The sequence below is a fragment of the Streptomyces sp. NPDC048483 genome (assembly GCF_040651455.1).
Classification (GTDB): Bacteria; Actinomycetota; Actinomycetes; order Streptomycetales; family Streptomycetaceae; genus Streptomyces.
In genome coordinates, this window is sequence record NZ_JBEZJZ010000003.1 from 132727 (window position 1) to 189377 (window position 56651).

Consider the following 56651-nt stretch of genomic DNA (forward strand, 5'->3'; position numbering starts at 1 on the left):
TCGGCACGTTTGGCGATCCCGAAGGCGCGTGTTTCACCTGGCTGGACGCACGGTTTTGACGGAGCGTTATGCCGTACGGGGACGGTTCTGCGGGGCCGGCTGCGAGCCCGCGGCCCCGGTGGTGGAGGAGAAACACCAACGGGCCGTGCCCGCCGCCCTGTTGAGGGGAGGGGCACGGCCCGTCGTGGTGGACCGGGGTGCGTCAGGCGGGGCTGCCGCCGCCGCGCTCGTCGGACTCGGCCTCGTCCTGCTTGGCCTGGACATCGGGGTCGAGGGAGGCGCCCTCGCTGCCGTCGACGGCGTTGAGGCGGCCGCGCTCGCCGACCTCGGTCGGGGCGGGCGGCTCGACCAGCCAATCCGGGTTGGCCTGCTTGTCCCACCACTTCCAGGCGGCGACCGCACAGCCCACCAGGACGCCCAGGATCGTCAGCCGCTTGGCGACCTTGCCAGTGCACTCGCGGCGGCGGTGCTTCTTCTGGAGCTTGGCGATCTCGGCGGCCGTCACCTGGCCGCGCAGCGCGGCGAGCGCGGCGGTGCCGCGGGCCAGGGCCTCCTCGCGTACCGGCTCGGCGGCCGCGCGGGCGCTGTGCACGGCGTGTTCCACCCGCGGCGCGGTGTACTCGGCGGCCTGCCGGGCGGCCTTACGGGTCCGGCCGGCGGCCCGGCAGGCCGCCGCGTCCACCTTGGGCGGCAGGGCGCCACGGGCATGCTCGAGACGCGGCTGCAGATGCGCGTCGTACTGCGTACGCGCCTGGTGCGCGGCCTCGGCGACCATGGGGCCCATGCGGGTGCGGGCCTCATGCGCGTAGTGCACGGCGGCATCCTTGGCCGTACCGGCATACGGAGCCACCACCTCCGCGGCGTGCCGCACGCTGTCCTTGGCCGTACCGGTCGCGGCGCGCACGCTGTCCTTGCGGGTCACGGGATCCTCCTCCTCGGTGGCGTGTCCGGGGCTGTGGGGGGTGGTCCCCCCTGTCTGCTGTGTCGCCTGTCCACCCGGTTGAAGATCATGCCCGCTCATATGGCGCACGGCATGTGCGAGCGGGCATCCGGGTCATTGGGGACCTTCCGGAGCCTTGTGACGACAATGCCACGGTTTGCCGCCCCGCGCGCCCGGTTCCCGGGGCCCGGCGCACCGTGCGTCACCAGGAGTACGGGGCAAGAAATCAGTACGAAGGAGGCCCTGGGGTGATGGTCGCGGGACGGGCGGGCCGGTCCGTGCGAGGATCGGTAACCGCCAGTGAAGACTGATGGAAGGTAGATCGTGGCTGAACAGCTCTACGCCACCCTGAAGACCAACCAGGGCGACATCGAGATTCGGCTTCTGCCGAACCATGCCCCCAAGACGGTCAAGAACTTCGTCGAGCTCGCCACCGGTGAGCGCGAGTGGACGCACCCGCAGACCGGCAAGCGGTCCAAGGACAAGCTGTACGACGGCACGGTCTTCCACCGTGTGATCAGCGGCTTCATGCTCCAGGGCGGAGACCCGCTGGGTGATGGCACCGGCGGCCCCGGCTACCAGTTCGGGGACGAGTTCCACCCCGACCTGGCCTTCAACAAGCCCTACCTGCTCGCCATGGCGAACGCCGGTCCGGGCACCAACGGCTCGCAGTTCTTCATCACCGTGGCGCCGACGGCGTGGCTGACCGGCAAGCACACCATCTTCGGTGAGGTCACCACCGACGCCGGCAAGAAGGTCGTGGACGCCATCGCCGGCACCCAGACCAACCCGCGGACCGACCGTCCGGTGCACGACATCGTCATCGACACGATCGTCATCGAGACCCGCTGAGCGAGTCTCGCGGCCCGAGCCGGACCGACAGCGTCCCGCTCGGGGAACCATTGCGCCCCGCCCGGTCGTAGTTAAGGCGGGGCGCGAAGCTCGTTGAGGGGTGGCAGTCCGGCGCCGCGCGGGCGATGCGTGTGATCGACCGGACGAAGAGGACGAGGGGACCGATGGACCAGGTGCCAGGCAGCCCACAGGAGCCGAAGGACACCCACGACGGCGACGACCTGCCGGCGTGCTACCGCCATCCGGACCGTACGACCGGCATCCGCTGCACCCGCTGTGACAAGCCGATCTGCCCGGACTGCATGGTCAGCGCCTCGGTCGGCTTCCAGTGCCGGGACTGCGTACGCGGCGGTGGCGGCACCGGACACTCGGCGACCGCATCGGCGCCGCGCACCATCGCGGGCGGCACCATCGCCGCCAATCCGCGGCTGATCACCCTGATCCTGATGGGCATCAACCTTGCGGTCTTCGTTGCGGTGAAGGCGGACGGCACCCGGCTGCTGAACGAACTGGTCATGCTCGGCCGCACCCCTCCCGAGTATCTGCCCCAGGGGGTCGCGGAGGGCGAGTGGTACCGCCTGGTGACCTCGGTGTTCCTGCACCAGGAGATCCCGCACATCGCCTTCAACATGCTCTCGCTGTGGTGGCTGGGCCCGCCGCTGGAGGCGGCGCTCGGCCGGCTCCGGTTCATCGCCCTGTACATGCTCTCCGGCCTCGGCGGCAGCGCCCTGACGTATCTGGCCGCCGCGCCGTCCGGGTTCTCCCTCGGAGCCTCCGGAGCGATCTTCGGGCTGCTGGGCGCCACCGCCGTGCTGATGCGCCGGCTGAACTACGACATGAAGCCGGTGCTGATTCTGCTCGGCCTCAACCTGGTCTTCACCTTCACCTGGCCGCACATCTCCTGGCAGGCGCACATCGGCGGCCTGGTGGTGGGCGCCGCGGTGGCGTACGGAATGGTGCATGCGCCGCGCGAGCGCCGGAATCTGGTGCAGGCCGCGACCTGCGCGGTGGCGCTGCTGGCGATCGTCGCGGTGGTGTGGGTACGGACCGTCCAGCTGCTGGGCTGAGCGGTCTGCACCGCTTCCACAGACCCGCCACGCCAAGTTGTCCACAGTGCGTGGCGGATCTTGTGCAAGCTGTGGGGAACATCCGTTCCGCGCCCCGCTGACCTGCGTTTCCCCAGTCAGGACACGGGGAGACGGGGACCGGGGACGGCCGCCGCCGGTCACACCGGCGTCAACCTCCCGAGGGTTATCCACAGATCTTCTGAAGTTTTCCCCGGCTGTGGATAACCGTGTGGATGGCCTTGGGCAGGACTTGCCCGGACGGGCCCTGCGCTACTTCCACTGCGTGGAGACGCCGAAGCCCACCGCGATGAAGCCGAAGCCGCACACGATGTTCCAGTTCCCGAGGGCCTTGATCGGAAGGTCGCCCTCGGAGACATAGAAGAGCACGATCCAGGCGAGTCCGATCAGAAACATCGCCAGCATCAGCGGCGCGACCCAGCCACGGCCTGAACTCATCTTCAGACTGGTGGTCTTTGCCGGCGGCGGCGTGAAGTCGTCCTTCTTGCGGATCCGTGACTTCGGCACGAGGAACACTCCTGTCGATGCGCTGCTCCCCCCACTCCGGGCGGCGCTCGAGCGGGCGGTGCCCCCACCTGCGCGCGGGGGCGGTACGGAACGGTTGCCGGGAGGGAAGCGGTGGGGCGCGATTCCTCGCCCAGGCGTCCGTTAGCGTAGTGCTTCCGCGGCGTTGTAAGGAGTAAGGGTACGTTGAGCACTTCCGCTGACTCCCCAGGTCGCCCCGCCCGTCCCCGTCTGCGGCCGGTACGACTCCTGACTCTCGCGGTTTTTGCACTTGCCGGACTGATCTTCTGGCTGAGCTTCGACACCGCCCGCGGCACCAACCTGCGCTCGGACGACTCCATGCTGCGCCTGTCCGACCTCATTCAGGAACGCAGCCACAAAAACGGTGCCCAGGACGACCGTAACGCCACCTTGCGTGAACGCGTCGACGCCCTCGCCCAGCGCGACAACGGCAGCTCCGAGGCCGAGGACGCCAAGCTCAAGGCCCTGGAGAAGAACGCCGGCACCAAGCCGCTGACCGGCCGGGGCGTCACCGTCACCCTCACCGACGCCCCGCCCGACGCCACCGCCAAGATCCCCGGCATCCCCGAGCCGCAGCCCAACGACCTGGTCATCCACCAGCAGGACCTGCAGGCCGTGGTGAACGCCCTGTGGCAGGGCGGCGCCAAGGGCATCCAGGTCAAGAACCAGCGGTTGATCTCCACCAGCGCGGTGCGCTGCGTCGGCAACACCCTGATCCTCCAGGGCCGGGTCTACTCCCCGCCGTACACCATCACCGCCGTCGGCGACCGCACCGCGCTCAACCAGGCGCTCACCGCCTCGCCCGCCATCCAGAATTATCTGCAGTATGTGAACGCCTACGGCCTGGGCTGGAAAGTCGACCAGCGCGAGACGGTGACTCTTCCCGGCTACTCCGGCACAGTGGATCTCCACTACGCACAGCCTGTGAAGCCGTAGCCCGCCGCCCCGCGGGGCGGCGGGAGGGGCGGGTACGGATGACGCTGCGGAGCCGGACGACGGTGCGGTGGTGCGTACGGACCCTCAGCGAAATCTGCGTCACCGTCGGCACACTCATCGTGCTCTTCGTCGTCTATGTGCTCTTCTGGACCGGCATACGGGCCGACAGCGCGATGGACGGCGAGATCGGCAGACTCCAGGAACAGTGGTCGACGGGCTCCGTCGCACCCGACGACAGCGCCCCCGCGCCCACCCGCACCAAGCCGCCCGGCCCCTATGAAGCGGGCACCTCCTTCGCCGCGATGTACATCCCGCGGTTCGGCGCCGACTGGGCCAAGCCCGTACTGGAAGGCACCGCGACCGACACCCTCAAGCGCGGCCTGGGCCACTACGACCGCACCGCGCGGCTCGGCCAGGTCGGCAACTTCGCGGTGGCCGGACACCGCCGCACCTACGGCGACCCCTTCAAGGACTTCCCCCGGCTGCGCCCCGGCGACGCCGTGGTGCTCACCGACGGCACCACCTGGTTCACCTACCGCATCGACAACCGCCCCTACACGACCCTGCCCGGCGACATCGGCGTGATCGACCCCGTACCGGCACGGTCCGGGTACAACGGCCCGGGCCGCTATCTCACGCTGACCACCTGCGAGCCGGAATGGGGCCACAGCCACCGGCTGATCGCCTGGGCACATCTGGATTCCACCCAACCCGTCGAACAGGGAAGGCCATCGGCTTTGACCGGCTGACCCACCAGCGCCCGCCCTCGCCCCTTACTCTGGTGGGGCAACCGACAACGTCATCGGCATCGGCAAGGGGACAGCGAGCGCATGTACGGCTGGATCTGGCGGCATCTGCCGGGCAACACCTGGGTGAAGGCCCTCATTTCACTGGTGCTGGCGCTGGCGGTCGTCTTCGTGCTCTTCCAGTACGTCTTTCCGTGGGCGGAGCCGCTGCTCCCCTTCAATGACGTCACGGTCAATGAAGGGATGGCGGCACTCCGATGACCGCACGGATTCTCGTCGTCGACAACTACGACAGCTTTGTCTTCAACCTCGTCCAGTACCTCTCCCAACTCGGTGCCGAGTGCGAGGTGCTGCGCAATGACGAGGTCGCCCCACGGCACGCCCAGGACGGCTTCGACGGCGTCCTGCTCTCGCCCGGCCCCGGCACACCCGAGCAGGCCGGCGTCTGCGTCGACATGGTCCGGCACTGCGCGGAAACCGGCGTGCCGGTGTTCGGCGTCTGTCTGGGCATGCAATCGATGGCAGTCGCCTACGGCGGCGTGGTGGACCGGGCCCCCGAGCTCCTGCACGGCAAGACCTCGCTCGTCACCCACGAGGGCGCAGGCGTCTTCTCCGGCCTGCCCTCCCCCTTCACGGCCACGCGCTACCACTCCCTGGCCATCGAGCCGGACACCGTCCCTGACGAGCTGACCGTCACCGCCTGGACGGACGCCGAGGGCGCCCCCGGCGGGCGCATCATCATGGGCGTACGGCACCGCGAACTCCCGGTGGAGGGCGTGCAGTTCCACCCCGAGTCGGTGCTGACCGAGTGGGGACACAAGATGCTGGCCAACTGGCTGGTGGAATGCGGCGACGAGGGAGCCCTGCGGCGGTCCACGGGGCTGGCCCCGGTGGTCGGCAAGGCGGGCGCGTGACGGCCCTGCGCCCGGAGCGTGAAGGGAGACCCAATGAGCCGTACGAGTCAGACCAGCCGTATGCGTCCGAGCAGCGCCCCGCGCCGCAGGCGCCGCACGACCCGCTCGATCCGTACGGCCCGCCCGACGCCTTCGAGGCGGCCGTCGGGCAACTCAGTGACCCGCTGAACGATCCGCTGCCGGGCCAGGCGGCGCAGCCACCGGCCCCCGGCCCCGAGCCGTACGAGCAACCAGGGCCGCCGGCCCAGCACGCCGCGAGCGACGGCTCGCCCTGGTTCCGGCCGCATCGCGAAGGGGAACAGCCTGGCCCGCTGGATCCGCCGCCTGCACCCGAGCCGCACTCCTACGGACCCACAGCGCGCCGGCCGGGCATATTCGGGCCGGAACCCGGCGCGTACGACCAGGGGCGCGACTACGGCCCCGGGTACGAGACCTTTACGGCCGCCGATTCGACCCCCGCGCCGTATGCCGCACCGGAGCCCCCCGCCCCCGCCGCTCCGGCCCCCGTCTCGCCCCCGCCGTCCGCCGCCGGATCGCAGCAGGACGACGAGACGATGGCGCTGCGCCAGGCCGAGGAGCCGAGCACGGGCCGCGACGGGGCCGATGTTTCACGTGAAACCGACGACCATGCCGATGTTTCACGTGAAACCGATGCCGACGACGCCGTTTCACGTGAAACATCCGCGGCACCCGCGCCGGGCGGCCGGGCGGCCCGGCGCAAGGCCGCACAGGAGGCCGCCAAGCGGGGTGGCAGACGCGGCCGGCACGGAGGCGGGGCCACCGCAGCCGCCGCGGCCGCAGCGGCCACCAAAGCGGCCGCCGAACCGCCGCCCGCCCCCACCTCCCGCCTGGAGGCCCGGCGCGCCGCACGAGCCGCCAAGGACAGCCTCAGCCTGATCGTCAGCCGCGCCGTGGGCGAGGTGTTCATCAGCCTCGGCGTGCTGATGCTGCTCTTCGTCACCTACCAGCTGTGGTGGACGAATGTGATGGCCGGCGAGGAAGCGGGCGGCGCCGCCAGCACCCTCGAGCACCAGTGGGAAAAGGGTGGCGGAGAAAAGAAGAACCTCGCGGTCGGCGAGCGCTTCGGCATCATGTACATCCCGAAGCTGGATGTGAAGGCGCCGATAGCCGAGGGCATTGACAAGCACAATGTGCTCGACCACGGCATGGTCGGCCACTACGACAAGAGCAGCGGGATCAAGACCGCGATGCCCTGGGACAAGAAGGGCAACTTCGCGGTGGCCGGCCATCGCAACACCCACGGCGAGCCGTTCCGCTACGTCAACAAGCTCGCCAAGGGCGACAAGATCATTGTCGAGACCCGGAGCGCGTACTACACGTACGAGATGCAGAGCATCCTCCCGCAGACGTCTCCGGGCAACACCGGCGTGATCGGACCCGTACCGCCCGGCTCGGGATTCACCGGCCCCGGACGCTACATCACGCTGACGACCTGCACCCCGGAATTCACCAGTACCTTTCGGATGATCGTCTGGGGCAAGATGGTCGACGAGCGCCCGCGGAGCAAGGGCAAACCGGCAGCGCTCACAGGCTGAACGAATGTAAGAGGGGTATGACGCGGTGACTGCGACCGGACACGACGAGGACACCGACCCCTCGGAGCCGTCACCGAAGCCGCGCCGCGGATGGCGGATCGTCGCCTCCGTCGTCAGCGTCATCGGTGAGCTGCTGATCACGGCCGGACTGATCCTGGGCCTGTTCGTCGTCTACTCGTTGTGGTGGACCAACGTCCTCGCAGACCGTGAGGCACACAAGCAGGGCGACGCGGTACGCGAGCACTGGTCCCATGCCGGCCCCAGCGGCCCCAAGGGCCCGGGCGCGCTGGACACCAAGGACGGCATCGGCTTCCTGCACGTCCCGGCGATGGACGACGCCGAGATACTGGTCAAGAAGGGCACCGACGCCGAAATCCTCAATGAGGGGGTGGCCGGCTACTACACCAAGCCGGTCAAGTCGGAGCTGCCGAAGGACAAGAAGGGCAACTTCACCCTTGCCGCGCACCGCGACGGCCATGGCGCGAAGTTCCACAACATCGACAAGCTCAAGGACGGCGACGCGATCGTCTTCGAGACCCGGGACACCTGGTACGTCTACAAGGTCTACGCCGTGCTCGGCCAGACCTCGAAGTACAACGTGGACGTCCTCGACGACATCCCCAAGGAGTCCGGCAAGCACAAGGCCGGCCGCTACATCACCCTCACGACCTGCACCCCGGTCTACACCTCGAACTACCGCTACGTCGTCTGGGGCGAACTGCAGCGCACGGAAAAGGTCGACGCGGACCGCACACCCCCCAAGGAACTCCGCTAGCCCTCGCCCACGACGAAGCCCCGGCGGCCCTCCAAGGGCTGCCGGGGCTTCGTCGTACCAGTGCGGGGCTGCTATCAGAAGTGACCGCCGAGCCAGCCACCGCCATCGTTGCCGTTGTTGCCCCCGCTATCGTTGCCGCCGGCGTCCTGGGTGGTCAGCGTGACGGTCGTGGCGGCGGGGTCGGACGGCGTGTTCTCCGCCGGGTCCTGCGTGGCCACGAGGGCCTTGTCGTCCTGCGGACCGCCGCCGGCGATCTGGATGTTCGTGAATCCGGCCTGCTGCAGCGCCTGCCTCGCGTCCTTCAGGCTCAAGCCGACGACCTTGGGAACCGGCGTCTGCGCCCCGGCCTTGCCGACCGTGAGGGTGATGGTCGAGCCCGGCTTGGCCTTGGTATTGCCCTCCGGGCTCTGCTCGATCACCTTGCCGACCTGGTTCGGGTCGGTGACTTCCTGGTCGGTCCTGACGACCTGGAAGCCGTTGTCCTTCAGCTGCTTCTCGGCCGCCGCGAAGTCCTGGCCCTTGACGTCCGGGACATCCTGCTTCGGGCTCTCCTGCGCAACCGTCAGCGTGATGTGGGTGTCCTTGGCCACCTTGGTCTGGGCGTCGGGGTCCTGGCGGATGACGGTGCCCGGCTTACGCTCGGACGTCTCCGTCTTCTTGCTGACGTTGGTGAAGCCCTTCTCCTCGAGGTCCTTGGCCGCGTTCGCGTACGTGAAACCGCTGACGTCGGGGATCCTCACCTTGACCGGCCCCGTGCACAACGTGACCGTGACCGTCTCGCCCTTCCCGATCTTCGTGCCGGCCGCCGGTTCCTGCGAGGTGATCTTGCCCTTTTCGGTGTTGGTGCAGGGCTTGCGGCCGCCGAGGGCGACCTTGAAGTTGCCGTTCTTCCCGTAGACCTTGGCTTCGCTCAGGGACTTCTGGGTGAGGTCGATCAGCTCTTGCTTGCCGTTGGTGTCGTTGCCGCTGAACATCGCCCGGCCGATGAAGATCGCACCGACCAGGACGAGGACCGCCGCGATCACCAGCAGAATTGTCGAGGTGTGGCTCTTCTTCTGGCCACCGCCGCGCCGCCGGTCGGCGCGCTCGTCGTAGCCGCCGGCGTCAGGGTTCATCGGCGGGAGCATGGAGGTCTTCGGGCCGCCGTCCTGCGGACGCAGCATCGTGGTCGGCTGGTCCTGGTCGAAGCCGCCCGCGGCCATCGCGGAGGTCGCGGCGACCGGCTGCCCATCCAGCGCCGCCTCGATGTCGGCGCGCATCTCGTCGGCCGACTGATAGCGGTAGTCCGGGTCCTTGACCAGCGCCTTCAGGACGATTGCGTCCATCTCCGGCGTGATCTCGGGATCGAAGTTGCTCGGCTTCTGCGGCTCTTCCCGCACATGCTGATACGCCACCGCGACCGGCGAATCACCGATGAACGGGGGCCGCACGGTGAGCAGCTCGTAGAGCAGACAGCCCGTGGAGTACAGGTCGGAGCGGGCATCGACCTGCTCGCCCTTCGCCTGCTCGGGCGAGAGGTACTGCGCGGTGCCGATGACCGCCGCGGTCTGCGTCATGGTCATACCGGCATCGCCCATCGCGCGGGCGATGCCGAAGTCCATGACCTTGACCTGGCCGGTGCGGGTCAGCATGACGTTGGCCGGCTTGATGTCACGGTGCACGATGCCGGCGCGGTGCGAGTACTCCAGAGCCTGCAGGACGCCGGTGGTCATCTCCAGCGAGCGCTCGGGCAGCAGCTTCCGGCCGGAGTGCAGCAGCTCACGCAGCGTGGAGCCGTCGACGTACTCCATGACGATGTACGGGATCGAGACCCCGTCGACATAGTCCTCGCCGGTGTCGTACACCGCGACGATCGACGGATGGTTCAGCGAGGCGGCCGACTGGGCCTCACGGCGGAACCGGGCCTGGAAGGACGGATCACGGGCAAGGTCCACCCGCAGCGTCTTCACAGCGACGGTGCGGCCCAGGCGGGTGTCATGGGCGAGGTAGACCTCCGCCATGCCACCGCGGCCGAGCACCGACCCCAGCTCGTACCGGCCGCCGAGGCGACGCGGCTCTTCCATAAGCTTCTCCAGCCCTCTCCGTCAGTCCCGACCGCACCCGTGTGTGGTCCGGCGGTGTGCTGTCCGGGCATACCGTACCCGGCGCGCTGCACCGGACCGGGCCGCTGCCGCAACCTGATATCCGACCGGTATTGGCACGACCCGCGTCACTTGTTGCTCTCGAGTACCGCCTCCATGACGTCCTTGGCGATGGGAGCTGCGAGCGCGCCACCGGCGATGTCATCGCGGAGTGTGTCGGAACCCTCAATGACCACGGCGACCGCGACGGGGCTGCCCTTGGCGGTCTTCGCGTACGAGATGAACCAGGCGTACGGGTTGTCCTTGTTGTCCTCGCCGTGCTGCGCGGTACCGGTCTTACCGCCGACAGTGACGCCGCCACCGATCTGAGCCCTTTTTCCCGTGCCTTCCGTGACGACGGTCTGCATGATGCTCTGCATCTTCTGCGCGTTCTCCGGCGAGAGCGGCTCGTTCATCACCTGCGGCGTGTGCTGCTGGATCACATTGAGGTTCTGGGCCTCCAGCTGCTCGACCATGTACGGCTTCATCAGCTTGCCGTCGTTGGCGACCGCCGAGGCGACCATGGCCATCTGCAGCGGGGTGGCGCGGTTGGACGCCTGGCCGATGCCGGCCATCGCGTTCTGCGGCCGGTTGTCCGTGGGGAAGATGCTCTCCGCGGCCCGGACCGGGATGTCGATCTCCGCGTTGTTGAAGCCGAACTTCTCCGCCTCGGCCTTCATCTTCTTGTTGCCGAGATCGGCGCTGATCTTGCCGAAGACCGTGTTGCAGGAATACTGCAGCGCCACACGCAGGCTGGCGTCCTTGCAGGGGATGGGGCCTTCGTTCTCCAGCTTGATGCCCGAGGTGTCGGGGAGCGTGTACGGCAGCGGCGAGTCCGTCTTGGCGTCGACGTCGTCGTAGCGACCGTTCTCCAGCGCCGCCGCGGCCGTGACGACCTTGAAGGTGGAGCCGGGCGGGTACGTCTGGCGCAGCGCCCGGTTGAGCATCGGCTCGTCCGGGTTGTTCTTCTTCTGCAGCGCGTTGTACGCCTCGGCGTCCTTGTCGGTGTTGCCCGCGAACGTCGACGGGTCGTACGACGGGGTGCTGGCCAGCGCCAGGATCGCGCCGGTCTCCGGGTTGATCGCGGCGACCGCGCCCTTCTTGTCGCCCAGCCCCTTGAAGGCGGCCTTCTGGGCCTTGGCGTCCAGCGTGGTCACCACGTTGCCGCCCTTCTGCTGGCCGCCGGTGAACATGTCGACCGTGCGGCTGAAGAAGAGCTTGTCGTCGGTGCCGGACAGGATGCCGTCGTTCAGCTTCTCCAGCTGGTTGGCGTCGAAGGCCTGTGAGGCATAGCCGGTGACCGGCGCCCACATCGTGCCGTTCTTGTACGTCCGCTTGTACTTGAAGTCGCCGCTGTCGGTGGTCGTCGAGCCGGTGATGGCCTTGCCGTCCACGATGATGTTGCCGCGCGGCATGCTGTAGCGCTCGATGGCGACCCGGCGGTTGTGCGGGTCGTTCTTGAGCTCGTCGGCCTGGACGAACTGCACCCAGTTGACGCGGATCAGCAGCGCGAGGACGAGCAGGCCGCAGAAGATCGCGACCCGGCGCAGGGGCTTGTTCACGGGCGGACCACCTGGGTCATCTCGGCGTCGGGGGACGGGGCAGGGGCGGGGGCCGGCCGTCGCGCGGTGTCGCTGATCCGCAGCAGGATCGCGACCAGTGCCCAGTTGGCGATCACGGACGAGCCGCCCTGGGCCAGGAACGGCATCGTCATACCGGTCAGCGGGATCAGGCCCGTCACACCGCCGCCGACGACGAAGACCTGCAGCGCGAAGGCGCCCGACAGGCCGATCGCCAGCAGCTTGCCGAACGGGTCACGGGCGGCCAGCGCCGTACGGATACCGCGCTCGATCAGCAGGCCGTAGAGCATCAGGATGGCCATCAGACCGGCGAGACCGATCTCCTCGCCGACGGTGGCGAGAATGTAGTCACTCTTCGGCGCGATACCGAGGATGAGGCGGGAGTAGCCCTGGCCGAGGCCGGAACCCATGATGCCGCCGGAGCCGAAGGAGTACATGGCCTGGGCGGTCTCGGTGACACCGCCGTGGTCCAGCGCCAGCGGGTTGAGCCAGTTGTGGACACGCAACTGGACGTGCGACTCGAACGTCGCCACCGCCACCGCGCCGCCCGCGCTGAGCAGCAGGCCGAACACGATCCAGCTGGTCCGCTCGGTCGCGACGTACAGCATCACGACGAACAGGCCGAAGAACAGCAGCGAGGTACCCAGGTCGGTCTCGAAGACCAGGATCATCAGGCTCAGCGCCCAGATGACGAGGATCGGGCCGAGGTCGCGGCCGCGCGGGAGGTAGAGCCCCATGAAGCGTCGGCTGGCCAGCGCCAGCGCGTCCCGCTTCACCATCAGATAGCCGGCGAAGAAGATCGCGATGATGATCTTCGCGAACTCACCGGGCTGCAGCGAGCCGAGACCCGGGATGGTGATCCAGATGCGCGCACCGAACCGTGCCGGGAAAAACACCGGAGCGATCAGCAGTGCCAGCGCGACGACCATGGAGATATAGGTGTAGCGCTGCAGGACACGGTGGTCCTTGAGGAAGACCAGCACGGCCAGGAAGAGCCCGACACCGAGCGTGGACCACATCATCTGGCCCGGAGCCATCGCTCCGCCGAGCTGCTTGGTGGTGATCGTCGGTTCCTGGTCGAGACGCCAGATGAAGACCAGACCCAGGCCGTTGAGCAGGGTGGCGATGGGCAGCATCAGCGGGTCGGCGTACGGCGCCCACTTACGGACGACCAGATGCGCGACGCCCGCCAGCAGACCCAGCCCCAGCGCGTAGCCGAGGACGCCGGCGGGGACCGAACCCTCCTTCGCCAGACCGACGTTGATGTAGGCGAACACCGGAATCAGCACCGCGAAGACGAGCATCGCCAGCTCGGTGTTGCGGCGGCTCGGGGCCCCGATGGTGCCGATGGTGGTGGTGTTGGTGGTACTCATCAGATGTACGGCCCCCTACGCCCTCACTGCTGGGTGCTGCAATTTTTTTCCAGCTTCTGCTGCTCCTCGGAGGGGGCCTGGCTGGTGGTGGGTGTGGGAGTCGCGGACGCGGCGAGCGTGCCGGGCCGGTCGCTGTCGGGCTTCCCGGCCTTGTCGGCCGTGCCGGGCTTGGTCGTGCTGCCCGGCTTGCCGGCCGAGCCGGTCTTGCCGCCCGATGTCTCACCGGCCTCGCCGCGGCCCTTGTTACGGGCCGCCTCTTCGGCGGCGGCCTCCCGCTGCTCCTTGGCGACACAGGCATTGGCCTGCTTGCCGAGCTCGGTGACCTTCTCGCTCGCCTGGGTGCGGCTGTCGACCGCGATCGTCTCCTTGACCTGGTTCCGCTGGTACACGGGTAGGTACTTGAGTTCGATCTCGGGGTGGTCCTCGTCCACGTCGTTCAGCGAGATCCACGCCAGGTCCTGGCTGATGCCCCGGTAGAGCGCGACGTGATTGTCCTTGGCCCCGACGAAGTACTGGGTCTGCGTCCAGCGGTAGCCGCCGTAGAGCCCGCCGCCGACCACGGCCAGCGCAAGGGCGATGATCAGCGACCGCTTGATCCACTTCCCGCGCCGCTGCGGCTTGAGGAAGTCCTCGTCCGTGAACGCGCCGAAGGAGCCCTGCGGCGGGCCCCCGACGTCGGGACCTCCGCTGCCGGGCGGGCCGAAGGCACCTCCAGGAGGCGGCGGGGGGGTCTCGCGCCGACCGAGCTCGGCGGCGCGGGCGGCCGGCGTCTGCATCGTGCTCGGGTCGCTGAGCTGGTGCTGGTTCTCGGCGACGGCACCGACGATCACCGGGGTGTCGTTGAGCTGCCCGGTCATCGTGTCCGCGCCGTCCACATCCAGGACGTCGGCCACGATGCAGGTGATGTTGTCGGGCCCGCCGCCACGCAGCGCGAGCTGGATCAGCTCCTGCACCGTCTCGTGCGGCCCGTGGTAACTGGCGAGAGTCTCTTCCAGCGTCTGGTGGCTGACGACCCCGGACAGCCCGTCCGAGCAGATCAGATACCGGTCCCCGGCCCGCACCTCACGGATCGACAGGTCCGGCTCGACATGATCGCCGCTCCCGAGCGCCCGCATCAGCAGCGACCGCTGCGGATGCGTGGTGGCCTCTTCCTCGGTGATCCGGCCCTCGTCGACCAGCCGCTGCACCCAGGTGTGGTCCTGGGTGATCTGCGTCAGCACGCCGTCCCGCAGCAGATACGCGCGCGAGTCACCGACGTGGACGAGGCCGAGCCGCTGCCCGGTCCACAGCAGGGCGGTGAGCGTCGTGCCCATGCCCTCCAGCTGTGCATCTTCCTCGACCATCACCCGCAGCTGGTCATTGGCCCGCTGCACGGCCGTGCCGAGCGACGTGAGGATGTCCGAGCCCGGAACATCGTCGTCGAGCTGGACGAGTGTGGAGATCACCTCGGAGGAGGCGACCTCACCGGCGGCCTGGCCGCCCATGCCGTCGGCGATGGCAAGGAGGCGCGGCCCGGCGTAACCGGAGTCCTCGTTGCCCTCGCGGATCATGCCCTTGTGCGATCCGGCGGCGAAGCGCAGTGACAGACTCATGCGCACCTCACCCGTCGGTTCGGGGTACAGCCGGTCTCCTCGAGCCACACTGCCCACCCTCCGGTCGGGAGCACACCCGGGTCCGTCGAGTGGACCGCCGCGGCTCGCTCGCTCCGCTCGCTCATTGTCGTACTACTTCCGCAGCTCGATGACGGTCTTGCCGATGCGGATCGGGGCTCCCAGCGGAATCGGTGTCGGGGTCGTCAGTCGGGTCCGGTCCAGGTACGTGCCGTTGGTGGAACCGAGGTCCTCGACGATCCACTGGCCGTCACGGTCCGGGTAGATCCTGGCATGCCTGCTGGACGCGTAGTCGTCGTCCAGCACGATGGTGGAGTCGTGCGCACGGCCCAGCGAGATCGTCTGGCCCTGGAGGGCGACGGTGGTGCCGGTCAGCGAGCCCTCGGAGACCACCAGCTTGGTGGGTGCTCCGCGGCGCTGGCGGTTGTTGCCGCGGCCGCCCTCCTGGCGGCGCGGTTGCTGCTGCGGCGCCGCAGCCTGGCGCTGCGCACGCGGTTCCTGTCCGCCGCGCCGGGCGGCACCGCGCTGTGTGACGCGCGTGCCGAACAGATCGCTGCGGATGACCTGAACGGCCACGATGACGAACAGCCACAGTACGGCGAGGAAACCCAACCGCATGACCGTGAGGGTCAGCTCTGACATTGCCCCCGCTTCACCCTTCGGCTTGCCGGTAAACGATGGTGGTACTGCCCACGACAATTCGTGAGCCGTCGCGGAGATTAGCGCGAGTGGTGTGCTGCCCGTCTACCACGATGCCGTTCGTGGAACCCAGATCCTGGATCGTGGGGGGCGTTCCGACCCGGATCTCACAGTGACGCCGGGAGACACCCGGGTCGTCGATCCGTACGTCGGCGTCGGTGCTGCGGCCCAGCACAAGCGTCGGGCGCGAGATCTGGTGGCGGGTGCCGTTGATCTCGATCCAGCGCCGGGTCTGCGCATAGGGCTGCGGTCCCGCAGCGGGCGGTGCCGTACGGGGTACGGGCTGCGCGCCGCCGGGGGGCGGGGACGGGGGCATGGGAGGCGCGGCCACATGGCCGCCGCCGGGCTGGCCGCCGCGGGGCATCGCGGGGGCGCGCTGGCCGGCCGGCTCCTGGGACGTGCTGGAGGCGAGCGTACGGCTGCGGACGCGGTACAGGCCGGTGTCGAGATCGTCGGCCTTCTCCAGATGGACCTTGATCGGGCCCATGAAGGTGTACCGCTGCTGCTTGGCATAGTCGCGGACCATGCCCGACAGCTCGTCGCCGAGCTGGCCGCTGTACGGGCTCAGCCGCTCGTAGTCCGGCGTGCTCAGCTCCACGATGAAGTCATTGGGGACGACCGTGCGGTCGCGGTTCCAGATGGTGGCGTTGTTGTCGCACTCGCGCTGCAGCGCGCCGGCGATCTCGACGGGCTGCACCTCGGACTTGAACACCTTGGCGAAGGTGCCGTTGACGAGACCTTCGAGACGCTGCTCGAAACGCTTCAGTACTCCCACGGGGCACCTCCTTCCTCAGCCTTCGTCGGGGTCGTCCTGATCGGGTCGTCCTGATACTGCTTACTGATCGTATCCACGCGTGGGGAAATCGGCTGGTTCCCCTTTCCCGCCTGGGAGACGAGTGTCGCCCCTCACAGGGTTGCCCGGACCTTGCCTGTCTCCTTGCCCACTGTTCAAGTACTGCGATCGTAGATGTGCCCCCAACACAGTGTCCCGCAACCGCCAGGCTGCCCGACCGGGCGGGGTGTGAGCCCTTCCGGTTACGCCCCGGGGATGCCCGGCGAACGGTACGACCACCGCCGGCGGACACCGCGAGTGTGAACCCTTGGCACCGCACTCGGCGAATGCCCCGGTGAGCGCGGGCCGACGGTCCGGCGGCGGCCGCGGCGCGGGGACCGGGGGAAAGGCGTGTGAAGGCACCCTCGACACCGTGCTAATCTTCTGGATGTCGGCAGGCGCTCGCACAAGACCCGGACAGAACAGCCCGGATCACGTGAGAGAACCAATCGGCAACACCCATGCGCGGGTGGCGGAATAGGCAGACGCGCTGGATTCAGGTTCCAGTGCCCGAAAGGGCGTGGGGGTTCAACTCCCCCCTCGCGCACAGATGAGACCCCCGGTCTCCGGAGAAATCCGGAGACCGGGGGTTTCTTGTTGTGTTTGTCACCTTGTGGCGTAGGGCACTGGGCGGGGTGCTCTTCCGTGGCGTGCTCTTCCCGGACGGTGGGTCCGGCCGCGAAAGGCTGAGGACTGCATCACATTCGGACATTCACTGTATCTCTCGCATTCATTGCATTGGCCGCATTAGCCGTATTGGCTGCATTGAGTGCTTGATTGTTTTTGCGGCTGCGGGCGGTTTTACGGGCGGTGCTCGCGGTGGGGCCGCTGGTGACGGTGGGGATGGGCGGGGCGCCGGAACGGGGAGCGGCGTGATGGCGCCGCTCCCCACTCCGGGGGTACGCGTACCTGTCGCGGACCCCGGTTGCCGGCTGCCGCGTCAGGCGGCGAAGCGCTCGACGAGGGCCTTCGCCTTGGTCGCCGCGTCCTCGAGGGCCTTGTCGCGGGAGGCTTCGTACTTCGGGATCAGGTCGGCCATCGCCGCGTTCGCCGGCGCCATGGTCAGCTCGGGGACGATGAAGTCCACCTCCAGGCCGAGCCCGCCGCCGAGGACGGCCTCGAGGTAGTTCTGCACGTACTCCATGCCCTCGCGGGGGGTGCCGGGCGCGTACGAGCCGCCGCGGCTGGCGACGACGGTGACCGGGGTGCCCTTGGCGGACGGCTCGGCGCCCGCCGTACGGCCCATGATGATCACCTGGTCCAGCCACGCCTTCAGGGTGGAGGGGATCGTGAAGTTGTACATCGGCGCGGCTATCAGGACCGCGTCGGCCTGCTCCAGCTCCTCGGCGAGCTCGACGCGCAGCGCAAAGGCGGCCTGCTGCTCGGGGGAGTGGGTGGCGGGGTCGGCGAAGCCGGCGGAGGCGGCGACGGCGTCCAGGTGCGGCAGCGGGTCGGCGCCCAGGTCGCGGTAGATGACGGTGCCGTCGGGGTGCTGCTCCTCCCAGGCCTTGCGGAAGGCCGAGGTCACCGCACGGGAAGCGGAGCCGCCCTCGGGGAAGACGGAGGAGTCGATGTGCAGAAGGGTGGCCATGGTGATCGGTCCTTCGGGTTGCGGCCGGACGATGCTCGGCACACTTGTTGAATTCCGTACGTCGCTATTAATAGCACAGGAGCTTACTTTTCTGCAGTAGCCAACGGGAGCGCGGTACTCTGGGTCCATGGCGGACCACGGTGAGGCGATGTGCAGACAGGTCGACGTCGGCATGACGCGCGTCTTCGAGCTGTTCGGCAAGCGCTGGACGGGCTTGATCGTCGCCACCTTGATGCCGGGCCCGGTGCACTTCGCCGATCTGCGGCGGGCCATCCCCGGGATCAGCGAGCGCATGCTGTCCGACCGCCTCATGGAGCTGGCGGCGACCGGCCTGGTCGTACGTGAAGTGGATGCGGGCCCTCCGCTGCGCGTCGCCTACCGGCTGACGGAGGCCGGCCTGGCGATGGAGCCCGCACTCAAGGAGCTGTCGCGGTGGGCCGAGACGTATCTCACCGATGGCGGGCAGTGTCCGGAGCGGTTCCGGAAGTAGGGGGCAGGGAGTAGGGGGCGGGGTCTTCCGGTTGCCGGGGCTCCCCCGCCTCTGCGGGGGATTTCCTGGCTCTGCCGGAGTTCTCCCGCTTCTCTCCTGCAGGCCGGGTCCGTTTCAGCCGAGGTGTTCCTGGGCGGCGTTGTAGCGCCGTAGATACGTCGCGAAGCGGTCGAGGTCGGCCTCGTCCCAGTCCGCCAGTCGCTCATGGAAGGCCTGGCGCCGGCTCGCGGTGACATCGGCGAGCACCTCGGCGCCCTTCTTGGTGGGGTGCAGCACCTGTACGCGCTGGTCGTCCGGATCGACGCGGCGCTCGACGAAGCCGAGCCGCTCCAGGGCGGCGATCTGCCGGCTGACCGTGGACTTGTCCAGGAAGTAGTGCGCTGCCAGGTCCGTGGCGCGGCATCCGTTCTGGTCATCGAGGTGCGCGAGCAGCGTGTAGGAGACCAGCGACAGCTCGGGGTGCATCCGCGCGGCGGTCGCGCGGGCCCGCCTGGCGAACGCAGTCATCTCCTGCTGGATGGTCTCGACGGAGGTGTCGCGGTGGGGCACGGGGTTGCCTTTCCTGGAGGTAGTTGTATAGTACAACGTGAGTCGATGGTTGTAATTGCCAACTCAACTCTGCAATGGCCGACGCTGTGAGCGTGTGCCGTGAGCGCCCGCGGTGAGTTGTGTATGCCGACCAGTAATGGCTCTGGGGGCGTGGTGTGCGGAGCTTGCTGCGTTGCGTCCTGTTGCGCCGCGATGCTCGGCGCCGCGCCGCGCCGCGCCGGCCACCTGCCCAAGGCAACTGCCCCGCCCGATTCGACTAGTTGAGAAGGCCTGCACCATGAGTCCGGTCCCCCGTCCCGACCACCGCCGGAGCGACACCCGCGGTCCCGACCGAACCGATCTCCGTACGGAGCACCAGGGCACGCACCGCTCCGCCCACTCCGCAGGGCTGCGTCACGTCCTCACGCACCTGATCACCCCGCTGCTGATGTGCATCGGCATGGGCCTGGCGTATCTGGGCGCGTTTGCGCATCCCGCGCCGCATCACCTGCCCGTCGCGGTCGTCGGATCGGGCCGGAGCGCGCAGCTGCTTGCTCAGTCGATCAACGACAAGGCGGGCGGTGACCTGGACGTACGGACGGTCGGCGACCGGTCCGCAGCGGTCGGCCTGCTCAAGCACCAGGACATCTTCGGCGCGTATGTGATGAAGCCGAAGGAGAGCGCCGCCGGTGGTACGGCCGGCGCCGCTCGGCCGTCCGCTCCTGAGCTGATCGTGGCGACCGCAGGGTCCGACACCAGCGCCTCCGTGGTGCAGAAGATCTTCACCCCGCTCGCGGCGCAGCAGGGCGCCCCGCTCGAGGTCACGGACGTGGCGCCGACCGCCGAGGACGACCCGACGGGGCAGGGCATCTTCTTCCTGCTGGTCGCGATCAGCATCGGCTCGTACGCCTCGGTCGCGGTGATCGGCGGCGCCGGAGCCGTGCTGCCGCTGCGGCAGCGGGCGGCACTGGCGCTCGGTACGTCCTTCGTTGTCAGCCTCATCGGCGCGGCGTTCGCCGGCCCGGTCTTCCACCTTGTCGACCACGGGCTGTGGGGGGTATGGGGCATGGCCTGGCTGTACTCGGCGGGCATCCTGCTGATCGGCACCGGGCTGCACACCTTCCTCAAGCGCTGGACCACGCTCGGAGTGATGGCGCTGTTCGTGATGCTCAACTTCACGTCCTCCGGCGGGATCTTCCGCCCCGAGATGCAGAACGGCTTCTTCGCCGCGCTCCACTCGTTCTGGAACGGCGCAGGCTTCGTCGAGGGCACCCGTAGCCATCTCTACTTCGACGGCTACGGCCTGACGGGGCATGTCTGGACGCTCGCCGTATGGCTGGTCGTCGGCGCGGTGATGGTCGGCGTGGCAGCCCTGGCCGAGAGGAAGCGGCGCACGGCCGCGGCGACGGTGGCCGCCAATGCCGCGGCGGTGGCGGCGGCTGCGGTGGCGGCCACGGTGTCGGTGTCGGTGTCGGTGTCGGTGTCGGTGCCGGGGCGAGCGGAGGAGGAGATGGAGGAGGCTGTGGGGGTGTAGGTGGGGTGGGGTGTGATGGGGGTGGGGGTGGGGCGGCTGCCTGGCGTTGCGTCAGGTGGCTTGCCGAGCCCCTTCTTGACACCTCTTGCCCATGCTGCGTCGGCGTTTTCTCCACAACTGCCTTGCGGTACTTGTGGGACGACGAAGCTACGAACCGTCCCCGACCTCGTTCCCCGCCTTTCTCCGTTCCCTCCCCGCCTCCTCTGATCCTCATCCGCCGGGCCGCCACGGAGAGTTATCCACAGGGCCTGCCGGACCGTGGGCGGTGTCGGTACCGTCATGGGCGAACGAGAAAGAACCGGCCGGTCGGGCCGGACAGAAACAGGTCGTGGAGGGGGAGGTGGCGCGCGATGTCGCGTGTGCCGTACGTACCGGGGTTTGCGAAGGCAGATGCGCAGGGGGTGTCACGCAAGGCCGCGGGCCGGGCGTTGCGCGAGCGGCTGCCTCGTTCCGCGCAGGCCGCGCTGTCGATCGCGGCCGGGCGGCCGGATGCGGTAGCGGCGGTCGAGGAGTCCAATGCCGGGCGGTTGCCGGAGCTGACGCCGATACGGGTCGGGCGGATGGCTGCCAGTCCCTTCGCCTTTCTCCGAGGCTCCGCGGGCCTGATGGCGTACGACCTCACGGCGACTCCCGTCACCGGCATAGGCGCGCAGATATGCGGCGACGCCCACGCCGCCAACTTCGGCCTCTATGCGGACGCCCGCGGCGGCCTGGTCATCGATCTCAACGACTTCGACGAGACCTTGCACGGGCCGTGGGAGTGGGACGTCAAGCGGCTCGTGACGTCACTGGTGCTGGCGGGCCGGGAGGCGGGCGTCGGCGAGGACGACTGCCGGAAGGCGGCGCAGGACGCGGCGGGCGCGTATCGGCGCACGATGCGAGTGCTGGCGAAGCTGCCGGTGACCGAGGCATGGAACGCGATCGCGGATGAGGAACTGGTCTCGCACACCGACGCCCGGGATCTGCTGGGGACGCTGGAGCGGGTTGCCGCCAAGGCGCGTAAGAACACCAGCGCGCGCTTCGCGGCCAAGGCCACGGAGCGGGGGCCGGATGGTGGCCGGCGGTTTGTGGACGCGCCGCCGGTACTGCGGCGAATACCGGATGCGGAAGCGGCGGCGGTGGCGTCCTCGCTCGCCGGCTATCTGGAGACGCTTCCCGAGGACCGGCTGCCCCTGCTGGCCAGGTACGCCGTGCACGATGTGGCCTTCCGAGTGGTCGGGACGGGCAGCGTGGGGCTGCGCTCATACGTGGTGCTGCTGCTTGATCACCGGGGCGAGCCGCTGGTGCTCCAGGTGAAGGAGGCGCGGAGTTCGGTGCTGACGCCGTTCGTCGAGAAGGCCGGGTTCACTGTGCCTGCGGTGGCGCACGAGGGGCGTCGGGTGGTGCGCGGGCAGCGGCGGATGCAGGTCGTGAGCGACATGTTGCTGGGCTGGACAACGGTGCAGGACCTGGCAGGGAGCGGAGCGCACGAAGGGCTGCCGTTCCAGGTCCGGCAGTTCAGGAACCGCAAGGGGAGCGTGGACCCGGCGCAGCTGACAGGAGAGCAGATGGACGACTACGCACGGATGACCGGTGCGCTCCTGGCGAGGGCGCATGCGCACAGTGCGGACCCGCGGCTGGTGGCCGGGTATTGCGGCAAGGGGGAGGAGCTGGACGAGGCGATGGTGGGGTTCGCGGTGGCGTATGCGGACCGTACGGAAGAGGATCACGCGGAGCTGGTGGCGGCGGTCAAGAGCGGTCGAATAGCGGCGGAAATGGGGGTCTGACCAGGACAGACCTGCTCTGGGGGTGTTTTGCTGCGGGCTTGACGTCGGCCTGCGGTGGGCTGCCGGGGCTGGGCGGCCGCGGGCACCGGGGCCGGACGCGACCCGGGTGCGCGGGGCCAGGGCTGCCTTTGGGGAGACGCGGGCGTGGAGGTGTGGGGACTGAGGGGGTGGGGCGGGAGGGGGGAGGGGGACCCCTGGGGCGAGGCGCCAGGAAGGCCGTTGCCGACCCCGCCCCGCCCCGCCCCGCCCCGCCACACCCCCGCCCCGCCACTCCCTTCGCCCCGTCTCACCCCGTCCCGCCTCACCCCGTCCCGCCTCACCCCCGCCCCCACTCGCCTGCGGCGGCCCCGCGCTCGCATGGGCCGTACGCTGACCGGGTGACGAACTCGCACGCGGAGAACGCGCAGGACGGCCAGCACCGACCGGACCCGCAGGCGCCCGACGCCCCACGCGGTGATCAGGGCGACCACGCCGCCCAGGACGAGGCCACTCGGCGCCTGGCGAAGGCCGTGCTGGCGGCTGAGCAGGCGTTGATCGAGTTTGAGATCGCGGTGGAGACGTTCCGGGTGGAGGTGGAGAACTTCTCCCGGCTGCATCACCAGCGGCTCGGCCCCATGTATGCACGGCTGGACGAGCTGGATGCGCAGATCGCCGAGGCCGTGGCGGCGCGTACGGGCGACCCCGAGGACATCCGTAAGGCCAAGGAAGCGCGGGCATCCGTGCTGCCGATGCCCAACGTGGAGGAGCTGTTCCACGGCTGGGTGGGTTCGGAGGGGCTGTTCCCCGAGGCGCAGGCGATGCTCACCGAGCAGTCGGTGCAGCCGCCGCAGAAGGTGCGGCCCAGCGAGGAGACCCGCAAGGTCTACCGCGACCTCGTGCGCAAGGCCCACCCGGACCTGGCGCGGGACGACGCGGAGCGGACCCGGCGGGACGCGTTCATTGCGCGGGTCAATGCGGCGTACGGGCGGGGTGACGAGGCGGCGCTGCGGGAGCTGGCGCAGGAGTGGGAGGCCGGTCCGGCGCCCGCAGTGGCGCGGCTGAGCGAGAGCGAGGAGCTTTACGCGCGGCTGGAGTGGCTGGCCGAGCGCAAGGAGCTGCTGTCCGCCGTCGCCGCGGAGCTGGAGGAGAGCGCGATCGGGGCGATGATCAAGATGGCGCCGCAGGACCCGGACGCGCTGCTGGACGAGATCGCCGAGAAGCTGCTCGCCGACGTCGCGGAACGCGAGGCGTATCTCGCGCAGCTGGTCGGGTAGCGTCGGGAGTATGCAATTTGGTTCTGTGCCCACGGTCGGTGTCGACGTTCTGACGTCCGAGGACTTCCTCCTGGACGTACGCGAGGACGACGAGTGGAAGGCCGGGCACGCCGAGGGTGCCCTGCACATCCCGATGAGCGAATTCGTCGCCCGTTACGGAGAGTTGACCGAGGCGGCGCCCGAGAGCGGCAAGGTGTATGTCCTGTGCCGGGTCGGCGGGCGGTCGGCCCAGGTGGCGCAGTATCTGATCAAGCAGGGCATCGACGCGGTGAATGTCGAGGGCGGTATGCAGGCCTGGGAGGCCACCGGACGCCCCGTGTCGGACGGCAAGGGCGGCATCGGGACGGTCGTCTGACCTGGTGCGTCCGACCGACGCGTCCGACGGGGATGGCCGACCGGGTCCGCCGAGCGGGCGCTGCCTGAGCGGACCACCCCGCGAGGCCGCCCCCTGAGCCCCTCGAGTCCCCGGGGCCCCGCTCTCCCTCAGCTCAGCGAATGTGCTGCAAGAAGATCGCCAAGCGCCTCCTCATGGGCGGCGGCCGGCCCCAGGGAGAGTTCGAGCTGCTTGGCCCAGGCGTGGTAGCGGTGCAGGGGGTAGTCGGTGTCGGCGCCGAAGCCGCCGTGCAGATGCTGGGCGGTCTGGACGACGCGCCGTACGCCGTCGGCGGCCCAGATCTTGGCGACCGCGACATCGCCCGCGGGCGGTAGCGCGCCGGCCGCGCCGGTGGTGATGCGCCAGGCAGCCTGCCAGAGGGTCGCTTCCATGGCGCGCAGGTCGATGAAGCGGTCGGCGGCCTGGACGGCGACGGCCTGGAAGGTGGCCACGGGGAAGCCGAACTGTTCGCGTTTGCCGGTGTAGTCGCTGGTCATGGCGAGGACCCGTTCGCCCAGGCCGAGGGCGAGCGCGCAGGTGCCGGTGGTCAGGACGTTGCGCAGCGTCTCCCAGGCGGCCGGGTGGGTGATCGTTTCCCGGGTGCCGATGCGTACGGAATCCAGCCGGGCCTTGGCGTAGCGCTCGCCGCTGGTGGAGATCTGGTCGTCGAGTGCGAGGCCGGAGTGGGTGCGCGGGACGAGGGCGAGCAGGGCCTGTCCGTCGGCGGTGTGGGCGGGGAGCAGGATCCGGTCGGCGGTCTGGGCCCAGGGGATGGCGGTCTGGGTGCCGTCGAGTATCCAGTCGGTGCCGTCCTGGCGGGCGGTTACGGCGAGCTCGGCAGGGTCGTGGCCGGTGTGGCCGCCGGCGGCCACCGTCACCACGAGGTCTCCGGTGGCGATGCGGGGGAGGACCTCGGCGCGTAGTTCGTCTGTCGCGTACGTCTGGAGGGTGTGCGCGGCCGCGGAGGACTCCAGCAGTGGTACGCGTGCCAGTACCTTGGCCGACTCGCGCAGTACGAGGCAGAGCGCGATCGGGTCGAGGCCAGCTCCGCCGTGTTCGGGGGCGATCAGCAGGCTCAGCAGATCGGCGTCGGCGAGCTTGTGCCACAGGGAGCGGTCGAAGTCGTCGGCGACGGCTCCGGGGGTGAGCGCCGGGCTGGGCACGCTGTCGGGAGCAACCCCCGAGAAGACGGCCCCGGCCGCTTCGACGGCGGCTTGCTGCTCCTCGGTGAAGGTGAAGTCCACTGGTCTGTCCTCCCACGCGGCGCACTGATCTGACGGAGCGTCAAGGTAGAACAGGTTGCAGGAATTGGGAATGGCGGGGAAGGAAATGCCGCCGCGTGAGCCTGTGGGCCGAGTCAGCGGTCGAAGTCCAGCTCGACCTCTTCCGTGACGGGGTGGGACTGGCAGGCCAGCACATACCCGGCGTCGACCTCCTCCGCCTCCAGCGCGAAGTTGCGGTCCATGCGTATCTCGCCGGACACCAGGAACGCCCGGCAGGTGCCGCACACCCCGCCCTTGCAGGCGTACGGCGCGTCCGCACGGTTGCGCAGCACCGCCTCCAGCAGCGATTCACCGTCGTGCACCGGCCAGTTCCCGGAGCGTCCGTCGAGGGTGGCGGTCACGGTGCTGTGTGCGGGAGCGGAGGCGGCGGGGGCCGAGGGCGCGGTGGTGGTGCCGTCGTCGATGTGGAAGATCTCTTCGTGGATGCGGCTGCGGGGGACCTGCAGGGACCGCAGCGCCCGCTCGGCGCCCTGGACCAGGCCGTGGGGGCCGCACAGGAACCAGCCGTCGACCGAATCGACGGTCAGCAGCGCGGGCAGCAGCGAGCGCAGGCGTGTCTCGTCCAGCCGTCCGGACGGCAGACCGGCCTGCTGTTCCTCGCGGGAGAGGGTCTGGATCAGCTGGAAGCGCTGCGGATAGCGGTCCTTGAGGTCGGCCACCTCCTCCAGGAACATCGTCGAGGCCGCCGTGCGGTCGCTGCGGATCAGGCAGAAGCGGGCGTCGGGCTGCCGGGCGAGCAGGGTGGAGACGATGGAGAGCACGGGGGTGATCCCGCTGCCGCCGACGATCCCGGCGAAGTGGCCGGGGCGCGGGGGGAGGGTGAACCGGCCCGCCGGGGCCATGACCTCCACGGTGTCGCCCGCAGTCAGCTCCTTGAGGGCGTACGAGGAGAAGGCGCCGTCCTCGACCAGGCGGATGCCCACCCGCAGTACGGGATCGTCGGTGGCCGGGGTGCAGATGGAGTACGTACGGCGGATCTCCTGGCCGTCGACCGATCTGCGCAGCGCGATGTGCTGTCCGGGGGTGTGCCGGAAGGTCTCGCGCAGTGCGGACGGGACCGTGAACGTGACGGCGACCGCGTCGTCCGTGAGCCGCTCGACCTCCCGGACCCGGAGCGGGCGGAACATCACAACTCCTTGAAGTGGTCGAAGGGTTCGCGGCAGGTCTCACAGCGTCGCAGGGCTTTGCACGCCGTGGAGGAGAAGCGGCTGAGCAGGGTGGTGTCGGTGGATCCGCAGTTCGGGCAGCGGATCGTCAGGTCGACGGTGACGGGTCCCCCGGCCGGTCCGGTGGGGCGCGGCGGGGCGATGCCGAATGCGGCGAGCTTGCGGCGGCCCTCGGCGGTGATGGCATCCGTGGTCCAGGGCGGGCTCAGGACCGTACGGACCTCGACCTCGGGTATGCCGTTCTCGTGCAGCACCCGCTCGATGTCGTCGGACATGGCCTTGATGGCGGGGCAGCCGGTGTAGGTGGGCGTGAGCCGTACCTCGACGCGGTGCGGGGAGGTCAGCCGTACGCCGCGCAGCACGCCGAGCTCGGCGAGGGTGAGCACCGGCAGCTCGGGGTCGGGGACGGAACCGGCCAGTGCCAGCAGCTTCTCTTCGAGGGCGGTGAGGGCGGCGGTGGTCACCATGTCGCCCCCGGATGGCTGCGGTGCAGGTGCTGCATCTCGGCGAGCATCCGCCCGAACGGTTCGGTGTGCAGTCCCTGGCGGCCCGCGCCCGCGGTCCAGGCGCCGCGCTGCGGGCCCTGCGGGACGGTGAGGGTGGCCCGGTCCAGGAGGGCGGTGACGCGTGACGTCCATTCGTCGTGCAGTGCAGGCCAGGGTGCGTCCAGTCCCTCGACGGGCTCGAAGAGCTCGCCGGTGAAGCGCCACAGGGCGTCCAGGCCGCGCTGCATACGCGCATGGCTTTCTTCGGTGCCGTCGCCCAGCCGCAGTGTCCATTGTTCGGCGTGGTCGCGGTGGTAGGCGACTTCCTTGACGGCCTTTGCGGCCAGCGGCGCCAGCTCGCTGGAGCCCGTGGCGAGGTGGTCGAAGAGCAGCTGCTGGTAGGTGGAGAAGTACAGCTGGCGGGCGATCGTGTGGGCGAAGTCGCCATTGGGCTGCTCGACGAGTTGGACGTTGCGGAACTGCCGTTCCTCGCGCAGATACGCCAGCTCGTCCTCGTCCCCCGCCAGGGAGAGCAGTATGCGGGCCTGGCCGAGCAGGTCCAGGGCGATGTTGGCGAGTGCGACCTCTTCTTCGAGGACGGGCGCGTTGCCGGCCCACTCGCCCAGGCGGTGGGAGAGGACCAGGGCGTCGTCCCCGAGGGCCAGGGCCGGGGTCAGGGTGAGGTTCGTCAAAGGTGATGCACCCCGTCCGGGATCTCGTAGAAGGTCGGGTGGCGGTAGGGCTTGTCGCCGGCCGGTTCGAAGAAGGTGTCCTTCTCGTCCGGTGAGGAGGCGGTGACCTGGGCGGAGGGCACGACCCAGATGGAGACGCCCTCCGAGCGGCGGGTGTAGAGATCGCGGGCATTGCGCAGTGCCATGGCGGCATCCGGGGCGTGCAGGCTGCCGGCGTGGGTGTGGGAGAGGCCGCGACGGCTGCGTACGAAGACTTCCCACAGGGGCCATTCGGTGGGCCGGGCGGCCGCTGTCGTGGCGGCTCCGGGGGTGTCGGCGGGGCGGGGTGTCGTCATCGGTCGTCCTTCCCGTGTTTGGCCGCGTGTGCGGCGGCCGCCTCGCGCACCCAGGCGCCGTCCTCGTGGGCCTTCCGGCGGCGGGTGATCCGCTGTTCGTTGCAGGGGCCGTTGCCCTTGAGGACCTCCCAGAACTCGGCCCAGTCGATGGGGCCGAAGTCCCAGTGGCCGCGCTCGTCGTTCCAGGTCAGATCCGGGTCGGGGAGCGTCAGCCCGAGGGCTTCGGCCTGCGGGACGCAGATGTCGACGAAGCGCTGGCGCAGCTCGTCGTTGGAGTGCCGTTTGATCTTCCAGGCCATGGACTGCGCGGAGTGCGCCGATTCATCGTCCGGCGGGCCGAACATCATCAGCGACGGCCACCACCAGCGGTCCACCGCGTCCTGCGCCATGGCGTGCTGGGCTTCGGTGCCGCGGCTGAGGGCCAGCAGGAGTTCGTACCCCTGGCGCTGGTGGAAGGACTCCTCCTTGCAGACGCGGACCATGGCGCGGGCGTAGGGGCCGTAGGAGCAGCGGCACAGCGGGACCTGGTTGGTGATCGCCGCGCCGTCCACGAGCCAGCCGATGGCGCCGACGTCGGCCCAGGTCAGGGTGGGGTAGTTGAAGATCGAGGAGTATTTCTGGCGGCCGCTGTGCAGCTTGTCGAGGAGTTCGTCGCGGCTGGTGCCGAGGGTTTCGGCGGCGCTGTAGAGGTAGAGGCCGTGGCCGGCTTCGTCCTGGACCTTGGCCATGAGGATCGCCTTGCGGCGCAGCGACGGCGCGCGGGTGATCCAGTTGGCTTCCGGTTGCATGCCGATGATCTCGGAGTGGGCGTGTTGCGCTATCTGGCGTACCAGGGATGAGCGGTAGGCGTCCGGCATCCAGTCGCGCGGTTCGATGCGTTCGTCCGCGGCCACGGTGGCGTCGAAGACGGCTTCGAGTGCCGATTCTTCCGGCGCGATCGTCGTCATGTGGTGCCCCCTCGCTCCCGACCGACCGATCGTTCGGTTCAATGGTCGGTGGGCGGACCGCGGGTGTCAACCCTGAGAAAACTCAGGGGAGGGTGTGCCGGGTGGTGCCGCGTAGGTACCGTTCCGTGGCGGAGTCAACCGGGACTGGGCCGACAGTCGGCCCGAGTGTCAGCCGACGGGATTCTGGGAACGGGGCGGGAATGCAGTCATACGGGGACGAAACGCGGCCACTCGCCGCGCTCTCGCTGCCCTCACGGATCGTCATAGGCGTGGCGGCCAGCGCCGGCGCCGTGATCGTCGCGATCCATCTGGCCATGATGTTCCTGCATGTCGCACCGCAGAACACACTCAGCAAGCAGCGGGGCAATCTGATCAGCGACTACGTCTATCCCGAGTACGAACAGAACTGGAAGCTGTTCGCGCCCAACCCGCTCCAGCAGAACATCGCCGTCCAGGTCCGCGCCCAGCTGCGCGGCCAGGGCGGCACCACGCGGACGACCGGCTGGACCGACCTGACCGCCCGCGACGGACGCGACATCCTGCACAACCCGCTCCCCAGCCACACCCAGCAGAACATGCTGCGCCGCGGCTGGGAGTTCTTCCTCAACTCGCACACCGCGCAGAACAGCCCCGTCGGCACGCGCGGCGAGCTGTCCGAGCGCTATGTCCGGCGCATCGTGATGTACCGCATGGGCGCCGAGTGGGCCAGGGACGGCCGGGTCGACCGGATACAGGTGAGGTCGGTGACGACGGCCGTCGCCCCGCCGCCGTGGAGCACCGAGAAGATCAGCACCAAGCCCATGTACCGCGTGCTGCCCTGGTGGCAGGTCACCGCAGACGACCTGCCCGAGGGGGCGAAGAACCAGTGACGTCACCGACGCCGCAGCAGCCGGCCGCCGAGCCCGAGACGCCCCCGGAGGCCCAGACCCCGGAGGCCCAGACGCCCCCGGAGACCCGGACGCCCCAAGAGGCCCGGCCGTCCCACGCCCCCGAGACGCCCCCGGAGGAGACCCGTATCGAGCGCGCCATCGGCCGCGGCTTCGTACGGGTCACCAGCCGGGCGATGGCCCCGTACCAGACCGCGGTGATCCGCATCGGGTTCTCCGCGACCTGGCTGCTGTTCCTGCTGCGGGAATGGCCCAACCGCCACGCACTCTACGGCCCCGACAGCCCCTTCAGCCTGGACATGGCGCGCCGGCTGCTGGGCGGCAACCACGCCTTCTCGGTGCTGCCCTGGTCGGGCAGCACCGCCTGGTTCGAGTGCGTCTACTCCGTGGCCATAGTGGCCAGCGCCCTGCTGATGCTCGGCTGGCGCACCCGCACCATGTCGGTGCTCTTCATGATCGGCGTGCTGTCGCTGCAGAACCGCAGCATCTTCCTGGGCGACGGCGGCGACAACGTCATTCACCTGATGTCGATGTATCTCGTGCTCACCCGGTGCGGGCAGGTGTGGTCCCTGGACGCGCGCCGCGCCAAGCGGACAGCGGCCGACGGCGAGGGCCGGGACCTGCCCGGCATCCTCTTGTGGACCGTCCTCGGCCTCGCCCTGGCCGTGGCCCAGCTGCTCGGCAACCACGCCCTCACCTGGTTCGGAGACGGCCCCTTCCCGCACATCGGCTGGAGCCTGGCGCTGTGGGGCCTGTGGGCGGTGCACGGCGTGTGGTGGGCGGTGCGGCGGTACGCGCAGGGGGAGCCGCGCATCGTCCTGGACACCCTCGCCAAGCTCGCGCACAACGGCGCGCTGCTGGTGATCATGGTCGAGGTCTGCCTGATCTACGCCACCGCAGGCTGGTACAAGATCCAGGGTTCGCGCTGGCAGGACGGCACCGCCGTCTTCTACCCGATGCACCTGGACTACTTCTCCCCCTGGCCGGGCCTGTCCCAGGTGCTCGGCAGCAGCGGCCTGATGATCATGCTGCTCACCTACGGCACGGTCATCGTGCAGGTGGCCTTCCCCTTCACCCTCTTCAACCGCCGGTTGAAGAACGTGCTGCTGGTCGCCATGATCGGCGAGCACCTCTCCATCGCGGTCCTGCTCGGGCTGCCGTTCTTCTCCCTCGCGATGATCGCGGCGGATGCGGTGTTCCTGCCGACGAACTTCCTGACCTGGCTCTCCGCCCGGATCTCCGACCTGCGCAAGCGGCTGTTCCCCCGCGGCGGCGCACCCCGGCCGGACGACGGCCCCGGTGGCGGCGAGCCGGATGCCCGTACCCACCACGACGGCGATGGCCATACCCTCGTGGGGTGAGCAGCGAGAAAACCGTCCCGGGCGCCCGGACCACCGCTCGGGACAGCGAGAGCACCGCCCCGGGCGCCGAACCCCTCCAGTACGACGAGGGCTACGGCCCCCGGATCGGCGTCGGCCCGCACCCGGAGCCCTGGCCCCAGGACGCCCGCTACGACCCCGAGCTGCTCGCGCACGGTGACCGCCGCAATGTCGTCGACCACTACCGCTACTGGACGCGCGAGGCGATCGTCGCCGACCTCGACACCCGCCGCCACGACTTCCATGTGGCCGTCGAGAACTGGGGCCACGACTTCAACATCGGCTCGGTCGTGCGGACCGCGAACGCGTTCCTCGCCAAGGAGATCCATATCGTTGGGCAGCGCCGCTGGAACCGCCGCGGCGCCATGGTCACCGACCGCTACCAGCATGTACGGCACCACCCGGACACCGCCGACCTCACCGCCTGGGCGGCCGCCGAGGAACTGCCGATCATCGGGATCGACAACCTCCCCGGCGCCGTCCCGCTGGAGACGACCGAGCTGCCGCGCCGCTGTGTGCTGCTCTTCGGCCAGGAGGGGCCGGGGCTGACCGAAGAGGCGCGCCGGCACGCCTCCCTGGTCTGCTCCATCGCGCAATTCGGCTCGACCCGGTCGATCAACGCGGGCGCCGCGGCCGCCATCGCGATGCACTCCTGGATCGGCCGCCACGCCCGCATCGAGGCTCCCTGAGGCCTTACGCCGGCCGCCTCACCTCCACCGTACGGAAGCGGTTCGCCACGAACGCGCCGTCGCACAGCGCTGCATTGGCCGCCGGGTTGCCGCCCGAGCCGTGGAAGTCGGAGAACGCCGCCGTCTGGTTCACATACACGCCACCGGTGAGGTTCAGCGACAGCTGGGCGCACTCCTCGAGGCAGGCGTCCTGCACCAGCCGCTCCACCTCGGCGTCGGTGGTGTACGCGCCGACCGTCATGGCGCCCTTGTCCCGTACGGTGCGCCGCAGCAGCTCCACCGCGCCGGCCGCCGAGTCGACGGCCACCGCGAAGGACACCGGGCCGAAGCATTCCGCCAGATAGGCCGCCTCCGCCTCCGGCTTGGCGCCGTCCAGTTTGACGATCACCGGCGTACGGACCGTGGCCTCGGGGAAGTCGGGGTTGGCCACCTCGCGGGAGGCCAGCGCCACCTCGCCGAGCCCGGCCGCCGCCTCGATGCGCTCCTTGACCTGCGGATTGACGATCGCGCCCAGCAGGGCGTTGGCCCGCGCGTCATCGCCCAGCAGGCCGCTGACCGCGCCCGCGAGATCGCTGACGACCTCGTCGTACGACTTGGGCCCGGCGTCCGTGGTGATGCCGTCCCGCGGAATCAGCAGGTTCTGCGGGGTGGTGCACATCTGGCCGCTGTAGAGCGACAGGGAGAACGCCAGGTTGGCGAGCATGCCCTTGTAGTCGTCGGTGGAGTCGATGACGACGGTGTTGACGCCGGCCTTCTCCGTGAAGACCTGCGCCTGGCGGGCGTGCGTCTCCAGCCAGTCGCCGAAGGCGGTCGAGCCGGTGTAGTCGATGATGCGGACCTCGCGGCGCACGGCCAGCGTCTTGGCCAGCCCCTCGCCCGGCTTGTCCACGGCCAGGCACACCAGGTCGGCGGGGAACCCGGCCTCGATGAGTACCTCGCGCGCCACCTGGACGGTCAGCGCCAGCGGCAGCACGGCCCGCGGGTGCGGCTTGACCAGCACCGGGTTGCCGGTGGCCAGCGAGGCGAACAGGCCCGGATAGCCGTTCCAGGTGGGGAAGGTGTTGCAGCCGATCACCAGGGCGACGCCGCGCGGCACGGCCGTGAAGGACTTGGCCAGCTCCAGCGGCTCGCGCTTGCCCTGCGGCTTGGACCAGGTCGCCTGCTCGGGGGTGCGGACCTGCTCGGCGTATGCGTACGCCACCGCCTCCAGGCCGCGGTCCTGGGCATGCGGCCCGCCCGCCTGGAACGCCATCATGAAGGCCTGGCCGCTGGTGTGCATCACGGCCTGCGCGAACTCATGGGTGCGCGCGCTGATCCGCGCCAGGATCTCCAGGCACACCGCCGCCCGCGCCTCGGGGCCCGCGTCCCGCCAGGCGGGGATCGCGGCGCGCATCGCCGGAAGCAGTACGTCCACATCCGGGTGCGGATAGCTGATGCCCAAGTCCGGGCCGTACGGGGAGACTTCCTCGCCCGTCCAGTCGTCCGTACCGGGCTGGTCCAGCGCGAAGCGCTTGCCGCGCAGCGCCTCGAACGCGGCCAGGCCGTCCGGCGCGCCGGTCTCGCCGTACGCCTTGGGGTGCTCGGGGTGCGGTGACCAGTACGCACGGGTACGGATCGCCTCGAGCGTCTGGTCGAGGGTGGGGCGGTGCTTGGCGATCAGCTGCGCTGCGGTCGGTTGCGCTGTGGTCACTTCGGTGGCCATCGATGACCAACTCCTCGTCGAGCCGGGCGGAGAGCGGATGAGGCGGTGAGTTCGGAACGAAGGACGGTCGGATCGGAACGAAGGACGGTGGGATCGGAACGGAAGGTGAGGGGATCCCGGCCAGGTCCGGTGCGATCCGGACCGAAGACTGGGAGCGGATGTACCAACAGAGTTAGAGTAACCGAACGATCGGTCGGGGCAAGAGGGTCCCGCATGCCTGTGGACAACTCGGGTCGGGGAGGATCAATCGCCATGACGGCAATCGGGACCGGCAGCACCGTGGCAGTGGTGGGCACCGGCACCATGGGACAGGGAATTGCGCAGGTGGCGCTGGTCGCCGGGCACCGCGTACGGCTCTATGACGCGGCCCCGGAGCGCGCCGGGCAGGCCGCCGCGGCCATCGGGCGGCGGCTGGACCGGCTCGTCGAAAAAGGCCGGATCACAGCGCAGGAAAGGGACGCCGCCCACGGCCGCCTCTCCCCCGCCGCCTCCCTCGCCGAGCTGGCCGACGCCGCCCTGGTCATCGAGGCGATTCTGGAGCAGCTTCCGGTCAAACAGGAGCTGTTCACCGCCCTGGAGGACATCGTGGCGGACGACTGCCTGCTGGCCACCAACACCTCTTCCCTCGCGGTGACCGCTGTCGCGGGCCCGCTGCGCCACCCCGGCCGCTGCGTGGGCCTGCACTTCTTCAACCCCGCCCCGCTGCTCCCTCTGGTCGAGGTCATCAGCGGCTTTGCCACCGACGAGACGGCCGCCACCACCGCGTACGAGACCGCCGCCGCCTGGGGCAAGACCCCGGTGCGCTGCGCGGACACCCCCGGGTTCATCGTCAACCGCATCGCCCGCCCCTTCTACGCCGAGGCCCTGCGTGCCTATGAGGAGCGGATCGCCGACCCCGCCACCATCGACGCCGTACTGCGTGACGGCACCGGCTTCAGGATGGGCCCCTTCGAGCTCACCGACCTCATCGGCCAGGACGTGAACGAGGCGGTCACCCACTCGGTGTGGACGTCGTTCTTCCAGGACCCGAGGTTCGCGCCCTCTCTGGCGCAGCGGCGCCTGGTGGAGGCCGGGCTGCACGGCCGGAAGACCGGGCGTGGCTGGTTCGACTACGCCGAGGGGGCGCAGCGCCCCGCGCCGCAGACCGCCGCGCCGTGTCCCGCCCCGGAGGCCGTCGGTCTGCACGCGGAGCTGCCCGGCCCCGCCGCGGTGCTGCGCGAGCTGATCGAGGAGGCGGGCATCAAGATCACCCGCGATCGTGCACCGGGGGAGTCCGAGGGCTTCCTCCGGCTGCCCGGCAGTGCGTGCCTGGCGCTGACCAGCGGGTCTCCCGCGACGAGCAGGGACCGCGGCAGGTACATCCGCTTCGACCTCTCGCTCGACTACCGGGCCGCCACCCGGATCGCCCTCGCCGCCTCCGAGGCCTGTTCCGAGGCGGACCTGGCGGAGGCGGTCGGGCTCTTCCAGGCGCTCGGCAAGCAGGTGAGCGTCATCCAGGACGTGCCGGGCATGATCGTCGCCCGTACGATCGCGATGATCGTGGACTTCGCCGTGGATGCCGCGGCCCGCGGGGTGGCGACGCCCGAGGACATCGACACCGCGATGCGGCTGGGCGTGAATTACCCCGGTGGCCCCATGGAGTGGGCCGAGCGGCTCGGCGCCCGGTGGGCGTGGGATCTGCTGGATTCGATGTGCCACCACAATGCCGGTGGCCGCTACGCACCGTCGTGGGCCCTCAGGCGCCGCGCGGACCTGGAGGGGCAGGTGCTCTAATCATGACCATGGCCAAGCGCGACACCTATACGCCCGATTCGCTGCTCGCGGTCGCCGTCGAGGTGTTCATCGAGCGCGGATACGACGGCACCTCCATGGAGCACCTCTCCAAGGCGGCCGGCATCTCCAAGTCCTCGATCTACCACCATGTGCGCAGCAAGGAAGAGCTGCTCCACCGGGCGATAAGCCGTGCCCTGGACGGGCTGTTCGGTGTCCTGGCGGAGCCGGGCGCCGTCGAGGGGCGGGCGATCGAGCGCCTGGAGTACGTCACCCGGCGCGAGGCCGAGGTCCTGATGGACGAACTGCCCTATGTGACGCTGCTGTTGCGGGTGCGCGGGAACACCGACACCGAGCGATGGGCCATGGAGCGCCGCCGCGAGTTCGACCATGAGGTCGCCGACCTCCTCAAGCAGGCGGCCGCCGACGGTGATCTGCGCGACGACGTCGACATCCGGCTGGCCACTCGGCTGCTCTTCGGCATGATCAACTCGATTGTGGAGTGGTACCGGCCGGGACGTGGCGGCGCGGCCAGCCGCGATGAGGTGGCCGAGGCCGTGGTGCGTACGGCGTTCGCGGGGCTGCGCAGGAGCTGAGGGGCGGCAGCGGTGCACGGGGCGGCCGTGGTCTGCGTGCCCCGCTACTCCTGCTCCGGCCCCAGTTCGGTCTCCTCGAAGACCAGCAGGGTGCGGGTGCTGAGCACCTCCGGGATCGACTGGATACGGGTCAGGACCAGCTCCCGCAGTTCCCGGTTGTCCTTGGTGTGGACCAGCAGCAGTACGTCGAAATCGCCGCTGACCAGCGCGATATGGGACGCCCCGGGAAGCGCCGTGAGCTGCTTGCGCACGGTCCGCCAGGAGTTCTGCACAATCTTCAGCGTGATGTACGCGGAAGCTCCCTGACCAGCGCGTTCCTGGTCGATGAGGGCGCTGAAGCCGCGTATGACGCCGTCGTCGATCAGTCGGTTGATCCGGGCATAGGCGTTGGCCCGCGAGACATGGACCTGGTCGGCGACGGAGCGTATCGAGGCCCGGCCGTCGGTCTGGAGTATGCGCAGGATCGCGCGGTCGACGGTGTCCAGCGGGCGCGCGGGCGGTGGCGGCGGGGCGGCCGCGGTCGCCGGCTGTCCGCCCGGATTGGCCATCTGTTCGTCCCGCATATGGTCCCGCCTCCCCGTCGTGGACGTCCTGCATTCATCTCAAGCTGTGGAGAACCGTTTGTCCACAGGCTGAGTACGCCTGTAGCCAAAATGCATCGGCGACCGAACAATCGGTAGGGAAGGGCTTACCCGCCCCGACCGGTTCCATCCTGCCCATGAGTCGCCCGCCACCACCCTTATCAGGCGCCTCGCGCCGCCCCTTCGATCCGAGGAGGTGCTCGTCATGACGGTCCTTGAGCAGCCCGGCAGCAGCAGGAACAAGAGCGGTCTGCCCGGCCCGCCGCCCGACTGGCGGCCACGCGTCGATCCCGGGCCCCTCCTGCCCGACGCCGCGCCGTACCGCCTCCTGGGGACGGACGCCGCCCGCGGGCTCGATGCCGGCCTGCTCAAGCGGCTCTACGCCGAGCTGGTCCGCGGCCGCCGCTACAACGCCCAGGCCACGGCACTGACCCGGCAGGGGCGGCTGGCGGTCTATCCGTCCTCCACCGGACAGGAGGCCTGCCAGGTCGCCGCCGCGCTGGCCCTGGAGGACCGTGACTGGCTCTTCCCCAGCTACCGCGACACCCTCGCCGCCGTGGCCCGCGGCCTCGACCCCGTACAGGCGCTGACCCTGCTGCGCGGTGACTGGCACACCGGATACGACCCGCACGAGCACCGCATCGCGCCCCTGTGCACGCCGCTCGCCACCCAGCTCCCGCACGCCGTGGGCCTGGCGCACGCCGCCCGCCTCAAGGGCGACGATGTCGTGGCGCTGGCCATGGTGGGCGACGGCGGCACCAGCGAGGGCGACTTCCACGAGGCGCTGAATTTCGCGGCGGTCTGGCAGGCGCCGGCCGTCTTCCTCGTACAGAACAACGGCTTCGCGATCTCCGTGCCGCTCGCCAAGCAGTCCGCCGCCCCCTCCCTGGCTCACAAGGCGGTCGGCTACGGCATGCCGGGCCGCCTGGTGGACGGCAATGACGCGCCTGCCGTGCACGAGGTCGTCACCGAGGCCGTACGGCGGGCCCGCAGGGGCGGCGGCCCCACCCTGATCGAGGCCGTCACCTACCGCATCGAGGCCCACACCAACGCCGACGACGCCACCCGCTACCGCACCGACGCCGAGGTCGAGACCTGGCGGGCGCACGACCCGATAGCCCTCCTGGAGCACGAACTGAGTGCCCGCGATCTGCTCACCGATGACTTCGTCGCCGCCGCCCGGGACGGCGCCGAGCGGCTCGCGGCCGACCTGCGGGAGCGGATGAATCAGGACCCGGCTCTCGACCCGATGGACCTGTTCACCCACATCTACGCCCAGCAGACCCGCCAACTGCGCGACCAGGCGTCCCAGTTGCGCGCCGAGCTGGACGCCGAGGAGAGCCCCGCCGAGGAGGCCAGGCCATGACGACCACCGCGGCCGCCCGCAAGCCCGCCACCATGGCGCAGGCGCTGACCCGCGCGCTGCGCGACGCCATGGCCGAGGACCCGACGGTCCATCTCATGGGCGAGGACGTCGGCACCCTGGGCGGCGTCTTCCGGGTCACCGACGGCTTGGCCAAGGAGTTCGGCGAGGACCGCTGCAGCGACACCCCGCTGGCCGAGGCCGGCATCCTGGGCACCGCCGTCGGCATGGCCATGTACGGGCTGCGGCCGGTCGTGGAGATGCAGTTCGACGCGTTCGCCTACCCGGCATTCGAGCAGCTCATCAGCCATGTCTCCCGGATGCGCAACCGCACCCGGGGCGCCCTGCCGATGCCGCTGACCATCCGGATCCCCTACGGCGGCGGAATCGGCGGCGTCGAGCACCACAGCGACTCCTCCGAGGCGTACTACCTCGCCACCCCCGGCCTCCAGGTCGTCACCCCGGCCACCGTCGCGGACGCCTACGGGCTGCTGCGCGCCGCTATTGCCTCCGACGACCCGGTCGTCTTCCTGGAGCCCAAGCGGCTGTACTGGTCCAAGGACGACTGGTCGCCCGACGCCCCCGCACCGGTCGCCCCCATAGGCCGCGCCGAGGTCCGGCGCCGTGGCGAGAGCGCCACCCTGATCACCTACGGCCCGTCGCTGCCGGTCTGCCTGGAGGCCGCCGAGGCCGCCCGCGCCGAGGGCTGGGACCTGGAGGTTCTCGATCTGCGCTCGCTGATGCCGTTCGACGACGACGCGGTGTGCGCATCCGTACGGCGCACCGGCCGCGCGGTGGTCGTCCATGAGTCGACCGGATTCGGCGGCCCCGGTGGCGAGATCGCCGCGCGGATCACCGAGCGCTGCTTCCACCACCTGGAGGCGCCGGTGCTGCGGGTGGCCGGCTTCGACATCCCCTATCCGCCGCCCATGCTGGAGCGGCACCATCTGCCCGGCGTGGACCGCATCCTGGACACCGTCGCCCGCCTCCAGTGGGAGTCGGACTGGACCGAAGGACGTGGTGCGTGATGGCCGTGGTCCGCGAATTCACCCTCCCTGACCTGGGAGAAGGCCTCACCGAGGCGACGATCGTGCAGTGGCTGGTCGAGGTCGGCCAGGTGGTCGCCGTCGACCAGCCGGTGGTGGAGGTGGAGACCGCCAAGGCGATGGTGGAGGTGCCGTGCCCGTACGGAGGCGTGGTCACTGCCCGCTTCGGCGAGGAAGGGGCCGAGGTCCCGGTGGGGGCGCCGCTGGTGACGGTGGCCGTGGGGGCGGTGCCCGATGACCTGGCGGGCGATTCCGGCGCCTCGGGCACCGGGGCGGCTGTCCTGGAGGAGGCGGCCGGATCGGGGAATGTGCTGGTCGGTTACGGCACGAGCGCGGCCGCGGCACGGCGCCGGAGGGTGCGGCCCGGAGGCGCGGCCCCCGCGCAGGAGCTACCGAGCCCACCGGAGCCGTCCGCGGCTCCCGTCGCCCCCGCGGCGCCCGACACCCGTACAGTGGCTGTCATCTCGCCGCTGGTGCGCCGGATGGCGCGGGAAAACGGCCTGGACCTACGGGAGTTGACCGGGTCCGGGCGGGACGGGCTGATTCTGCGATCGGACGTTGAGCGGGCGATCCGGGAGCGGGAGACGGCCACAGCGGGGGCCTCCGTGGCGGACGTGGTTGGGGCCGCGTCCGTCACCGGAGCCGCGCCCGCCACCGTGGCCGCACCGGAAGCCGAGCGCATCCCGCTGAAGGGGATGCGGGGTGCCGCCGCCGAGAAGTTCAGCCGCAGCCGCCGCGAGATCCCGGACGCCACCTGCTGGGTGGACGCCGACGCCACCGAACTCCTCGCCGCCCGCCGGGCGATGAATGTGCCGGGCACCCCCAAGGTGTCCCTGCTCGCGCTGCTGGCCCGGGTCTGTACGGCCGCGCTCGCCCGCTACCCCGAGCTCAACGCCACCGTCGACACCGTCACCCGGGAGATCGTCCGGCTGCCCGCCGTCCACCTGGGCTTCGCCGCACAGACCGACCGCGGGTTGATCGTCCCAGTGGTGCGCGACGCCCACACCCGTACGGTCGAGCAGCTGTCCGCCGAGATGGCCCGGCTCACCGGGACCGCCCGGTCCGGCGGGCTCTCCCCGGCCGAGCTGACCCATGGCACCTTCACGCTCAACAACTACGGCGTCTTCGGGGTCGACGGCTCCACCCCGATCATCAACCATCCCGAGGCCGCGATGCTCGGCGTCGGCCGGATAGCCGCCAAACCCTGGGTACACAAAGGTGAGTTGGCCGTCCGGCAGGTCGTCCAGCTGTCGTTCACCTTCGACCACCGGGTGTGCGACGGCGCCACGGCCGGCGGCTTCCTGCGGTTCGTCGCCGACTGTGTGGAGCAGCCGGCGCTGCTGCTGCGCACCCTGTGACGGCCGCGACAACTTTGACGGCTGTGACACCTGTGTGAACGCGCCGCCCTTGGCGATACTCAAGGGGTGAGCGACCACACCGACTACGACACCATCGTGCTGGCCGGAGGCGCGGCCCGTCGGCTCGGCGGGGCGGACAAACCCGCCCTGTCCGTCGGGGGCCGCGCCCTGCTGGACAGGGTCCTCGCCGCCTGCGCCGACGCGGCGATCACCGTCGTCGTCGGCCCCCGGCGCCCGGCCGGACGCCCCGTCGTCCGCGCCCTGGAGGATCCGCCCGGCGGCGGCCCGCTCGCCGCGCTGGACGCCGGCCTGCGGCACACCACCGCCCCGACGGTCCTCGTCCTCTCCGCCGACCTGCCGTTCCTGACCGCCGCGACCGTACGAGGCCTCCTTGCGGCGGCCGACACGGCGACGGACGGCGGCGCGCCCCGCGACGGAGCCGTGCTGCGGGACGCCGACGGACGGGACCAGCCGCTGGTCGCCGCCTACCGGGCCGAGTCGCTGCGCCGCGAACTGGCCCTGCTGCACGCCGAACACGGCACCCTGACGGGACTGCCGCTGCGCGCCCTGCTGTCCGAGCTGACGCTCGAGAGGGTCGCGGACGCCACCTCCACGGCATCCTTCGACTGCGACACCTGGGAAGACATCAGCGCGGCGCGCGCCCGCATCAGGGAGCATGGACACGTGTTGGACGAATGGATCACCGCAGTCAAGGCCGAACTGGGCATCGACCTCGAGGTCGACACCGCGACGCTGCTCGACCTCGCCCGGGACGCGGCACACGGCGTGGCCCGCCCGGCCGCGCCGCTGACGACCTTCCTGATCGGCTACGCGGCGGGCCGGCAGGGCGGCGATGTGACCGAACTGGCCCACCGGGCCGCCGAGCTGGCCAACCGCTGGGCGGCGGAGGGCGAGCAGCCGGGCGGCGCCGCGGGCGGCGACACGAAGCCCGCTCCATGAGCAAGGGGGAGTTCGACGCCGCGCTGGAGGACGCGCTCGCACTGGCCAACGAGGCCGCGCCCGCGGCCGCCCGGCGCGATGCCGCCGACGGGCCGTACGGGTCGGGCAGGGCGTACGGCGCGGGCGATGCGTACGGCGCGACGGGGCCGTACGGCGCAAACGGAGCCGCCACCCCGGACAGCGGATCCGGCGCAGCCCCCAAGCCCGCATCAGGCCCCCCACCAGCAGCGGACCCTCCCGCCGAACCCCCTGCCCCCGACCCCGCCCCGATCGCCCCCTGCCCCTGGCACACCGCCCGTGACATCGCCCGCCGCGCCGTGCGCGGCCCGCTCCCGCCCGAGACGGCACTTCTGGACGAGGCGCTCGGCCGTACCCTCGCCGCGCCGCTCACCGCGCTCACCGATCTGCCGTCCTTCGACACCTCGGCCATGGACGGCTGGGCGGTCTCCGGCCCCGGCCCCTGGCACCTCGACGACGCCCCCGGCGCGCGCCCCGGCATCCTCGCCGGCCACGGCCCCACCGCAGCGCTCCCCGACGGCCATGCGATCCCCATCGCCACCGGGGCGCGGGTCCCGGCCGGCGCCACCGCCGTGCTGCGCAGCGAGCACGGCGAGGTCCGGGAGGTGAGCGACGGCCGGACCCGGCTGTATGCGCCGCGGCCCGCGCCGCCGGGCCAGGACATCCGGCCGCGCGGCCAGGAGTGCCGGCGCGGCGACCGGCTGCTGGCGGCCGGTGCCCTGGTGACGCCCGCGGTCCTCGGCCTGGCCGCGGCCGCCGGTTACGACGACCTGCCCACGTACCCCCGCCCACGGGTCGACGTGTTCGTCCTGGGGGATGAGTTGCTGCGCCACGGCCTGCCGCACGAGGGCCGGATCCGCGATGCGCTCGGCCCGATGCTCGGCCCCTGGCTGCATGCGCTGGGCTCCGAGGCGGTCGCACCGCGCCATCTCGCCGATGACCCCGACACCCTGTACGAGGCGATCGCCGGCTCCCGGGCCGATGTCGTCATCACCACCGGCGGCACCGCGTCGGGGCCGGTCGACCATGTGCACCCCACGCTCCACCGCCTGGGCTCCGAGGTGCTGGTCGACGGGGTGGAGGTCCGCCCCGGCCACCCCATGCTGCTCGCCCGGATCACTCCGCACCGCCACCTCGTCGGGCTCCCCGGCAACCCCCTCGCCGCCGTCTCCGGCCTGCTCACCCTCGCCGAGCCGCTGCTGCGTACGCTCTGCGCCCGGCACGCGCCGGCCGCCTTCCGTATGCCGCTGTGGTCGTCGGTCCACGGACATCCGCGCGACACCCGGCTGGTCCCGGTGGCCTATCGCGACGACGACCGGTACGGGCTGATGGCCGAACCGCTGCACTTCCACGGCCCCGCCATGCTGCGCGGGATCGCCGCCGCCGATGCGCTGGCCGTCATCCCGCCCGGCGGCGGCGACCGCGGCACCGAGGTCGAACTCCTTGAACTGCCCTGGCCCGCCGACTGGTCGACACCCGGGCCCGCGCTCCCGTACGGCCCCATCGGAGGCGTGGAATGAAGCTCCCGTCGTACGACGCCGCGGCGCGCGACGTTCCCGAGGATCTTTCGCACCGGGTGATGCTGCCCCGCCGCGCCCCCAAGGCGCCGCTGCGGCAGGTCGCCCGCCGGCTGATGATGGCGCTGCTGGTCCTGGCCGCGACGATCGTCGTCGTATGGATCGACCGCGCCGAATATCACGACAACGCCGATGGCTCGGTGAGCTTCCTCGACTGCGTCTACTACGCGACCGTGACGCTCTCGACCACCGGCTACGGCGACATCGTCCCGTACGGCGACAGCGCGCGGCTGCTCAACGTCCTGCTCATCACGCCGCTGCGGGTGCTCTTCCTGATCATTCTGGTCGGTACGACACTGGAGGTGCTGACCGAGCGCACCCGCGAGCAGTGGCACCTCAAACGCTGGAGAACCGCCTTGCGCGACCACACCGTCATCGTCGGTTACGGCACCAAGGGCCGCTCCGCCGCGCAGACCCTCTGCGCCACGGGCCTGGCCCGCGACCGCATCGTCGTCGTCGACCCGAGCAGCAAGGTGATCGAGGCGGCGGTGGCCGAGGGGTTCGCGGGGGTGGTCGGCGATGCGACCCGCAGCGATGTGCTCGTACGGGCGGAGATCCAGCGGGCGCACCAGGTCGTGATCGCCACCCAGCGCGATGACACCGCGGTCCTGGTCTCGTTGACCGCCCGCCAGCTCAACAAGCGGGCCAATATCGTCGCGGCGGTGCGGGAGGAGGAGAACGCCCCGCTGCTGCGGCAGTCCGGAGCCGACGCCGTGATCACCTCGGCGAGCGCGGCCGGGCGGCTGCTGGGGCTCTCGGTGCACAGTCCCAGTGCGGGGATCGTCATGGAGGACCTGATCCAGCAGGGCAGCGGGCTGGACCTGGTCGAGCGGCCGGTGGTGAAGTCCGAGGTCGGCAAGTCGGTGCGGGAGACCGATGACCTGGTCGTTTCCGTGCTGCGCGGCCACCGTCTGATCGGTTACGACGACCCGGTGGCCAGCCCGCTGCAGACCGCCGACCGGCTGATCACGATCGTCCGCGCGGCAGCGGCGGAGCCGACCGTCCCGGGCGGGCAGCCCCGCCCGCACAACGCGACACTGCCCGGCACCGGCGTCTCCCCGATGCGCAGGGCGGACGAGTACCGGCCGGACGAGTAACCGGGCTTTGGCGCCGGCCGGGCGCCCCTCCGGCGCCTGACGGACCGACACCCGACGTGGTCCGCGGGCCCCACCCCATCGCCCCGTGCCCGGTCGGCGAGTAGCCTCGCGCTCATGCGAGCGATCACTATCCCGGAGCCCGGTGGCCCGGAAGCACTTGTCTGGGCGGATGTCCCCGATCCGCAGCCCGCCGACGGCGAGGTCCTGATCGAGGTAGCGGCCAGCGCCGTGAACCGCGCGGACCTGCTACAGCGTCAGGGCTTCTACGACCCCCCGCCCGGCTCCTCGCCGTACCCCGGTCTGGAGTGCTCCGGCCGGATCGTCGCGGTCGGTTCCGGGGTGCACGGCTGGGCCGTCGGCGACGAGGTGTGCGCGCTGCTGGCCGGTGGCGGTTACGCCGAGAAGGTGGCTGTCCCGGCGGGGCAGGTGCTGCCGCTGCCACCGGGCCTCGACCTGGTGACGGCCGCCGCGCTGCCCGAGGTGGCGTGCACCGTCTGGTCGAATGTCTTCATGATCGCGCACCTGCGGCCCGGTGAGACGCTGCTGGTCCACGGCGGTGCCAGCGGTATCGGCACGATGGCGATCCAGCTCGCCAAGGCGGTCGGCGCGAGGGTCGCGGTCACCGCGGGCGGCGCCGAGAAGCTGGCGCGCTGCGCGGATCTCGGCGCGGACATCCTCATCGACTACCGCGAGCAGGACTTCGTCCAGGAGCTGCGCAAGGCCACCGATGGCAAGGGCGCGGACGTCATCCTCGACATCATCGGCGCGAAGTACCTGCAGAAGAACGTCAAGGCGCTGGCGGTCAGCGGGCGGCTGGCCATCATCGGGATGCAGGGCGGGGTGAAGGCGGAGCTGAATCTCGCCGCCCTGCTCGCCAAGCGCGCCGCGATCACCGCCACCGGCCTACGAGCCCGCCCGCTGAGTGAGAAGGCGGCCATTGTCGCGGCGGTACACGAGCATGTCTGGCCGCTGATCGGCAACGGCCAGGTGCGGCCGATCGTGGACCGTACGATCCCGATGGCGGACGCCGCGGAGGCGCATCGTGTGGTGGACGCCAGCGTCCATGTCGGCAAGGTCGTGCTGACGGTCTGACCGGTCCGCGGCCGGCCGGCTCCGCGTACGCCGACAACCCGGAGCCCCGCCGCCCGCGCCCGCAGGCCCCGCCCATGGCCCCTCCCGCCCGCGACACATCACCCGATCGACACGTCCGGGATGTCGTGAATCTAGTCACATGTGACGCTGGGTATGTCACTCGACGGCTCGGCACGGGAGGGGCACGGCTGTGGCTCCAGGATTCCGTTCGCGCATTACCACCGGTCTGCTGGTGGCCGCCGCCGCTCTGCCCGTCCCACTGGCGACCACCGCGACGGCCGTGCAGCAGCGGAATACTCCACCTGACCGCCCGCCGCACCTCGTAGGGCGGCACGCGCTGCCCGACAGCTATGCGGCGGATCCACCACTGGCCGGAAGCCGGGCGGGAGAAGGCCGTGGACACCCCGGCCGCCCGGAGTCACTGGAACACCTGCCCGGGGGCCCGAGGCCCGACGCCGACATGGAGGTCCCGGACTTCCTTGACCTGCGGGACCTCCTCGGCGAGATCCGGGAAGAGATCCCGCGCTACCCGGACGACCCGCCCGAGTACCTCCCCTGGCACGACCGCCGCCACCGTCCCGACCCCGACTCCTCGCCGGCGCCGGACGACGACTCCACCGACGCCCTGGGCCCCGAGGACTACGAGCCCGACGGGCCCGAGCGTCCACCCGCCGAGGCGCAGGGCCCGGACCGTGCACCCCCCGCCGCCCCCTCACCCGCACCCTCCAGGTCCGCCCCGCCCCGCCCGTCCCCTTCCCCCCGCTCCGATGTAGCAGGGGGAGGCCTGGACCACCGCCCGTACGAGTCGCTCCAGGCCCCCGCCAAGCCCAAGAAGCAGGACCGCACCCCACCGGACAACGCCGACGCCGACCCGGCCGCCTCCGAGACCATGGAGGGCCCAACGGCCCCAGTGGAACGAGTCCTCCCCATGGGCGCAGGTCTCGCCCTCACCGGCCTGGGCCTGGCCTTCCTGGGCCTGCGACTGCGCCGCCGCTGACCCACAGCCGCACTTCGACGTGTTTCACGTGAAACCGACTGCGAAAAACCAGACGCACCGCTTCCCGTGAAACCGATGGACGCCCCACCGATGGCACCCCCAAATCCCGATGTTTCACGTGAAACAGAAAGCACCGCCTCATCGGCCTGTTTCACGTGAAACCAACCACCCAGGAGAACCCCTCCTCACCCCTTCCCCCACCCAGGGGTGGCCGCGAATCCGACGGAAGGGGGCAGGCCATAGGGACGAAGCCCTGGAGGTATGCCACCACCCCCACGAACACACGCTGGCGGCCAACCCCACAACGCGCCCCGCTCCCGCCGCCAGGAGGGCCCAAAACAACGGAACAAGCACGGCGGGCCACCCTGCAACGTGGGGGTACGCGACAATGGCGGCATGGATATGCCGATGAACGAACGGTCGCAGGAGAACCCACACGTCCTGGTCGTCGGCCCCGACGGCATGGCGCTCGGGAGCGCCGGCTCCGGTGGCGGCGGGGAGAACGGCGAAGAGCCCCGCGAGATTCCAGTGACGGACATGGTCGAACAGCCTGCGAAGGTCATGCGCATCGGCAGCATGATCAAGCAGCTGCTGGAGGAGGTGAGGTCCGCCCCGCTGGACGAGGCGAGCCGGGTCCGCCTCAAGGAGATTCACGCCAGCTCGGTCAAGGAGCTGGAGGACGGGCTGGCGCCCGAGCTGGTGGAGGAGCTGGAGCGGCTCTCCCTGCCTTTCACCGACGAATCGGTGCCGACGGAGTCGGAACTGCGCATCGCCCAGGCCCAGTTGGTGGGCTGGCTGGAGGGCCTCTTCCACGGCATTCAGACCGCGCTGTTCGCCCAGCAGATGGCGGCCCGCGCCCAGCTGGAGTCGATGCGCCGCGCGCTGCCGCCCGGTGCCCCGACCGAAGGCGACGAGGTCCCCGGTCACGGCGGTGCCCGTTCGGGGCCGTATCTCTGACGCTCGGGCTGTAGCGCTGACAAACGAAGGGCCGGTACGCATCGCGCGTACCGGCCCTTCCCCTGTGCGTGTGTCCGGATCAGCTGGGATCCAGACCGCTGGCGATGGTGAGTTGAATGGTGCCGCTCTTCGGGTCCACTTGGGTGTAGGGCCTCGGCGACTGATCCACGATGGTGTTCTTACCCCAGACCCTGCGGTCCTCCACCGAGATCTTGTACTTCCAGTGCGCCGCGTTCAGGCAGTCCTTCACCGAGTCCAGGTCCTGGAACTGGAAATTCGGAAGCGAGACCTGCTTCGGGTCGCTGTAGGACTTGATCGGGTTGGTGCACCTGGACGCCTCGATCGGGGCGGACGAGGTCTCCGGCCGGGGGGTGGCGGTGCTCGACGACGTCGGCGACGCCGAGTCGGAGGAGTTCGTCGTGTACTCCGTCGTCGGATCGTCGCTGCCTTCGTCGTCGGTGGACCCGCCGGCGCTCAGCCCGATGGCGATCGCTATTGCGGTGACCACGATCACGCCGACTATCGCCGAGACGACGATCACGGCCGTGTTGCTCTTACGGGGCCCGGGACCACCGCTCGCCGCCATCGTCGCCGTCACGGGCGGCGGGGCGAACGCCGGCGGGGCCTGGAAGCCACCGCCGTGGAACGGCGCGGGGGTCGGCGCGGGCACCGGTGCCGGGGTCGGGAAGGCGTTGTTCACCGGCGGCGGCGTCGAGGGACCGTAGGGCGCCTGCGGCGGCTGATACGGCTGCTGCACGCTCGGCGGCACCGGGGTGTGCGGGTTGCCGCTCGCGGTGGGAAACACCGACGAGGAGACCGACGAGCCGCTGGTGCGCGCCCGCGGGCCCTCGCCGATGATCAGAGGCGTGGACCCGGACTGCGTGGACCCGGCGATCCGCAGACATTCATCCTGCATCGCCTCGGCGGTGGGGAACCGTTCGTTGGGGTTCTTCTTCAGCGCGCGGGCCACCAGAGCATCCACGGCCGGCGGCACCGAGCGGTTGATGCTCGACGGCAGGGGCGGCTCTTCCTGGACATGGGCGTAGGCGATGGCCAGCGGGGAGTCCGCGTTAAAGGGCAGCTGTCCGGTCAGCAGCTCGAAGAGCATGATGCCGACGGAGTAGAGGTCGGAGCGGGCGTCCACGCCGCGGCCCAGCGCCTGCTCGGGCGACAGGTACTGCGGGGTGCCGACGACCATGCCGGTCTGCGTCATGGACGTCACGCCGGACTGCATGGCGCGGGCGATGCCGAAGTCCATGACCTTGACGACATTGCGCTTGGTCATCATGACGTTGCCCGGCTTGATGTCCCGGTGGACCAGGCCCATCTCATGGCTCGCCTCCAGCGCGGCGAGCACATCGGCGGTGATCTTCAGGGCCTTCTCGGTCGGCATCGCGCCGTGCTGGGCGATGTCGTTGTCGAGCTCCGAGCGCAGCGGCTGTCCGGAGACGTACTCCATGATGATGTACGGCACCATGCTGCCGTCGAGCTCGTCCTCGCCGGAGTCGAAGACCGAGACGATATTGGTGTGCGTGAGCTTCGCCACGGCCTGCGCTTCGCGGCGGAAGCGTTCGCGGAACGCCTGCTCACGGCCGAGCTCGGTGTGCAGTGTCTTGATCGCGACCTCGCGGTCCAGCACGCTGTCGTACGCGAGGTGCACGGACGCCATTCCGCCGGCGCCCAGAAGATCACGAAGCTGGTAACGTCCTCCGCCGACTGAACGGCCCTCGAATTGGCCTTGAGCGCCGTCCTGGCTCATGGTTCCGCTTCCCCCTGGGCGAACTGCCCGTACGTAATCGCGATCAATTCTGGAATTCCGCAGCCAAGTCTGCCCGAGGCCACTGACACGTCAAGCCGTGTGCCCGTTCCGTGACCAGATGTGCAAGATCCGGCCACGACCGGGAGATCTTTTTGCGCCTTCGATTACCCCTGGTGAGCTTGCCCGTACAGGCATACGGAAGGTTTGATGACCGGTCCACGACGGACCGGTGGGGGTCGTCGAACCTGTAGCGTGCTGTAGCGAAGACCGAGACCTTACCGCTCTTGATGCGGATCGATTCGACGGCGAGGACCGATGGCACCGACGCAGAGCCCACAGGGCCCGTCCGACCCTGAGGCCACCGGCTCCAATATCCCCGATACACCGGAGATGTGGGGCAATGGAGGGCTGGTCGGCGATGGCCGCTACCGGCTCACGCGCCGGCTCGGCCGGGGCGGTATGGCGGAGGTGTTCGCGGCCGAGGACGTACGACTGGGCCGTACCGTCGCCGTGAAGCTGCTGCGTGCCGACCTTGCCGAGGACCCGGTGTCCAAGGCCCGCTTCACGCGCGAGGCGCAGTCCGTGGCCGGACTGAACCACCATGCCGTGGTCGCGGTGTACGACTCCGGCGAGGACTTCGTCGCCGGCAACACCGTGCCGTACATCGTGATGGAGCTGGTCGAGGGCCGCACCATCCGTGACCTGCTGCTCAACGCCGATGCTCCGCCGCCGGACCAGGCGCTGATCATCGTCTCCGGGGTGCTGGAGGCGCTGGCCTACAGCCATCAGCACGGCATTGTGCACCGTGACATCAAGCCCGCAAACGTGATCATCACGCACAGCGGCGCCGTGAAGGTCATGGACTTCGGTATCGCCCGTGCCCTGCACGGCGCGCAGTCCACGATGACGCAGACCGGCATGGTCATGGGCACCCCGCAGTACCTCTCCCCGGAGCAGGCGCTCGGCAAGACCGTCGACACCCGCTCCGACCTGTACGCCACCGGCTGTCTGCTGTACGAACTGCTCGCGCTGCGGCCGCCGTTCACCGGTGAGACCCCGCTGTCGGTCGTCTACCAGCATGTCCAGGACATGCCGGTGCCGCCGTCCGAGGTCGCCGAGGCGGTGCCGCCGGAGCTGGACGGCCTGGTCATGCGGTCGCTGGCCAAGGACCCGGACGACCGTTTCCAGACCGCGGAGGAAATGCGCGGGCTGGCCCAGTACTCGCTGCAGATGCTGCACGAGCAGGGCGGCCACACCGGCACCTGGAACACCGGCCCGGTGGCGATACACGAGGGCGGCAGCGCCCCGGCCATGGGGAGCGCCGCCACCACCGCGCTGCGGCAGCACCCGGGCGGCGGTCAGACCACTGCGCAGCCGATCCTGCCGGGCGGGCGGGACGACGACGGCGGTTTCGACGGCGGCCACCGGCCGCCCAAGCGCGGCCGCGGCAAGATCTGGCTGATCGCGGCGCTTGCGGTGATCGCCATCGCGATGGGCGTGGCCTTCGCGATGCAGAGCAGCAAGAAGGACAATCACGGGACGGACCCGACCAAGTCGCCGTCCCCGTCGGCCTCCCAGCACGACAAGACCAGCGAGCCGCCGTCGGACGAGCCGAGCACGCCCGAGACCCTGCCCGCCACCACGGGCGGCGACCCCAGCACGGTCTCCCCGTCGCCGAGCGAGGAGCCCAGCGAGCCGCCGTCGTCGGAGCCGCCCAGCTCGGAGCCGCCGTCGTCCGAGCCTCCGACGTCCGCCCCGCCCACCGATGACACCAGCGACGGTGGAACGGCGGACGGCGGTACGGCCGACGGCGGTACGGCCGACGGTGGCACCGCCGACGGCGGGACCACGGACGGTGGCACCACCGACGGCGGTGCGGACACCGGGGGCGCGATCGGCGGTGCGGACACCGGCACGACGTCGGGCACCGGCGGCTGACCAGCCGACCGAACCAGGCAGCGGGCCGCTCCAGGATCTCTGGAGCGGCCCGCTGTTTCACGTGGAACAATCCGCGAACGCCTCCCGGACCGCCGCGTACTCCCGGGTCCACCACACCGCCAGCGCGGCCGCTGCCGGGAACTGCGGATCGGTGCGCGGGTCGCCCAGCCGGTAGCGCCAGGTGAGCATCCAGAAGTCGTTCAGCCGCTCCCACCACACCCGGTGCACGGCGGCGGCCAGTTCGTCGGACCCGGCCCCGCAGGCGCTGCGGTAGGCGCCCGCATACGCCGCCACCTTGGCCAGGTCGAGGGTGCCGCAGGGCCGTACGAAGAAGATCGCGGCGGCGCGTACCGCCTCCTCGGCGCGGGGCTGGATGCCCAGCCGGTCCCAGTCGACGATCGCGGCCGGTTCCGCGCCGCGGTAGAGCACATTGAGCGGATGGAAGTCGCCGTGCACCCAGCCCGCGGCGGGTGCGGCGCCGGCTGCGGGACGGCGGTGGGCCAGCCGCTGGAGCAGGGCCCGGCGCTCCAGGAGGCGGTGCTCGGCGAGCTCGTCGAAGCTGGTGCGGGGGCGGGCCCGGCGGGCCAGCGCGAGCAGCTCGTCGATCAGCTCGAAGGTGCGGGCAGGGTCGGCGGAGTCGGCCGGGTACGCGGGCCGCGGCGGGTGCGGGTCGGCCGCCATGACCTGTTCCAGGGCGGTGTGCACCAGCCCGAGCAGCGCGCCGAGCCGGCGGGACTGGGCGAGGCTCAGCGCGGCGCCGCCCAGGTGCCGTCCCTCGACCCAGGGGTGCAGGGCGTAGCAGCGGCCGTCCAGGACGGTGACGGTACGGCCGTCCGCGGCGGGGACCGGTGGGGCGAGCGGCAGGCCGAGATCGGCGAGCCGGAGGGTGGCGCGGTGCTGGCGGGTGATGGCGCCGAAATCGCCGTCGAGGTGGTGCTTGAGGAAGTAGCGGCCGTGTGTGGTGGCGAGGAAGTAGCCGTGATTGAGCAGGCCTTCCGCGACGGGTTCGCACGAGTGGGCGTCCCCGGCGCCTTCGTAGCGGCGCAGCAGGGACCCGAGGAAATGCCCGTCGGGCGTTGCCGCCGTCCGGACTACAGATGAGCGCAGCACGCGCCAGATGTTAGATCAACTGGGTCCGGCAGAGCGGGCTTATCGGAAAGCATTACGCAGAGTACGTATAGGGGAAACGGCTGCCCGGTCTGCGTCATACGGCCTGCACATCACACGGTCTGCGCGTACGGGAAGACCGGTGTGTCCGTGAGGTAGTGCATGGTCACGAACTCCGGCTCGATGCGCAGGAAGACCGGGTCGAAGGGCGCGCCGTCGGCCAGCCGGGGGGTGCGGCCGAAGAGGGCGCGCTCGGCGGGGGTGGGGTGGAAGACCCGGGCGGTGCCGGTGAACTGCACGGACCAGGTGTCGCTCTCGCCAGTGTTGATGTTGTCGGCCTCGTACGCGACGACGCTGCCGTCCAGCGCCTGGTGGTAGTCGTAGCCGCGGTGCAGCCGGAGGATCAGCTGCCCGTCGAGGAGGAGATGCCGGGTGACGGTGGTGAACGGCAGCGCGCGTCGGCTGGCCGACACGCGGCCGTACGGGGTGCGGCTCAGCAGCTCGATCGCGCGGTAATCGTCGCAGGGCATGTCCTCAGGCTGCCCGCCCGCACCGTCGGCAAGTAGGGGCGGCAGCCCCTGGAACGTCGGGACCAAGGTCCCGGCCCAGGAATCCGGGGCGGCCGTCGATTCCGGCGCTCCGTACCTGGTGGGAGGCTGTTTCAGTGCTTTTCCGCCTGCATCCGCGCCACATATGCGGCGGCCTGGGAACGGCGTTCCATGCCGAGCTTGGAGAGCAGACTGGAGACATAATTCTTGATCGTTTTCTCGGCGAGATGGAGCCGTTCGCCAATCGCGCGGTTGGTCAGGCCCTCGCCGATCAGATCGAGGATCCTGCGTTCCTGATCGGTGAGATTCGCCAGCCGGTCGTCGCCCTTCGCGCTGTTGCCGTCACGCAGCCGTTCCAGGACACGGGCCGTGGCCACCGGGTCGAGCAGGGACTTTCCGGCCGCCACATCGCGCACCGCGGAGAGCAGTTCATTGCCCCGAATGGCCTTGAGCACATAACCGGCGGCACCGGCCATGATCGCGTCGAAAAGGGCCTCGTCATCGGCGAACGAGGTGAGCATCAGGCAATTGATGTTCTCGTTCTGCGAGCGGATCTCGCGGCAGACCTCGACACCGCTGCCGTCCGGTAGACGGACGTCCAGCACCGCCACATCGGGGCGCGTCGCGGGGATTCTGACCAGGGCATCTGCGGCGGTACCCGCCTCGCCGACGACCTCGATGTCCTCTTCGGCCGACAGCATTTCGTGGACGCCCCGCCGGACAACTTCGTGGTCATCGAGCAGGAAAACTGTGATTTTTCCGTCTTTGCGCACGGCCTCAGTCTCACACACGAAACTCTTCCCGTGCTCCAGGTCATCGATATAACGTGCCGTTGTCCCGGCGGCCTGCAACGCTGTGACCAGGACTTGTTCCCACCCTTCGCGATTTACTTGGAAATCCAAGCAAAATCGCAGGTCAGCGCCGTTTTCACATAGGCTTTGGCACTGGGTAACGTGCAAACAGCAGGCCACTGTCCGGGACGCTTTGTTCCACCCGGAACCGGCCGCGTTCGCACACACCCCGTGCGCCGTATCGGAACCGGGTGAGCCGCAATACGGCCACCGGCGGACCCCGGGGGCCGGACAGACGGAGGAGCAGCACGTGACCGTGGAAGGCACTGCCCAGCGGAAAACCACCCGCGCCGGCAGCAAGCGCACCGCCGCCAAAAAGGCGTCGCCGGCGAAGAAGGCGACCGAGGCCAAGGCCACCGGCCGGCCGGACCAGGCGGAGCAGGACCAGCTCGTACAACTGCTGACCCCGGAAGGGAAGCGGGTCGAGCACCCGGAATACGCGATCGACCTGTCCCCCGAAGAGCTGCGCGGCCTCTACCGCGACATGGTCCTCACGCGGCGGTTCGACGCAGAGGCGACCACCCTCCAGCGCCAGGGCGAACTGGGCCTGTGGGCTTCGCTGCTGGGCCAGGAGGCCGCCCAGATCGGCTCCGGACGCGCGCTGCGCGACGACGACTACGTCTTCCCGACCTACCGCGAGCACGGCGTGGCCTGGTGCCGCGGCGTCGACCCGACGAACCTGCTGGGCATGTTCCGCGGCGTCAACCACGGCGGCTGGGATCCCAACAGCAACAACTTCCACCTCTACACCATCGTGATCGGCTCGCAGACGCTGCACGCGACCGGCTATGCGATGGGCGTGCAGAAGGACGGCGCGGATTCCGCGGTCATCGCGTATTTCGGTGACGGTGCCTCCAGCCAGGGCGATGTCGCCGAGTCCTTCACCTTCTCCGCCGTCTACAACGCCCCGGTCGTGTTCTTCTGCCAGAACAACCAGTGGGCGATCTCCGAGCCCACCGAGAAGCAGACCCGCGTCCCGCTCTACCAGCGTGCCCGCGGCTACGGCTTCCCCGGCGTACGGGTGGACGGCAATGACGTACTGGCCTGCCTCGCGGTGACCAAGGCGGCGCTGGAGCGGGCGCGTACCGGCCAGGGCCCCACGTTGGTCGAGGCGTTCACGTACCGCATGGGCGCGCACACCACCTCCGACGACCCGACGAAGTACCGGGCCGACGAGGAGACGCTCGCCTGGGAGGCCAAGGACCCCATCCAGCGGCTGCGGGCCTATCTGGAGTCCGAGGGCATCGTCGACGACGCGTATCTCGCCACCATCGAGGAGGAGAGCGAGGCGCTGGGCAAGCGGGTCCGCGAAGTCGTCCGCGCGATGCCCGATCCGGAGCCGATGGCGATCTTCGAGAATGTCTACGCCGACGGGCACGCGCTCGTCGATGAGGAGCGCGCGCAGTTCGCCGCGTACCAGGCGTCGTTCGCCGACGCCGATGCCGTCGCGGAGGGGAACTGACCATGGCCGTCCACGAGAAGATCACCATCGCCAAGGCGATCAACGCCTCGCTGCGCACCTCCATGGAGGCCGACCCCAAGGTCGTCGTCATGGGCGAGGACGTCGGCAAGCTCGGCGGCGTCTTCCGCGTCACCGACGGGCTGCAGAAGGACTTCGGCGAGGACCGGGTGATCGACACCCCGCTCGCCGAGTCCGGCATCATCGGCACCGCGATCGGCCTTGCCCTGCGCGGCTACCGCCCCGTCGCCGAGATCCAGTTCGACGGCTTTGTCTTCCCCGCCTACGACCAGATCGTCACCCAGCTCGCCAAGATGCACGCCCGCGCGCTGGGCAAGGTGAAGGTGCCGGTCGTCATCCGTATCCCGTACGCGGGCGGAATCGGCGCCGTCGAGCACCACTCCGAGTCCCCCGAGGCGCTGTTCGCGCATGTCGCGGGCCTCAAGATCGTCTCCCCTTCGAACTCCTCCGACGCCTACTGGATGCTTCAGCAGGCCATCGCGGGCGACGACCCCGTCATCTACTTCGAGCCCAAGCGCCGCTACCACGACAAGTCGCGGCTGGACACCGAGTCGATCCCCGACCCGCTGCACAAGGCCCGCATTGCCCACAACGGCACCGATCTCACCCTCGCCGCCTACGGCCCGATGGTGAAGGTCTGTCTGGACGTCGCCAAGGTCGCGGCCGAGGAGGGAAAGTCGGTCGAGGTCGTCGATCTGCGCTCGATCTCGCCGATCGACTTCGACACCGTGCAGGCGTCGGTGGAGAAGACCCGACGGCTGGTCGTGGTCCACGAGGCCCCGGTCTTCTTCGGCTCGGGTGCGGAGATCGCCGCCCGGATCACCGAGCGCTGCTTCTACCACCTGGAGGCCCCGGTCCTGCGGGTCGGCGGCTTCCACGCCCCGTATCCGCCGTCCCGGCTGGAGGACGAGTACCTTCCGGGACTGGACCGGGTGCTCGACGCCGTTGACCGCGCGCTGGCGTACTGAGGGGTTTGAGGAGAGTTCGTGACCATGACTGCAAGCACCGCAGGGGCCCAGCGCTTCCGCGAGTTCAAGATGCCCGACGTGGGCGAGGGGCTCACCGAGGCCGAGATCCTCAAGTGGTACGTCCAGCCGGGCGACACCGTCACCGACGGCCAGGTCATCTGTGAGGTCGAGACCGCCAAGGCCGCCGTCGAACTGCCCAGCCCCTTCGACGGGGTGGTGCATGAGCTGCACTTCGACGAGGGCGTCACGGTCGATGTCGGCACCGCCATCATCTCCGTGGACACCGACCCCGGGGCCGGTCCCGCCCCGGACCGGTCCGCCGCCCCGGCTGCGGACGCGGCCGCAGTGCTCGCCGAGGAGGCCGCGGAGCCGCAGGGCCGCCAAGCGGTGCTGGTCGGCTACGGCGCTGCCCCGGCCTCGACCAAGCGCCGGGCCCGCAAGCCGCAGCCGGGTGTTCCGACGGGTGTTCCGGCCCAGCCGGAGCCGGTGAACGCCGCACTGCAGGCCGAGCTGAACGGGCGGCCCGCGGTGGCTCCGGTCACTGCGGCGCCGGTCGCTCCGGTGGCGCCTGTCGCGGCGCCCGGCCGGCCGCTGGCCAAGCCTCCGGTACGGAAACTTGCCAAGGACCTGGGCATCGATCTGGCGACCATCGCCCCGACCGGGCGGGACGGCATCATCACCCGCGAGGACGTCCACGCGGCCGCCGCACCGGCACCGTCCGTGGCGGCCGCACCGGAACCCGAGGCCGTGGCCGCCGCCGAGGCGGGCGTGGCCGGCATCGCCGGCATCGCCGCCCGCGAGCGCCGGGTGCCTGTCAAGGGCGTACGCAAGGCCACCGCCCAGGCGATGGTGAACTCGGCCTTCACCGCGCCCCACGTCACGGAGTTCATTACCGTCGATGTGACCCGCACGATGAAGCTCGTCCAGGAGCTGAAGCAGGACCCG

53 protein-coding genes and 1 tRNA gene (1 of these 54 running past the window's edge) are annotated in these 56651 nt (G+C 70.2%); 32 read left to right on the top strand and 22 right to left on the bottom strand.

Annotated elements, in window-relative coordinates; all coding sequences use genetic code 11:
- Positions 1 to 202 precede the first annotated feature (202 nt).
- Positions 203 to 922: a DUF5324 family protein gene (locus AB0D04_RS02710; RefSeq protein WP_362698598.1), complete on the bottom strand. Its 720-nt coding sequence runs from the start codon at positions 920 to 922 to the stop codon at positions 203 to 205.
- A gap of 342 nt (positions 923 to 1264) precedes the next feature.
- On the opposite strand from AB0D04_RS02710, the gene AB0D04_RS02715 reads away from it, so the two are divergent.
- Both AB0D04_RS02715 and AB0D04_RS02720 read left to right on the top strand, forming a co-directional pair.
- Positions 1265 to 1792, top strand: a complete 528-nt coding sequence (locus AB0D04_RS02715) for a peptidylprolyl isomerase (RefSeq protein ID WP_362698601.1) — start codon at positions 1265 to 1267, stop codon at positions 1790 to 1792.
- 164 nt (positions 1793 to 1956) lie between these two features.
- Positions 1957 to 2859 (top strand): rhomboid family intramembrane serine protease, encoded by a 903-nt coding sequence (locus AB0D04_RS02720; RefSeq protein ID WP_362698604.1) that lies wholly within the window; start codon positions 1957 to 1959, stop codon positions 2857 to 2859.
- A gap of 270 nt (positions 2860 to 3129) precedes the next feature.
- Here the strand turns inward: AB0D04_RS02720 and crgA are convergent, their stop codons facing one another.
- Positions 3130 to 3384, bottom strand: coding sequence for a cell division protein CrgA (crgA, locus tag AB0D04_RS02725; protein ID WP_362698607.1), 255 nt, complete (start codon positions 3382 to 3384; stop codon positions 3130 to 3132).
- Between the two features lie 183 nt (positions 3385 to 3567).
- On the opposite strand from crgA, the gene AB0D04_RS02730 reads away from it, so the two are divergent.
- The 6 genes from AB0D04_RS02730 to AB0D04_RS02755 all read left to right on the top strand — a co-directional run bounded on the left by AB0D04_RS02730 (position 3568) and on the right by AB0D04_RS02755 (position 8329).
- Positions 3568 to 4338, top strand: coding sequence for a DUF881 domain-containing protein (locus tag AB0D04_RS02730; RefSeq protein WP_362698610.1), 771 nt, complete (start codon positions 3568 to 3570; stop codon positions 4336 to 4338).
- Between the two features lie 38 nt (positions 4339 to 4376).
- Complete coding sequence (locus AB0D04_RS02735) at positions 4377 to 5087, top strand: class E sortase (RefSeq protein WP_362698613.1); 711 nt, start codon at positions 4377 to 4379, stop codon at positions 5085 to 5087.
- 81 nt (positions 5088 to 5168) lie between these two features.
- Positions 5169 to 5345 (top strand): hypothetical protein, encoded by a 177-nt coding sequence (locus tag AB0D04_RS02740; protein WP_362698616.1) that lies wholly within the window; start codon positions 5169 to 5171, stop codon positions 5343 to 5345.
- Positions 5342 to 5998 (top strand): aminodeoxychorismate/anthranilate synthase component II, encoded by a 657-nt coding sequence (locus AB0D04_RS02745; RefSeq protein ID WP_362698619.1) that lies wholly within the window; start codon positions 5342 to 5344, stop codon positions 5996 to 5998. Before AB0D04_RS02740 ends, AB0D04_RS02745 begins: the two co-directional genes overlap by 4 nt.
- Complete coding sequence (locus AB0D04_RS02750; protein WP_362698622.1) at positions 5995 to 7554, top strand: class E sortase; 1560 nt, start codon at positions 5995 to 5997, stop codon at positions 7552 to 7554. The genes AB0D04_RS02745 and AB0D04_RS02750 overlap by 4 nt, the downstream gene beginning before the upstream one ends.
- A 25-nt stretch (positions 7555 to 7579) precedes the next feature.
- Positions 7580 to 8329, top strand: a complete 750-nt coding sequence (locus AB0D04_RS02755; protein ID WP_362698625.1) for a class E sortase — start codon at positions 7580 to 7582, stop codon at positions 8327 to 8329.
- Between the two features lie 74 nt (positions 8330 to 8403).
- Here the strand turns inward: AB0D04_RS02755 and pknB are convergent, their stop codons facing one another.
- The 6 genes from pknB to AB0D04_RS02785 all read right to left on the bottom strand — a co-directional run bounded on the left by pknB (position 8404) and on the right by AB0D04_RS02785 (position 16486).
- Positions 8404 to 10392: a Stk1 family PASTA domain-containing Ser/Thr kinase gene (gene pknB, locus AB0D04_RS02760; RefSeq protein WP_362698628.1), complete on the bottom strand. Its 1989-nt coding sequence runs from the start codon at positions 10390 to 10392 to the stop codon at positions 8404 to 8406.
- A gap of 146 nt (positions 10393 to 10538) precedes the next feature.
- Positions 10539 to 12011 (bottom strand): penicillin-binding transpeptidase domain-containing protein, encoded by a 1473-nt coding sequence (locus AB0D04_RS02765; protein ID WP_362698631.1) that lies wholly within the window; start codon positions 12009 to 12011, stop codon positions 10539 to 10541.
- Positions 12008 to 13402, bottom strand: a complete 1395-nt coding sequence (locus tag AB0D04_RS02770) for an FtsW/RodA/SpoVE family cell cycle protein (protein WP_362698634.1) — start codon at positions 13400 to 13402, stop codon at positions 12008 to 12010. Before AB0D04_RS02770 ends, AB0D04_RS02765 begins: the two co-directional genes overlap by 4 nt.
- 23 nt (positions 13403 to 13425) lie before the next feature.
- A complete protein-coding gene (locus AB0D04_RS02775) occupies positions 13426 to 14994 on the bottom strand; it encodes a PP2C family serine/threonine-protein phosphatase (protein ID WP_362698637.1) in 1569 nt (522 codons plus the stop codon).
- A 132-nt stretch (positions 14995 to 15126) separates the two neighbouring features.
- Entirely contained in the window at positions 15127 to 15654 is a 528-nt protein-coding gene (locus AB0D04_RS02780; RefSeq protein ID WP_362698640.1) for an FHA domain-containing protein, read from the bottom strand.
- Between the two features lie 10 nt (positions 15655 to 15664).
- The gene (locus AB0D04_RS02785) at positions 15665 to 16486 is read right to left on the bottom strand and encodes a DUF3662 and FHA domain-containing protein (RefSeq protein WP_362698643.1); all 822 of its coding nucleotides are present in this window, start codon (positions 16484 to 16486) and stop codon (positions 15665 to 15667) included.
- Between the two features lie 520 nt (positions 16487 to 17006).
- On the opposite strand from AB0D04_RS02785, the gene AB0D04_RS02790 reads away from it, so the two are divergent.
- Positions 17007 to 17090, top strand: a tRNA-Leu gene (locus AB0D04_RS02790).
- A gap of 393 nt (positions 17091 to 17483) precedes the next feature.
- Here the strand turns inward: AB0D04_RS02790 and AB0D04_RS02795 are convergent.
- A complete protein-coding gene (locus AB0D04_RS02795; RefSeq protein ID WP_362698646.1) occupies positions 17484 to 18134 on the bottom strand; it encodes an NAD(P)H-dependent oxidoreductase in 651 nt (216 codons plus the stop codon).
- Positions 18135 to 18261: 127 nt separating this feature from the next.
- On the opposite strand from AB0D04_RS02795, the gene AB0D04_RS02800 reads away from it, so the two are divergent.
- Entirely contained in the window at positions 18262 to 18624 is a 363-nt protein-coding gene (locus AB0D04_RS02800) for a helix-turn-helix domain-containing protein (protein ID WP_362698649.1), read from the top strand.
- Positions 18625 to 18738: 114 nt separating this feature from the next.
- On the opposite strand, the gene AB0D04_RS02805 is transcribed toward AB0D04_RS02800, so the two are convergent.
- Entirely contained in the window at positions 18739 to 19173 is a 435-nt protein-coding gene (locus AB0D04_RS02805) for a MarR family transcriptional regulator (protein WP_362698652.1), read from the bottom strand.
- Positions 19174 to 19450: 277 nt separating this feature from the next.
- Here AB0D04_RS02805 and AB0D04_RS02810 point away from each other — a divergent pair, with 277 nt between their 5' ends.
- The 4 genes from AB0D04_RS02810 to AB0D04_RS02825 all read left to right on the top strand — a co-directional run bounded on the left by AB0D04_RS02810 (position 19451) and on the right by AB0D04_RS02825 (position 24060).
- Positions 19451 to 20686 (top strand): ABC transporter permease, encoded by a 1236-nt coding sequence (locus tag AB0D04_RS02810; RefSeq protein WP_362698655.1) that lies wholly within the window; start codon positions 19451 to 19453, stop codon positions 20684 to 20686.
- A gap of 350 nt (positions 20687 to 21036) precedes the next feature.
- Entirely contained in the window at positions 21037 to 22452 is a 1416-nt protein-coding gene (locus AB0D04_RS02815; RefSeq protein WP_362698658.1) for a DUF2252 domain-containing protein, read from the top strand.
- A gap of 377 nt (positions 22453 to 22829) precedes the next feature.
- Positions 22830 to 23705 (top strand): J domain-containing protein, encoded by an 876-nt coding sequence (locus AB0D04_RS02820; RefSeq protein ID WP_362698661.1) that lies wholly within the window; start codon positions 22830 to 22832, stop codon positions 23703 to 23705.
- Positions 23706 to 23715: 10 nt separating this feature from the next.
- The gene (locus tag AB0D04_RS02825) at positions 23716 to 24060 is read left to right on the top strand and encodes a rhodanese-like domain-containing protein (protein WP_362698664.1); all 345 of its coding nucleotides are present in this window, start codon (positions 23716 to 23718) and stop codon (positions 24058 to 24060) included.
- A gap of 128 nt (positions 24061 to 24188) precedes the next feature.
- Here AB0D04_RS02825 and AB0D04_RS02830 read toward each other — a convergent pair whose 3' ends face one another.
- From AB0D04_RS02830 to paaA, 6 genes are all read right to left on the bottom strand, one after another.
- Positions 24189 to 25322, bottom strand: a complete 1134-nt coding sequence (locus AB0D04_RS02830; RefSeq protein ID WP_362698667.1) for an acyl-CoA dehydrogenase family protein — start codon at positions 25320 to 25322, stop codon at positions 24189 to 24191.
- 113 nt (positions 25323 to 25435) lie between these two features.
- On the bottom strand, positions 25436 to 26488 hold the full coding sequence (locus tag AB0D04_RS02835; protein ID WP_362698670.1) for a 2Fe-2S iron-sulfur cluster-binding protein: 1053 nt from the start codon (positions 26486 to 26488) through the stop codon (positions 25436 to 25438).
- A complete protein-coding gene (gene paaD, locus AB0D04_RS02840) occupies positions 26488 to 26994 on the bottom strand; it encodes a 1,2-phenylacetyl-CoA epoxidase subunit PaaD (RefSeq protein WP_362698673.1) in 507 nt (168 codons plus the stop codon). The genes AB0D04_RS02835 and paaD overlap by 1 nt, the downstream gene beginning before the upstream one ends.
- A complete protein-coding gene (gene paaC, locus AB0D04_RS02845) occupies positions 26988 to 27704 on the bottom strand; it encodes a 1,2-phenylacetyl-CoA epoxidase subunit PaaC (RefSeq protein ID WP_362698676.1) in 717 nt (238 codons plus the stop codon). The genes paaD and paaC overlap by 7 nt, the downstream gene beginning before the upstream one ends.
- Positions 27701 to 28039 (bottom strand): 1,2-phenylacetyl-CoA epoxidase subunit PaaB, encoded by a 339-nt coding sequence (gene paaB, locus AB0D04_RS02850; RefSeq protein ID WP_362698679.1) that lies wholly within the window; start codon positions 28037 to 28039, stop codon positions 27701 to 27703. The genes paaC and paaB overlap by 4 nt, the downstream gene beginning before the upstream one ends.
- Entirely contained in the window at positions 28036 to 28986 is a 951-nt protein-coding gene (gene paaA / locus AB0D04_RS02855) for a 1,2-phenylacetyl-CoA epoxidase subunit PaaA (protein ID WP_362698681.1), read from the bottom strand. Before paaA ends, paaB begins: the two co-directional genes overlap by 4 nt.
- 200 nt (positions 28987 to 29186) lie before the next feature.
- Between paaA and AB0D04_RS02860 the strand changes: the two genes are divergently transcribed.
- From AB0D04_RS02860 to AB0D04_RS02870, 3 genes are all read left to right on the top strand, one after another.
- Positions 29187 to 29855: a DUF5819 family protein gene (locus tag AB0D04_RS02860; protein ID WP_362698684.1), complete on the top strand. Its 669-nt coding sequence runs from the start codon at positions 29187 to 29189 to the stop codon at positions 29853 to 29855.
- Positions 29852 to 31234: an HTTM domain-containing protein gene (locus tag AB0D04_RS02865; protein WP_362698687.1), complete on the top strand. Its 1383-nt coding sequence runs from the start codon at positions 29852 to 29854 to the stop codon at positions 31232 to 31234. Before AB0D04_RS02860 ends, AB0D04_RS02865 begins: the two co-directional genes overlap by 4 nt.
- 104 nt (positions 31235 to 31338) lie before the next feature.
- Positions 31339 to 31941: a TrmH family RNA methyltransferase gene (locus AB0D04_RS02870; protein WP_362698786.1), complete on the top strand. Its 603-nt coding sequence runs from the start codon at positions 31339 to 31341 to the stop codon at positions 31939 to 31941.
- Between the two features lie 4 nt (positions 31942 to 31945).
- Here AB0D04_RS02870 and paaN read toward each other — a convergent pair whose 3' ends face one another.
- Positions 31946 to 33643, bottom strand: coding sequence for a phenylacetic acid degradation protein PaaN (paaN, locus tag AB0D04_RS02875; protein WP_362698690.1), 1698 nt, complete (start codon positions 33641 to 33643; stop codon positions 31946 to 31948).
- A gap of 252 nt (positions 33644 to 33895) precedes the next feature.
- Between paaN and AB0D04_RS02880 the strand changes: the two genes are divergently transcribed.
- Both AB0D04_RS02880 and AB0D04_RS02885 read left to right on the top strand, forming a co-directional pair.
- Positions 33896 to 35416, top strand: coding sequence for a 3-hydroxyacyl-CoA dehydrogenase (locus tag AB0D04_RS02880; RefSeq protein WP_362698692.1), 1521 nt, complete (start codon positions 33896 to 33898; stop codon positions 35414 to 35416).
- Between the two features lie 2 nt (positions 35417 to 35418).
- Positions 35419 to 36009: a TetR/AcrR family transcriptional regulator gene (locus AB0D04_RS02885; protein ID WP_362698694.1), complete on the top strand. Its 591-nt coding sequence runs from the start codon at positions 35419 to 35421 to the stop codon at positions 36007 to 36009.
- Positions 36010 to 36053: 44 nt separating this feature from the next.
- Here the strand turns inward: AB0D04_RS02885 and AB0D04_RS02890 are convergent, their stop codons facing one another.
- Positions 36054 to 36572 (bottom strand): Lrp/AsnC family transcriptional regulator, encoded by a 519-nt coding sequence (locus AB0D04_RS02890; protein ID WP_362698696.1) that lies wholly within the window; start codon positions 36570 to 36572, stop codon positions 36054 to 36056.
- Positions 36573 to 36795: 223 nt separating this feature from the next.
- Here AB0D04_RS02890 and pdhA (AB0D04_RS02895) point away from each other — a divergent pair, with 223 nt between their 5' ends.
- The 9 genes from pdhA (AB0D04_RS02895) (at position 36796) to AB0D04_RS02935 (ending at position 47055) form a co-directional block, all read left to right on the top strand.
- Entirely contained in the window at positions 36796 to 37956 is a 1161-nt protein-coding gene (pdhA, locus tag AB0D04_RS02895) for a pyruvate dehydrogenase (acetyl-transferring) E1 component subunit alpha (RefSeq protein ID WP_362698698.1), read from the top strand.
- Complete coding sequence (locus tag AB0D04_RS02900) at positions 37953 to 38981, top strand: alpha-ketoacid dehydrogenase subunit beta (RefSeq protein WP_362698700.1); 1029 nt, start codon at positions 37953 to 37955, stop codon at positions 38979 to 38981. The genes pdhA (AB0D04_RS02895) and AB0D04_RS02900 overlap by 4 nt, the downstream gene beginning before the upstream one ends.
- A complete protein-coding gene (locus AB0D04_RS02905) occupies positions 38981 to 40357 on the top strand; it encodes a dihydrolipoamide acetyltransferase family protein (protein WP_362698702.1) in 1377 nt (458 codons plus the stop codon). Before AB0D04_RS02900 ends, AB0D04_RS02905 begins: the two co-directional genes overlap by 1 nt.
- Positions 40358 to 40423: 66 nt before the next feature.
- Positions 40424 to 41317 (top strand): NTP transferase domain-containing protein, encoded by an 894-nt coding sequence (locus tag AB0D04_RS02910; protein WP_362698704.1) that lies wholly within the window; start codon positions 40424 to 40426, stop codon positions 41315 to 41317.
- A complete protein-coding gene (locus AB0D04_RS02915; protein WP_362698706.1) occupies positions 41314 to 42855 on the top strand; it encodes a molybdopterin molybdotransferase MoeA in 1542 nt (513 codons plus the stop codon). The genes AB0D04_RS02910 and AB0D04_RS02915 overlap by 4 nt, the downstream gene beginning before the upstream one ends.
- The gene (locus tag AB0D04_RS02920; protein WP_362698708.1) at positions 42852 to 44009 is read left to right on the top strand and encodes a potassium channel family protein; all 1158 of its coding nucleotides are present in this window, start codon (positions 42852 to 42854) and stop codon (positions 44007 to 44009) included. The genes AB0D04_RS02915 and AB0D04_RS02920 overlap by 4 nt, the downstream gene beginning before the upstream one ends.
- A 114-nt stretch (positions 44010 to 44123) precedes the next feature.
- Complete coding sequence (locus AB0D04_RS02925; protein ID WP_362698710.1) at positions 44124 to 45101, top strand: NAD(P)H-quinone oxidoreductase; 978 nt, start codon at positions 44124 to 44126, stop codon at positions 45099 to 45101.
- Between the two features lie 190 nt (positions 45102 to 45291).
- Positions 45292 to 46098, top strand: a complete 807-nt coding sequence (locus AB0D04_RS02930; protein ID WP_362698712.1) for a hypothetical protein — start codon at positions 45292 to 45294, stop codon at positions 46096 to 46098.
- Positions 46099 to 46494: 396 nt separating this feature from the next.
- Positions 46495 to 47055, top strand: coding sequence for a bacterial proteasome activator family protein (locus tag AB0D04_RS02935; RefSeq protein ID WP_362698714.1), 561 nt, complete (start codon positions 46495 to 46497; stop codon positions 47053 to 47055).
- 79 nt (positions 47056 to 47134) lie between these two features.
- On the opposite strand, the gene AB0D04_RS02940 is transcribed toward AB0D04_RS02935, so the two are convergent.
- Complete coding sequence (locus AB0D04_RS02940) at positions 47135 to 48814, bottom strand: protein kinase (RefSeq protein WP_362698716.1); 1680 nt, start codon at positions 48812 to 48814, stop codon at positions 47135 to 47137.
- Between the two features lie 315 nt (positions 48815 to 49129).
- Between AB0D04_RS02940 and AB0D04_RS02945 the strand changes: the two genes are divergently transcribed.
- Positions 49130 to 50752 (top strand): protein kinase, encoded by a 1623-nt coding sequence (locus tag AB0D04_RS02945; RefSeq protein WP_362698718.1) that lies wholly within the window; start codon positions 49130 to 49132, stop codon positions 50750 to 50752.
- A 57-nt stretch (positions 50753 to 50809) separates the two neighbouring features.
- On the opposite strand, the gene AB0D04_RS02950 is transcribed toward AB0D04_RS02945, so the two are convergent.
- From AB0D04_RS02950 to AB0D04_RS02960, 3 genes are all read right to left on the bottom strand, one after another.
- Positions 50810 to 51862: a phosphotransferase gene (locus AB0D04_RS02950; protein ID WP_362698720.1), complete on the bottom strand. Its 1053-nt coding sequence runs from the start codon at positions 51860 to 51862 to the stop codon at positions 50810 to 50812.
- 110 nt (positions 51863 to 51972) lie between these two features.
- A complete protein-coding gene (locus AB0D04_RS02955) occupies positions 51973 to 52389 on the bottom strand; it encodes a pyridoxamine 5'-phosphate oxidase family protein (protein ID WP_362698722.1) in 417 nt (138 codons plus the stop codon).
- A 131-nt stretch (positions 52390 to 52520) separates the two neighbouring features.
- Positions 52521 to 53180: a response regulator transcription factor gene (locus AB0D04_RS02960; protein ID WP_362698788.1), complete on the bottom strand. Its 660-nt coding sequence runs from the start codon at positions 53178 to 53180 to the stop codon at positions 52521 to 52523.
- 328 nt (positions 53181 to 53508) lie between these two features.
- Between AB0D04_RS02960 and pdhA (AB0D04_RS02965) the strand changes: the two genes are divergently transcribed.
- The 3 genes in view from pdhA (AB0D04_RS02965) to AB0D04_RS02975 are tightly spaced (at most 24 nt apart) and all read left to right on the top strand, a layout consistent with a single transcriptional unit that may run on beyond the window.
- Entirely contained in the window at positions 53509 to 54720 is a 1212-nt protein-coding gene (gene pdhA, locus AB0D04_RS02965; RefSeq protein ID WP_362698724.1) for a pyruvate dehydrogenase (acetyl-transferring) E1 component subunit alpha, read from the top strand.
- Positions 54721 to 54722: 2 nt separating this feature from the next.
- Positions 54723 to 55706, top strand: coding sequence for an alpha-ketoacid dehydrogenase subunit beta (locus AB0D04_RS02970; RefSeq protein WP_362698726.1), 984 nt, complete (start codon positions 54723 to 54725; stop codon positions 55704 to 55706).
- Between the two features lie 24 nt (positions 55707 to 55730).
- Positions 55731 to 56651, top strand: partial view of a dihydrolipoamide acetyltransferase family protein gene (locus AB0D04_RS02975; protein WP_362698728.1) — the 5' portion only. 549 nt of this gene lie beyond the right edge of the window; only the first 921 of its 1470 coding nucleotides appear in the window; its start codon is at positions 55731 to 55733; its stop codon lies off the right edge, out of view.

Bases quoted from the DNA above. Each gene is read 5' to 3' on its own strand.
- AB0D04_RS02770 (WP_362698634.1), bottom strand. From the start codon at position 13,402: ATGAGTACCACCAACACCACCACCATCGGCACCATCGGGGCCCCGAGC.
- AB0D04_RS02935 (WP_362698714.1), top strand. From the start codon at position 46,495: ATGGATATGCCGATGAACGAACGGTCGCAGGAGAACCCACACGTCCTG.
- AB0D04_RS02815 (WP_362698658.1), top strand. From the start codon at position 21,037: ATGTCGCGTGTGCCGTACGTACCGGGGTTTGCGAAGGCAGATGCGCAG.
- AB0D04_RS02735 (WP_362698613.1), top strand. From the start codon at position 4,377: ATGACGCTGCGGAGCCGGACGACGGTGCGGTGGTGCGTACGGACCCTC.
- AB0D04_RS02720 (WP_362698604.1), top strand. From the start codon at position 1,957: ATGGACCAGGTGCCAGGCAGCCCACAGGAGCCGAAGGACACCCACGAC.
- pknB (WP_362698628.1), bottom strand. From the start codon at position 10,392: ATGGAAGAGCCGCGTCGCCTCGGCGGCCGGTACGAGCTGGGGTCGGTG.
- paaN (WP_362698690.1), bottom strand. From the start codon at position 33,643: ATGGCCACCGAAGTGACCACAGCGCAACCGACCGCAGCGCAGCTGATC.
- AB0D04_RS02800 (WP_362698649.1), top strand. From the start codon at position 18,262: ATGGCGGACCACGGTGAGGCGATGTGCAGACAGGTCGACGTCGGCATG.
- AB0D04_RS02780 (WP_362698640.1), bottom strand. From the start codon at position 15,654: ATGTCAGAGCTGACCCTCACGGTCATGCGGTTGGGTTTCCTCGCCGTA.
- paaD (WP_362698673.1), bottom strand. From the start codon at position 26,994: ATGGTGACCACCGCCGCCCTCACCGCCCTCGAAGAGAAGCTGCTGGCA.
- AB0D04_RS02955 (WP_362698722.1), bottom strand. From the start codon at position 52,389: ATGCCCTGCGACGATTACCGCGCGATCGAGCTGCTGAGCCGCACCCCG.
- AB0D04_RS02920 (WP_362698708.1), top strand. From the start codon at position 42,852: ATGAAGCTCCCGTCGTACGACGCCGCGGCGCGCGACGTTCCCGAGGAT.
- AB0D04_RS02890 (WP_362698696.1), bottom strand. From the start codon at position 36,572: ATGCGGGACGAACAGATGGCCAATCCGGGCGGACAGCCGGCGACCGCG.
- paaA (WP_362698681.1), bottom strand. From the start codon at position 28,986: ATGACGACGATCGCGCCGGAAGAATCGGCACTCGAAGCCGTCTTCGAC.
- AB0D04_RS02940 (WP_362698716.1), bottom strand. From the start codon at position 48,814: ATGAGCCAGGACGGCGCTCAAGGCCAATTCGAGGGCCGTTCAGTCGGC.
- AB0D04_RS02825 (WP_362698664.1), top strand. From the start codon at position 23,716: ATGCAATTTGGTTCTGTGCCCACGGTCGGTGTCGACGTTCTGACGTCC.
- pdhA (WP_362698698.1), top strand. From the start codon at position 36,796: ATGACGGTCCTTGAGCAGCCCGGCAGCAGCAGGAACAAGAGCGGTCTG.
- AB0D04_RS02925 (WP_362698710.1), top strand. From the start codon at position 44,124: ATGCGAGCGATCACTATCCCGGAGCCCGGTGGCCCGGAAGCACTTGTC.
- AB0D04_RS02835 (WP_362698670.1), bottom strand. From the start codon at position 26,488: ATGTTCCGCCCGCTCCGGGTCCGGGAGGTCGAGCGGCTCACGGACGAC.
- AB0D04_RS02900 (WP_362698700.1), top strand. From the start codon at position 37,953: ATGACGACCACCGCGGCCGCCCGCAAGCCCGCCACCATGGCGCAGGCG.
- AB0D04_RS02970 (WP_362698726.1), top strand. From the start codon at position 54,723: ATGGCCGTCCACGAGAAGATCACCATCGCCAAGGCGATCAACGCCTCG.
- AB0D04_RS02740 (WP_362698616.1), top strand. From the start codon at position 5,169: ATGTACGGCTGGATCTGGCGGCATCTGCCGGGCAACACCTGGGTGAAG.
- AB0D04_RS02775 (WP_362698637.1), bottom strand. From the start codon at position 14,994: ATGAGTCTGTCACTGCGCTTCGCCGCCGGATCGCACAAGGGCATGATC.
- AB0D04_RS02905 (WP_362698702.1), top strand. From the start codon at position 38,981: ATGGCCGTGGTCCGCGAATTCACCCTCCCTGACCTGGGAGAAGGCCTC.
- AB0D04_RS02810 (WP_362698655.1), top strand. From the start codon at position 19,451: ATGAGTCCGGTCCCCCGTCCCGACCACCGCCGGAGCGACACCCGCGGT.
- AB0D04_RS02880 (WP_362698692.1), top strand. From the start codon at position 33,896: ATGACGGCAATCGGGACCGGCAGCACCGTGGCAGTGGTGGGCACCGGC.
- AB0D04_RS02945 (WP_362698718.1), top strand. From the start codon at position 49,130: ATGGCACCGACGCAGAGCCCACAGGGCCCGTCCGACCCTGAGGCCACC.
- AB0D04_RS02915 (WP_362698706.1), top strand. From the start codon at position 41,314: ATGAGCAAGGGGGAGTTCGACGCCGCGCTGGAGGACGCGCTCGCACTG.
- AB0D04_RS02745 (WP_362698619.1), top strand. From the start codon at position 5,342: ATGACCGCACGGATTCTCGTCGTCGACAACTACGACAGCTTTGTCTTC.
- AB0D04_RS02860 (WP_362698684.1), top strand. From the start codon at position 29,187: ATGCAGTCATACGGGGACGAAACGCGGCCACTCGCCGCGCTCTCGCTG.
- AB0D04_RS02885 (WP_362698694.1), top strand. From the start codon at position 35,419: ATGACCATGGCCAAGCGCGACACCTATACGCCCGATTCGCTGCTCGCG.
- AB0D04_RS02795 (WP_362698646.1), bottom strand. From the start codon at position 18,134: ATGGCCACCCTTCTGCACATCGACTCCTCCGTCTTCCCCGAGGGCGGC.
- paaB (WP_362698679.1), bottom strand. From the start codon at position 28,039: ATGACGACACCCCGCCCCGCCGACACCCCCGGAGCCGCCACGACAGCG.